The organism is Aporhodopirellula sallentina SM41 (assembly GCF_000346505.1).
Classification (GTDB): Bacteria; Planctomycetota; Planctomycetia; order Pirellulales; family Pirellulaceae; genus Rhodopirellula; species Rhodopirellula sallentina.
The window spans coordinates 1-43,767 of the sequence record NZ_ANOH01000405.1 but is presented as its reverse complement, the minus strand read 5'-3'; the positions used below and the strand labels follow the sequence as shown (position 1 = coordinate 43,767).

Sequence of the window (43,767 nt, the reverse complement as noted above, 5' to 3'; positions counted from 1 at the left end):
ATCGGGGGAAAGTCGGTTCGTTTCCAAACCAGGATTCCGTCCATTGTGTAGCAGTACAAACCACGCGAGCCGAACGAGGCATAAACGTGTTCACCGTCTGTGACCGGAGATGCGGATGCGAACCCGTTGGTGTTGTGCGTTCCCTGGTGTGGAGTGGCTTCCGTCGCGACACGTCGCCATCGCTGTCTGCCCGTCTCGCGATCGATGCAGAGCAACACGAATTGATGTTTTGCGATATCGCCGCCGGAAAGAGGAACCGCTGAGACAACGAACACGCTGTCGTCCCAAACAACGGGGGAACCCGATCCACGGCCCTCGATCGGGACCTTCCATTTCAAATTGGTGGAGTCATTGAATCGGATAGGAGGATCGGCATCGGGGGCGACTGCGTTTCCGTCGGGACCACGCCAGTGTGCCCAGTGATCCGCGTGAGCGAATGAACCCGAACACGCGATGGCAAAAAGGGTCGCGCAGCGAAGCGCGCCGAAGATCGTTGGATATGTCATGAGACCGGGACGAGCGAGCGAAGAGATTAGAAGAGAAGCGAGTCGCCAATGACCGGCGACAGTACTCCAGTTAACAAGAAGCCTGCCCGGTTGGTCAATCGCACCACGTCACATTCTGAAAACACTTTCGTGGACCCGCGACGTGTGCGATCGGCGGTAGGCTGCTCGATATCACAGCTCTCCGGTTCCCAAAGGCACCGCAAAACGGTGCCTTCGATTTCGGCTGTGACCTTAGAACGTCAGCCCGAGGAACTCGTCGAGGTCGTCGTCCGAGTCGTCATCGCCTGCAAAGTACGAATCAACCGCGTCGTTCCATGCCGGGGCGTTTGCCGGCAAAGTGTCCGCGGCGGTTGACTCACCTTCACCGCCGAATGTGTCGAGTCGGTTCAACTCATTGATCACCTGCAAGGCATCCACCGCGGTTAGCTTGGTATCGCCGTTGACGTCAATGAAGTAATCACCGGCCGTTGCCTGGATCCTGACTCGCGATCCCGCTTCTGCTTCGGTCACACCGGAGTTGAGTTGATTGATGATGATCAGAGCATCGAGGGAAGTTACGTTCCCATCGCCGTTGACATCGTAGGCGTTCACGTCGTTGGTCAGAGTGTCGACTTCAATCTCAACGTCTTCACCGACCGGCGGATCAAAATTGCCGAAGATCGGTAACGCGAACTCATCTCCCCACTGGGTCGACAAATCATTGCCCAGCGGCGCGGGGCTGTACGACGCGAAGTTCGTGTTGATGTCCGCACCGGTGGCGTCGGAAACCCAGAAGAAGAATTCGCCTTGTTCTTCAGGCAACACACCCTGACGCCCCTTCACCCAGATACCGATGTCATCGATCCCGTCGAGGTTCAGGTCACCGGCGACCGGTTTGTCGGTGAAGCCGCTGAGGCCTGCAAAGCGTCCGAAGTCATCGGTCAACGCGAGATCCATGTCGGCGACGCCGTCGCGGTTGGAATCGATGATGAGGGTGTTGGTGTCGTTTACGTAGACAGCCAAGTCATCTTCTGCAGGCGTTCCCGGGGTGCCTTCTAAACCGACGTTGACGAAGTTTCCGACCAACGGGATGCCGTTGTAGTTGGCGGGGATGATCTCGCCGAGATCGATGGTGTTGTTACCGTTGGTGTCGAGATACCAGTTTTGGCCGTCGAACAAACCGATCTCATCGCTCGGGCGTCGCCCGGCGGCAATGTCGGCGAGATCCGTTGCGCTGGTGAAGAAGTTACCGGCGACCGGTGCGGCGTTGACTTGATAGGCACTCACGGAGGCATCGTCACCCACGCCGTCGTCATCGGTGTCGATCAGGAAACTGTAGGCACCGTTGAACCAACCGTACGCACCGAGTTTGTCGAATCCGGATGCCGCCGCGCCACCACCGGGGCCAAAGTTGCCGGCAAACAGTCCGTCACTGATTCGGCCGAACTGATAAACGAAGTCACGGTTTGTTGCGTCATTGTCCTGGCCTTCCGGATCCCAGACTTGGTTGCCATTGATGTCGACGTAGACGAGTCCTTGGCTCCACGTACCGACTTCTGGACGGCTGTCGACGGTGAATCTCGCGACAAAGTCACCGCCCGGGATCCCGTCGCCGCTGGCGAGATTCAGTCCGCCCAGCGGACGGTCCGAATCGCTCTCGCCATCGAGTGCGTTGCCTGCCGGATCGATCAATGTGTCTTTGATCGTCAACGTGAACCGATCGTCCGGTAGAGGTTCGGCGAAGGTCAACACAATGTTTCCGGTCGCTTCGCTGCCGACGACCGCCGCGTCAGCAGTGAATGCGATGTTTGCGATTGGCATGATTCCCGAGTGGTCACCGATGACCGAAATCGTGGATCCGTTGAACACATTCGACAACGCGTCGTAAGGGAATTTACCGATGCGTTCGACGAAATCCTCGATCGCAATGGTTAGCGAATTGACCGCAGGTGTCGGCCCTTGATCGACGTTGTCAGGTTTTAACGTGAAAAGGTCATAGTCGACGTCGGTGATGGTAACGTCGGTGACCCGTGGTCCCTGAGTGTCGAGGAAGATCTCGATTTGCTGCGCGTTGTCATCAATGCCATCAGCGGTCGTGTTCAGGTTGCCGGCCAAGTCTTCGGCGGTGACGAACACTTCTCGCAGCCCATCGACGTTGCCAAAGAATGTGGTGTCGTTGAGGTCGAAGAGGAATTCGTTTCGCCAGGTTCCTTGCGGGTACGCGTCGTCTCCGTCAAACGGTGTGGCGACGGTCGTGACCGTCTCGGTACCTGGGTCGACGGTGTCGTTGTCGGTAGGATCCACAAACAGATAAACGATCGCGTTGGCTTCTGCCGTACCGGCAAATACAGGTCGCGTGTCGTTGGTGATCAGATCATTCAGTGTCGCGGGGATGAACGAGTCTCCGCTGTCGTTATCAACCACTCGTCGAATTTGGACCGGCGGAGCGATCGTGTCGATCTCAACATCGAGCAGGAAGTCTTCGCTGATGTTACCGGCTCGGTCTTCCACTTCGAGTTTTAAGTTGTGGATGCCGTCGGCGAGCAGCGGAAGCGTTTCGGTGATAAACGTGTTCGCGGTAAACATTGCCTCGAAACCGAGCAGCGACGTATTCGCGTCTTCACCCGCGTCGGTCGATGAGTCATACAGAAGCACCTCTGCCGATGATTCCAACCGATCATAGATGCGGAATTTAAAGTTGTCTTGGAACAGGACTTGGTGGAGGTCGACATTCTCATCGTGGGAAGTCATTGTGACCGTCGGTGTGTTGTCGTTGGTCACGTTGTCGTCGTTGTTGCGTCCCGAATCGCTCGCTTCGACCAAATCGAGGAACGCGGTGTTCGGTTGGATCGTGTCAACTTCCAAGCGGATGGTGTCCGACGTGGCAAAGTTGCCGCCCCAATCTTCGATCAACGCGTACACGTCGTAGACACCGTCGACGAGTGGTTCGGCGGTGATCTCCCACATGCCCAAACCGTCGTCGTCGGTGGCGCCGGGGATCTGTGCTTCGACGTCGGTGTAGTCGGAACCGACGACTCCGGTGCCGATGATCAGAAGGTCGCCGAACGCCACACCTGCCGTGTTGACTTTCTGTGCAAACAGCGTGATGTCATTCATCACGTCGCCGCGACCCTGGAACGCGATCTCTTGGATGTTGGTGACGTTATCGTCGTCGTACATCCCCGAGTCGCTCGACGAAATGATGTCGATCGTGGTGTCCGGGTCGACCGTGTCAATCTCAACCGTCAACAGGAAGTCAGGGCTGATGTTGCCCGCCCGATCCTCGACTTCGAGTTTGAAGTTGTGCACGCCATCAGGGAACGGAGTTCCCGCAGGGGTGTTGAGGTCTTGGCTGACCGTGCGAATGATCTGGCCGAGATTGGTGAGCCCTGCAAATTCAGCGAACGAATCGTAGACGAGCACTTCACCGGTGCCCGAACCCGGGCCAGCCGGATCGCCTGTCCGCCAGTACAAACGGTACTGAATGTCATTCGGCGGCGGGTTGTCTTGGCCATCACGCGTGTCGTTGCCGATCATCTCGAAATCGAGCAAGCCCGATCCGGTAATGTTGTCGGTGATACTGTGCCCGTCGTCGTTGAGTAGATCGAGGTACGGTGTGTTGGGGACGGCCGAGTCGATCACGACTTCGAGAGCCACGCTGGTCGCGCTGACGTTGCCAGAAAGGTCTTCGAGTTCGACGGTCAGGCTGTGCGTTCCGTCATCGAGCGGTTCGGTTGTGATCTCCCAGTCGCCTTGGCTCGTGGCGACACCTTGGCCGACGAGTTCCCCATCGGAGAAGACGCGAACGATCGAGTTGGGTTCGATGCCGGTACCACCGAGGGCGATCGCTTGAATGCGGGTGACGTTGTCGTCGTCGAAGACACCGGTGTCGGCAACCGACAAGAGGTCCGGCGCGGCGGGAGCGACCGGTGCGGTGCGATCGATTTCAACGATCAACTCTTCGCTTTGCAGACTTCGGTTGCCTGCCGTGTCGGTTGTCTCCACGCTCAGGAGGTGAGTGCCTTCGCCGAGTGTCAATGTGCGGTTGGTGACGCCGCCCGCGGCGCTAACGAATGTGTCAATGACATTGTTGCCGTCTTTGATCACGACCGTGAGCGGGAAGGTGGCCTCACCTTCGTCGACGGTGACCGTGAACGGGACATCGTTGGGAGCGTTGGTGACGTTGTCGTCGCTGCTCGATCCGCTATCGCTGGCCGTTGGTAAATCGAGAGTCGGTCGCTGCGGTTGTTGTGTGTCTACGGTGACGGGGAGTGCGACGCTCAGGGCGGACACGTTCCCTGCGGCGTCTTCTTGTTCGACGGTGATTTGATGCACACCGTCGATCAAAGGCTCGGTTGTGATTTCCCACCCACCGACCGGTGAGGCAACTCCTTGACCGATCAGTTCACCGTTGCTGAACACTCGGACTTTCGCGTTGCCTTCGATGTTGTCGCCGGTGATGTTCAACGATTGTATGTTGGTGATGTCGTCATTGTTGACGGTGCCTGAATCAGCGACCGCGGCCAAGTTAATATTGGTCGGTGCTGCTGCCGCGGTGGCGTCGATGACTACCTGCAGAGGCGAACTGACAGCGGCACGACCGACAGCGGCGGTATCGGCATCATCTTCGATACGTACCCACGCGGTGACCTGATATTGGCCATCGGCGAGAGCGGCCGGGACGGTTGCCGACCACAGTGTGCTGGTGGTTGGGCCTGTGTTTCCGCCGACGAGGTCAGCGTCGATCGTTGCGACAGTCGTGCCCGCCGCGTCGACGAACGCGACCGTTACATCGGCCCCTGGGGTTCCGCCGCCTTGATCGATCGCGATGCCTTTGGCGGCGAAGTCATTGAGGTCAGCGATGACGTGGATGGTTGGCGTGTTGTCGGTCGTCACCTCGTCATGGTCAGCCGATCCGCTGTCGCTCGCAACGATCAAGTCGGGGAGTTCAGGAACCGGTGCGGCGAAGTTCTCGATTTCGAGCGAGTACGTGTTGGCATTGCAGACCGCAGGATCTGCGTCCGGGACTGCGGAAATTTCGAGGTAGTAGACTTCTTGACTGACAACCGGGATCACGATTTGTTCGTTGTCGGTCAGGGTGTCTTCCGTCGCGATCACGTTGCCCACGCTATCTCGAACGCTCAGTTGCAAGTCGCCGAGTTCGTGATTGAAGATTGCATTGATGACGGCCAAGCCCGTCGAATGCGCGGTGAAGCGGAAAACATCGATGTCTTCGTCGCTATGGATGCTCAGGTCCGATTCGGTGATCTCGGTTTCGGAGCCCAGTGCGTAGGATTGGTCGATGTCGCTGCCCGGATCGAACAGATCGTTGATCTCATACCGGTCTTGCCAGACGACGTGTTCGAAATCAACGAAGGTGCCATTGGTTGGACCGGAGGGCGACGGGATGGCCGCCGCGGCGACAAAGACACCGGACGTCGCATTGCGTTGAGGTGTCGTCAAAAGGGGCGACGTGAAGACCAGTTGATCTCCGTTCGGATCACCCCCGGCACTTGTTGGAGTGTTGCCGTTGAGGAAAACCGTATCGGCGTCGCTCTCGTGGAAGATGACTTTGTCCAAGCCTGATCCGGCGAGCACGTTGAGTGTTTCGACTTCGTCATACTCGATCGAGACGTCTGGCGAGCCGCCACCGGTTTCGATGCGAGTCACCGCATTTGCGTCGATGAAGTAGCTGTTGTTATCGGTGTCGTCTTCGTCGTTGATTGTTAGCGCGTCGGTGCCTGTGCCGCCGAAGACGCGAACCGATCCAAGGATTCCGTCGAGCGTGTTCGGATCCGATCCGTCAATGGCAATCGCATCGTCTCCGAGGCCTGCAAACACATCCGTGAAACTGTCTGCCGCGGTGGCGTTGACATTGATCGCGTCCGGGGCATCACCGCCCTGCACTTCAATGACGGCACCGCCGCCACCGCTTCCATCAACGATCAGCATGTCACTATTGACGCCGCCCGCAAGACTCACCCCAGACCCATCGCCGCTGGAGACCAGGGTGATGGAATCCATGTCTGATTCGCCGTCGGTAACCGTCACACTACCGGCACCCGTGGTTGCGATGTTGATCGAATCGTTCCCGGTGCCGGCATTGATGATCGTGAAAGAGTTGTCGCCCGTCGTGGTCACATCAATGTCGTCACCGCCACCGAAGTCAGCAATGTCGGTGAGGACCGAATCAGTTGTGTCGAGTACGTTGATGTCATCCGCGCCACTGCCGGTGTTGATGAACAGCGTTTCGATCGTACCGTACGTGATCAGTCCGGCGCCCGTGCGAGTAAACGTGCCATCGTCGATGTCCCAAACACTTGCGTCGGCATCCCCGGCGTCGTCCACAATCAGTACGTCACCGCTCGGCCCCGAGTACGCCACGACGTTGCCGTCGGCGGTAACGGATCCGCTGCTTACGGGGGCCGCGTTGTTGTCTTCACCGGCAATGACCACGTTGCCCAAAATTGGATCCAGCGAACTTGCGGGCGACCCAACACTGATGACGTCGTTGCCCGCTCCGCCGGTAATCGTTGCTGTCACCGTCGTCGGCACCGCTTCAATGATGATCAGGTCATCGAACAAGTCGGTGCCAGCCGTGTTGTCACCATGGAGCGCGACGCTCGTAAGAGCCGCACCAGGTCCCGCCCCATCGGGATCCGCATCATCGAGAGATGCGAGCGTGATCGTTTCCGATCCATCACCACCTCGCAGAGTCAGATTGGCAAAACCGCTAAAGGTGGTCGTCTCGAATCCGCCGTTCCCGGTGATTTGATTGACGCCATCACCCGCAGGTGCCAGATCGGACAAGGTGAGCGTCGTGGTCGCGGGCGTTCCCGTGGCATCCACGGTCAGTGATCCGCCCGCCCCGATCAGCCCGATGGGCGCGAGGCCTTCGAACGACATCGTAAAGGCGCCCGAGACATTGACCACGCCACTGTTGGCAGTGTCTACGCCATCGGAGAAATAAGCGACATCCTGCGCCGTTGTGAAGTTCGCGATGACGGAATCATTCTGGCCACCCCCGTCGAAGTGAATGCCGACATTGGCAGGACCGAGACCGCTCGTTAAGAACGGACCGTTGGTGTGAGCCCCCGTCGCAGTCCCTGTCAGGCTCGGTAATCCTCCCGCCGTTTCATTAACCACGAGCACGTCGTCGCCGCCCAGGCCTTGGAAGCTCAACGCCGTGGTGTTGAGTGTGAAAGACAACCCGTCGAGGGTCATGGACAGTTCATCGTCGGTGCCGCTGCCGGTTACTTCGAGAACATTGCTGCCCGCGTCGCCCACGATTTCTGTTTGGCCCGCGTTCTGAATGTCGAGTTCTTCGACGTTGACGTAGGTGATCGGATTGTTTCCCGCAACCGTCACGGTGGTCGAAGTAATTGTGACGTCAGCGCCGCCAGCATCGATGCGCAACACGTCCGCGACGTTTCCGATTCCACCGTCGACGGTCACGTTCAACGTCGAGCTTGGAGTGACGGTGATGTCGTCGTTACCGTCGAGGCCATTGAGTTCCACATTTTCGATCGTTGCCCCTTCGATAAAGAAGGCAGAAGGGGCGGTCCGCTGCAGATTGAAATCGGCACCGACCAGCGAACCGTCACCCGCTCCGGGGCTCAGGATCAACACATCGTCCGCGCCATCGGCACCGTTGAATCGAAACGTGTCCTCGTCCTGGCCACCGGTGTTGTCATCGGGCCCGTCGCCGTTGTTCCAGATGAAGAGGTCGTCGCCCGCATCCCCAAATTGAATGTCTGCCCCCAATCCGCCGATGATGATGTCCGCATCATCACCGCCATTGATTGTGTCGACCGCCGACGAGCCGATCAGCAGGTCGCTCCCACCGTTGCCCTGAATCGTAAGTCCATCGGTGTTCGAAGTTGCGTCCACAAGATCGCCCAACGCACCGCCGTTGATGGTGGTGGTTGCGGAATACGCGGGGTCCAATGCCTCGACAAAAATTACATCCCCTTGATCGCCCAGACTCACCGTCAGAGAAACCGTCGGGTTGGGGATCACGGTGTCTTCAAAAGTGGCGCCGTTGTCGATGATTTCAATCTCGCCCGCGTTGGCACTGTTCCGCAACGTTGCGTTGTTGCTCAGTCCCACAGGTAGATTCAAGATTGTGTTGGCCGCGTTGCCCGCGTTGATCGGTTCCAGCCCGGTGTAAGTGATCACGCTGCCATCGACGACGACGTTGCCGTTTTTACCCGTTGCACCGACGTCGGTGTAGTTGAGTTCTTGATCGGTGAAACTACCCAGGATCGTCAGAGTGTCGCCTTCGCCCTCACCCTGCATTCCGCCGTTGAAGACGATACCGCCGGATGGGATGGGATTGCCGCCTCGAAAGTCAACGATCAATTCATCGTCTTCGGCTGATCCCTCAAAAACGAAGGATTCAAAACCACTGAGCAAGACTACCTGCGGGTCGCCCTGATCGTCGGTGTATTCGATTTGTGTTTGAGTTCCGTCTTGGCTCAACGTGGTCGACGATCCTGGCGCCGTGGTGAACGTTAGCACGTCGCCGGCGAGCATTTGCCGGTGCTCCAGTGACTCATGTCGCAACAAACGCTGCATCCATTGTCGCTTGCGTGCCCGCTCGTTGTCCTTGTTAACGTGACGTCGGCTTGTGCGACGTGAGGACTGTTGGTCAGAACGGGCGCGTTTAAAAAAGACCACGAGAGGAACTCCTGAATTGCCTGGCTGCGAATCAATGCGGATGAGTGTCAGCGGCGAGTTTCTGCGGCCAACCCGATCGAATTCGTCCGAGCCGATCAGTGGTCATGGTTCGAGAAACGATGCCGGAGAAAAGGCGACGTGGGGAGTCCCCCCAACCGTTTGTGATCCGTCTTCCAGGATGGGGGCCCTGCATCGTCTTTTCAGTAGAATCACGACGCGCGTTCAAAGCAATGAAAAATGCAAATGCAAAATGGACAAATTAGCGAATATTTGCGGTTGCCTCGAAATCTCAGCAGGCCTGTGGTTTTAGACGCCTAAGAATGTCCCGTTCGGACGAATCGCGATACGCGTCCGACCGTCGCATGGTGATCTACCACTAACCAATGCGGCATTCGCTACCTTAGAACCGCACTGCAGGTTGCCTATTTTGCCTGTTTTCGCGATTGGGTGGCGTTTGGACTTCGGTTTTGCGACGGGGATGGTCGACCGAAGTCTCGATCAAGAGAGGCTTTACGCGAGTGTGGCGGCAGAGTCCGAGTAGGTCATGCTCCGCACGACTACCAGTTCTCGGTCTTGGAAAGATGAGCCCTGTGAGCCGAATGGCCTCGGGTGGGAAGGGGCGAGCGTTGTTGAGGCCCCACCCGCTCACAACCCGAGTGCTCACGCACTTCGGCTCACGGGCGACAAACCCGCGATTCATTTCGCAGCTTGGGACGACTCAGTCGACGCCGTAATGCTCGACTTCGGCCCAGTAGTCGTCGAAGGCACCCTCTTCATGGAAGTCCGGGCTGTTATCGAGGTCGTGGCATTCCATGCATTTTTCGCGCGCCTTTTCCATCGGCAACTGCATTGCGGCTCGCAGTTGGGCACGTTGTTCGTCGGTCACGTCGATCTCGCCGTTTTCGGCCGCGGCGTGAGATTCGCCGGGACCGTGGCAGTTTTCACAGCCGTTGCCGTGCAGGTGCGAATCCGCTTCGAGGTCGAGGTATCCCGAGTGATACGGGTAGTAGTTCTGCGGATTCCATCCGGTGACGTGGCAGGAGATGCATTCGGGGTCGAAGTGTCGGGGCACGTCGCCCCGTTCGCCTGGATGCACGAGACTCTCGGTGGCGTCAAAGTGAGGCGAGTTTTCCCAGATGTCGTAGGCCGTCGTGTGGCATTCGCCGCAGGTTTCCGAGCCGACGAACTTTTCGCCTGAGGGGTGCGGGATCGGTTTGAGACCAAGGTTATCCAAGCCCAGGTCGCGGAGTTGGAATTGGTATTCCGCCATCAACTGCCGCATCTCGGGGGCATCCCCGAAGGTATCGTCGAGAGGGACGCGGGCGTAACGCATCTCGGCGTCTTTGTAGAGTCCGACGAGGCCGACATACATGCCTTTATTGCCCGTCAGGACCATCTTCGTTTGGGAGCCTTCGATCGCTTCGGGTTGATAGGTCGGTTCGCCGTATCCGCCGGCGACAACCACGAGGTCGATGCCCTCCACTTTGGTCACCAGCTTTCGGGCGGCGTCTTCGGTGCCGTAGAAGGTCAGCACTGTGTAGTCAGGCGATTCAGCCTTGATCTGTGCCATCACCGTTTGCGCCGATTCGAGCGGATCGTTCAGAATCACCTCTTCGTTGAGAGTGGATTCGAGCGATTCCGGATCGAGGATACTCGTCACGGCCACCTTCATCGTGGCACGTTCCACAACTCGGTAGGCGGGCATCAGGGACGGATCGAGCAGAACCACGTTGGCGGACGCGTAGACTGCGTCTTCGGGTGTTTCGGCGGCGGCTTCTTGGATCAAATCGCCCACACCGATCCGCACGTCATCGGGACCAAAACCGACAGCGACGTAACCCATTTTACGGAGTGCTTCGAGCGATCGGTGGAATTTGATCTCCGCTTGGCGACCGAACCGCCGAATCAGGTTCCCGGCGTCGATCGGCATCAATTCCCAGCCCTGTTGTCGCAGTTGGGTGGCGAACGTCATCCGGCGGGCGACCCCGCCTTTTTGGTTTTCGAGACCCGTGCATCCGCAAGGTTCGATGTAGCCGTGTTGCTGTCCGGTAACGAAGAGAGCGACGTCGGGAGCCGGCCATTTCTGAAAATCGACTGGGCCGCCGAGGCCTGTCACCGGGAGCGAAGCCGTCTCGGCCGCCGCAACCGCTTGTTCGAGAATCCGCGTGCCGTGCTGGACGGTTTCGGGTGAGTGTTCGGGTGCGTTGCCATTGGCCATCAGTGAATCGGTGTTCGAACGCGTCGACTCAACCGGCGAAGCGGCGATTCGGGCGGAAGCGTCGTTGGTGGTTGGTAGACCGTCCGTCGGCGATGCCATCAACGGTGCCCCAGTCGCTGGCGTGACCGCAGTCACATCGGCTCGGGTGCGTGGCGTGATCGGTGGTTTGCGAGCAACTCGCGCGTTTTCGGGAATGCCCAGCGGAGTGGGGACTTCCTCGGCGACGATCTCTTTGCGTGGTAGAGGCGTTGGAACGAGTTCGGCGTTGCGCCAGTCGGACGCGGAGGGCTCGACGACTTCGTCTTCGCTCGTGTCGATCTCGGCGGGATCGAACTCATCGTCAAATTTGCCGGTCGTTGTCGTCGATTCGTCGACGTTTCCGGTGTCGGAATCTTCGTCTTCCGAGTTGGCGTCCTTGTCCGATTTCCCGTCCGCATTCTCACCGGCATCCTCGTCCACTTGGGCCGCCACGAGAGTCGTTGCAGAGGAGTCGATCGTGGCCGTTTCGGCGGGAGTGGCGATCGACGCGACGTAGGCCTCGCGGATTGCTGATTCGGCGCGGCTGGTGATTGAGGGATTCGCCTTAACAGACCGCGACGCGACGCGCGACGGTGTACCGGTTTGTCCGGCAAGGTCGCGTGCTTCACCTTCCTCCGAGCTGCACCCGGTCATGGCAGGCACAGCGATGACGCACAGCATCCAGGTCACCGGGGAGAGGATTCCACGCATAAAATTCGAGAAAACGCTGGATTTGAGGCAGCCCACTGAGAGCGGACTGCGTTTGCAATACGTCATACTCGCTCTCACTCCCGGTGCTGCGAGGGGCTCGTCGGCGAGAGGAGTGACAGGTGAATGAATGACGGGCATGAGTTTCCTCGGTCAGAACGATGCGTTGGGCATCAGTCTACCGCGCAGGTAGCGCAAATTTCAGTAGCAATTTCAGGGCAGGAACCTTCGGATTATCGGATTCGATCATGACGTATCCGAATTCACCTTTGCTCAGTCCTAGTCGGTCGACGCTTTCGTCTCCCGGCTTGAGTTTCAACTGCAAAGTGTACAGCGTCATTTTGCCCTGGCCGACGGGTTCGTTCAGTGTCGCCTCGACATATTCGGCCGGTTCGATCTCGCCGATGCGGAGTTTGGTGGACGCTTGTTCGGCACCCTTGAGGACTACGAAGGCTTTGGCGGTCAACGAGTCATCCTCACCAATAATGCCGAAGTCGTAGAGGTAGCCGCCGCCGGAGATGCCTTTCAAACGTGAATTCGGCAGCATGCTCAACGCACCGACGATTCGTCCCGTCACGGGAATGTAGACGACCCGACCCTTTTCCAGGTCATCGTCGTCGGCGTCTTCCGGCATGAGGGTGAGCATCAGGTTGCGATTGACCGGCCCTTGTTTGAGGCCCGGGTTGATCGTGGCCGCGATCCGGAAACCCTGTTCGGCTGCCTCGTTGATTCCGTCGTCTTCGGTCGGTTTGAATACGGTGACGTCGAAATCGGCCAATTCGTTGATCGTGTCGTCACCGAATTTGACGTCGGTTGCTTTCATCGGTTGGCCGAGATAGTTGAAAACCTTCACGACAAATTCGACCGGTTCGCCTGCCGCGGTTTCGCCAAAGGTGACTTGTTCGGGCACGATCTGGACCTGGCGAACGACCTGACCTTGGATTTCAAACCGGATCGCGACTTGGCTGGGATCGTTGGTGCGCAGTTCGGCGGACTGTCCGAACGAGCTTTCGTTGGTTTTCACCGTCCAACTCATTTTCACTTCGGTTTGTTCGCCCGGTTCGAGACTCTCGGTGCCGAGTTCCCCGACGGTGCATTTGCACGTGGACGCTCCGACTTTCAAACGCAGCGTGTCCTCGCCGACGTTTTTGACCACGAACGTGTGTTCGCCTTTTTCCTCCGGTTCCATCACGCCAAAGTCGTAGACGTTGCCGTCGGGCAGTTCGACTTTGGGGAATTTGTCCGACCAGTTCTTGGAGATCGACGCCATCGCGTTGGAGGCATCGATTTCACCGTCGTAGGTCATCGGGCCGAAGGCCGGTTCGTAGTGCCCATAGCGATCGTGATTGATTTTCAAACCAATGCCGGTGCCGATCGCGGCAATCACGAGGCAAGCGATGAACGTCTTCATTCGAGTGAGACCCAAACGTAATGCAGAGGGGAAGAGAGGCAGCGTGGCAAGAAAGCCGCTCGGCGTCGTGGGACGGAAATCCCAACGCCGCCGGACTGATCATTCAGTCCGAAAGAATGCATGGGGCGTACGGAGACCGCCTCCAATTGGTTCGGTCAGCGGACCAAAACCCCCTGCGGATTCGACTGCCACACGCGTTTGGAGGGGAATTCCATCGCCGTCAGCAGCCCACCGCCGTAGCAATTCGTGTCCAGGCAAATCAGGTGACCAACGTCGAGGATCTCCGCCTCCGGATGGGCGGTATGCCCGACGACCGCGATCCGGCCGCTGAAGTGCGGGTCGGGGATCCCGGCTCGCAGCGAATGCCAACGCAGCAGTTCGGTCGGCTGTTGGTCCATTTCCAGCGTGGGATCGTAGGCAGCGTGCGTGAAGAAAAACTGGTCGTGAACGAAGTAGTCGCCCAGTGACTCGAAGAACGCCAAGTGATCGGGCGGCAGAAAATCCATTTCACCGTCAAAATCGTAGCTTTCGAGCGTCTCAACCCCGCCGTACCGCAACCACGCATGATGGGGCTCGTCACCGCGGATGACGCTGAGCATCATCTCTTCGTGGTTGCCCTGCAGGGCGACGAGTTGGGTGCGTCGGCCCAGGTCGATCAACGTGTCGATCACCCCCTTGGAATCCGGGCCTCGATCCACGTAATCGCCGAGCGTAACAATTAAGTCTTCCGGAGTCGGATCAATTGCTTCCAGCAAGGTTTGCAGCGGTTGGTTAAAACCGTGAATGTCGCCGATCGCGATGAGTCGTCCGTTCAAGTGCTTATTTCTCCGTGTTTTTTCGAATCCACGACCGATTCGGCTATAATCGGGGGAGTACAAATCGTCGCAGAAAACGTTTGCATGTTAACCCCACTGCCCGTAGCCGGGTGGCGGCTGACAGGCGACAGGCAGCATGAGGATCGTTACAGCTAAAAATCAGAGTTGAGTCCGTCGCGAAAGTTGCCAAGACTTTCGGAGATTTGTGAGGCCCGCCGAAACTCTTGGCGAGTTTCGCTACCCCGAAATTTAGTTTCGCTACCCCAAAATTTAGTTGTCACCGACCATGAGTTGCATCGTTGTCCGTGACCGGAGCGATCGCGGGAACCGCAATTTTGCGAAAACTCGCGAAGACTTCGGGTTTGTCGCCGTGTTGGCTCAAACTCCGGTCGCCTCACGCCCGTAGCATGAGTGGTCCGTGGGGCTTTCGTCATTGACGTTTGCTGTGACGCAACAGCCTGCGTCGGGACGCTGCACTTTTCAATCAAACGCCCTTTTCGATCAACCGGTTCTGAAAGCCGTTCGCATGGACCGCAAGGTCGCTGCGGGCAACCCGGTTCCATTTGTTTCCAACCTTCTCTCCCTGTTTTAGCTTTCCAGTATGAGTGCATCCTTCGCTGACGACGCAACGACAGCCGATGTTTCCGGTGCCGCGATGGATTCGTCCGCGACGAAGCAATCCGGGTTGGGGCGACTCGCGAAATGGAATCCGTTGCGTCGAAAAGAAGAGGCGCCGATGCATCCCGGCGATGCGGAATCGTTATACGACGAAGACCCCGAACCGTTGTGGGATTCCGACGAAACGATCGCGATGATCGGCAGCATGCAGGTCCACATCATCATCTTTCTGTCGTTGGCCCTGATCAATCTGCAGAAACCATTCGACGAAGAGGCGGTGGTGATGATCGTCTCGCCACCGGAGTACGAAGAAACGCTCGAGTCGATCGAAGAGTTCGTCGTCAGCGAAACGCCGCAGACGGAAGTCGGCGCCGACGCGCTCGCTGAACTCGACATGGCCGAAGCGTCCGCGGAGGTGTACGCCGAGGTTGCCGAAATTCCCAATCCGGTTGATCTGCAACCGACCGATCTCGGGCAAATCATGCTCGACAAAATCTTCAGCCAACCGGTCGCACCTCAAAAAAGATTGGTGACCCAAAAGGGCAGCACCGGGGTCGGCGTCGCCGGGGCACAGGGAGCCGTCGATCAAATCACCGCCGAGATCACGCTTGCCGCCGAAGAGCGTCCGACGTTGGTCGTGTGGTTGTTCGACCAGAGCGGTTCGTTGACGCGGCAGCGAGTCGATATTCGCGATCGCTTTGACCGGATCTATGACGAACTGGGCATTCTTCACGGGTCTGCCGATGACAAAGACACCAAACCGGAAGACCAGCAGATCCTGACGTCGATCATTGGCTTTGGCGAACGCGTTGAACTGTACACGGAGAAGCCAACCGCCGACCTCGGCGAGATTAAACGAATCGTCGACAACATTCCTATCGACAATTCCGGCGTCGAACGAGTCTTCACCGCGATCGAGTCTGCCGCCAAAGAGTACAAACCACTGCGCCGAAACGTCGGGCCGGACGGTCCAAAGCGAAACGTGCTGTTCGTCGTCGTGACGGATGAGAAAGGCGACGACTACGGGCGGCTCGAAACGTCAATCGATTCGTGCCGGAAACTCGGTATCCCGGTTTACGTGATTGGTGTGCCTGCCCCCTTTGGTCGCGAACACACGTTGGTCAAGTACGTCGATCCCGACCCGCAGTACGACCAATCGCCTCAGTGGGCCCAGGTCGACCAAGGCCCCGAGACGTTTTTGCCCGAACGGATCCAACTCAGCTTTACAGGGAACTTCGAAGAAGAACCTGTAATCGACAGCGGATTCGGCCCCTACGGTCTGACCCGGCTGTGCTACGAAACCGGTGGCATCTACTTCACCGTTCACCCGAGCCGGAATACTTCACGAGAAGTGCGGCGACGAGAGATCGAAGCGTTCAGTTCCGACATGCGGTACTTCTTTGACCCGACCGCGATGATCCGTTATCGCCCCGACTATCTCTCGCAAGAAGACTACGTCAACTCGGTCAAAAAGAGTCCGCTGCGGATGGCTCTCGTGCAGGCGGCAACAATTCCGAACGTCAACGGAATCCAACGACCTCGATTGCGGTTCGTGAAAACCAGCGAAGCTCAACTCGCCGGCGAATTGACCCGGGCGCAACAGGACGCCGCGCCGCTCGAACCGACCCTGATCCGATTGGCGGCCACGCTGCAACAAGGTTTGCCGTCGCGAGAGAAGGAGTCGAGCCCACGTTGGCAGGCCGGATTCGATCTCGCCTATGGACGTGTGCTCGCACAGAAAGTGCGAACGGAAACCTACAACGCCGTCTTGGCTCAGGCGAAACAGGGGATGCCGTTTAAGGAAGAAAAGAACAACACCTGGGTGCTCGAACCGAGTGACGAGATCAGCGTCGGGAGCAAATGGCAGCGTGAGGCAGACACCGCGAGAGAGTTCCTCAACCGCGTCGTCGAGGAGCATCCTGGGACTCCGTGGGCATTGCTCGCTCAACGCGAACTCGACGTTCCGATCGGATGGTCCTGGAAAGAAACGTTCACCGACACCACGCCGCGTCCCCAACGTCAGGGCGGCGGGAACAATAACAACGTGCCACAAGATGACAAACGACGGATGCTCAACCGAGCACCCAAACGTCCCGTCCCAAAACTTTAGAACTAACGCGCGGCGGATACCCGGGCATTTGCTCAGTCCGATGTTCGGGGAGTGGGGCTTGTTAAAGATCCTGTTGCCTGAGGATCTTCAACAAGATCCACTACGGCCTACCCGATTACCGAGCTGCGTCGGAATCCTACGGCGACATGCCGAAATCGCCAGACTTCAGGACACCGCAGTCTAGCGACGGCGTTGATTGGTGCGGCCGGAGGCGACCTGGGGTTTCGGGTATTCGGGAGCGGTCCCGTACACGCGGCGATGGAACATTGCGAGCGAACGCAGTGCGTGGCCGCGATAGCCGACTCCCGCATCATCAACTTTGACCTTGCCCATCGAATTGACGATGAAGCGAACCGCTCGAACCACGTGTGGGTCGACGAGATCTTCATCCGGCAAGTGCGTCAACAAGAATTCGAGCATGTGGCCGGTGGTTTGCACCTTGCGTTGCAGGTCCCCGTTGTCCTCTCGCGACTCGAACCAATTCGTACTGAAGGAACCGTCACGGTTTTGCATCGAGTAGGTGTACTGGACAAAGTCATCGAGGAAGTCTTCGGCACGTTTCCATTGACCATTAATCGGTTCGCCTTCGAGACGACGCTTACGCAGTGCATGCGCGAATCCCATCAAACGGTGGGTGCCGCCGCATGCCGCACCCACAACGGGTTCCCGCAGTTCGGCTGCGATCAACCGTTCGAAGTTCCAACGTTCACCACCGACACCCACCCACGTCGCGTCGGTATCGAGGTAGTGCGACAAACCGATCAGCGTAAACGTGAGTTCCTTGCCTTCTTCACACGCGGCGGCTTCGACTTGGACCAAATCTTCGACGGCGAACTTTTGATTGTTCGCGTACAGCGGATAGTTCGCAGGAACACCCGCGAGCGACAACACCGCGAGGAACTGAGCCTGGTGACCTTGCAAACCGGTGCCTTCACGGATTTTGATCTTACCGCGTTCGGTCGTCATCAAACGGTTTCCGCGGCAGACGTTGTTCCCCGCGATCCAGGCAATCGCACTGTAGTTTTGACGACGGGCGATAATTCGAGTGTCGGCACCGTAGACCATGATCGCGTGCATCATGCCCCAGTTGCTACGTGAGTCGGCGCGTTCGGTCCGGGCATGCCAATTCCGCAGTGTTTGCAAGATTGGACGTTGCATTCGCGTGATCGACGGATCGAGATTCGCAACCGCGCCTCGGCCGGTGTGCGACTTGGGGCGTCCGGTCGCGTCCAGGTAGGCCAAACGGTCAGCCGGTAACGTCGCTGTCCGTTCGTTACGGTCGCGGCGTGAGATATCGGTCGCGCGGGTGTCGTTCATCGTGCGACTGCGCGGAGGATCCGACGAGTCGAGATCGGACACACTTCGTCGTGACGACGCAGAATCTGTATGCACGTCACGAAGGTCAGCCTCGTCCTCGATCGGTTTGAGTGGATCGACCGGGTTCAAACGCAGCGGCTTGATCGGTGTGACGGATAGCTCGGGAGCAGACTCGCGTTCTAGGCTCGGTTGCTCGCGTGACGGTGCACTCGCCGTACCCCGTCGGGGTGACTGCAATAAGTCGACCAGCCCCGAGTCGCTTTCGACTTGGTCGGGTGAAATACCCTCGGCATCGTCGAGCGACATTTGTCCGTCGGTATCACCTTCGTTGTTTCCCTCGTGGGCGTTGGCGAGATCGGAGTTCGATCGTGCCGGCAGTTCCTCCAACGTCGCCGGCGAACCCAAACTCATCGCGGAGTCGTCTGCGGAGGATCCTACGTCGAGGCTATCGGATACATCGCGATCTTCCTGTGCCGCGTTGAGGCTCGGTTCGTTGAGCGAACTGCTCTCTCGCGTTGGCTCAGGTTTTGTTTCGACGTACGGTCGAACCTCCATCGAAAGCGGTGCGTCGGGTAGCTCGTCGAGCGATGGCATCCGTTGCACCGGAGCCAACGATCGCGGTGACGTCTGGACGGGCGGAGTGGGTGACACACCGCTGCCGACGGCTTCGCCACGACGATCGGGGACGAGGTAAGGCCGCGTCGGACTCGATGGTCGCAGGCCTGATGGTTGCCGATTTGGTGTTTGCGGCGACGGTTGCCGCGACGTTGATTGCGACGGCGTGGATGGCAATGGATCGCTGCGCATTGGCTCGGCGACCGACATGGGAACCGGATCACGCAACGGTTGCGGTGGAATCGATTGACCACGAGGCTGCCACCCATTTCCTGAACCCGTTGCCGTATCGCTCGACGGGTTGGAATACGTTGGCGTTGGATTGGTTTGTGTCGGGGTGGTCGTTGTGCGGGGCCGTGGTGATCGGGATTGGGCCTGATCTTTTGTGCCCGAACTGCGTGGGGTCAACCATGAAGGAAAAAAGTTACGGTCCGAAACCGTTCTCGCGTGCGGACCGGTTGCCATGTTAGGAATCGGCTCGTTCAACGGCGTCGGCGCGAAGTTCGACGGTGGAGGGGCCTGAGTGGCGATCTGTTGTGGCGGTTGCAAGAGCGCCCGGGGCGCAGAAAAGTCTCGCTGCGGTGCGGGAGTCGTGTCGACTTCCGGAGCGACCGGTCGCAGGACCAATTCGTTTCGAGGTGCGTTGAACGTCGGGATCGCAGGTTGCCAGGTGCGGTGGAGTCCGCGCAGTTCAGCGTTGTCCCTCGTCACGAAGCTAGGCGTGGACTGAACCGGCGGGGTGGATGGAGTCGGCGCGGCCGGTGGTGTCGGTGCGGCGGCGGTGACTGTGGGTGCCGGCGGTTCAGGAGTGGCAGGCCGTTTTGGCGGCAGCAACTCAATGGATGTTCCCGTTGGCCCTGGTCGGCCGCCCTGCCAGTCGGCGCGACCGTCTCGGAGACCGAGCACGGAATTGACCGATTGCGTCGGCCGGAACGTCGGCACTTTCGCGTCTCGATTGCCTGGTTCGATCGAATCGGTCGACGGGCTGTGAAAACCCGTTGAATCCGAGGTGGAACTCGTCGCGGGCTGCGAGAAAGACATACCGCTGCCCCAATCGAGATCGTCCGCCATGCCGGGGCCGCCTGAAATCAGTGCCGTCGATGACGCGCATCCGAGCATCACCCACATCGCCAGACGTCGTCGGCGGGGGCTGGAGACAGATGACAGGCAACGAACGTTCTTAACGGGCACGACGGAATCTCCAGGTAGTACGAGTTCTACCGTAGCTATCGGAAATTCGGACCACAGAAATTCACCTCAATGTGCCGACGGAGCGTGCATCTTTTGCGCACCCCTCCATTTGCACCCAGCTTTTGCGTGATTTGAGATCGTTTCGATGGCAAACACGGAGTCGGCGTATCCCCCCTGTAGAACTTGTGGATCGGAAATTCCGCACATCCGGGACACTCCAAATTGCCAAAATCGGGTTTCACGCCGCCGCTGAAAAATTCGACCACGGAGCCTCTGAACAGACCGCCCTCAACCCGTTAGGCTGGACGAACCCGATCCCGTACCCCGGCGTCTGGGTGAAGGCCCGCGGTCGTTTTCTGCGATCGACGCGGCGGCGTTTTTTAGTGGCGGATTGGCAGCGATTTGACTTCGCTGCGGCGTTCGTTTCCTCACCTCTCTGCAAAGGACCTCTGCAATGAGCGATATCATTCCCGCTTCGGCTGACGATCTGGCCGCCGACGGCACGTTGAAGGAACCACGCCCGTTCGTCCACCTTCATTGCCACAGTCACTACAGCTTGCTCGATGGCGCCGGCGATGTGGGGAAATTGGTCAATCGTGCGGTCAGCCATGGGATGAACGCGCTCGCACTGACCGATCACGGCAACCTGCACGGGGCACTCGAGTTTTACCGCAAAGCCAAAAGTGCGAACATCAATCCGATCATCGGATACGAAGCCTACATCGCGCCTGGGAGTCGATTCGACAAGGGAGGTGCGTCGAGCAGCAAGGCGGCGAGTTATCACCTGACGTTGCTCGCGCAGAACCGGAAAGGGTTCAAGAACCTTATTAAACTCGCCTCGGCGGCGTCGCTCGAAGGGTTTTACTTCAAACCACGAATCGACAAAGAGATTCTCGAAAAATACAGCGAAGGGATTATCTGTTTGTCGGGATGCGTCAGCAGTGAGTTCAGCCGCGCGATCTTGAAGGGAATCGCAACGGAGGAACACGAACGCGAAGCGAAGAAGATCGCGGGTTGGTTCCACAACGTTTTCAAAGATCGATACTACATCGAAATCATGAACAACGATGTGGAAATTCAACGGCAACAACTCGAAGGTGCCGTGACCATCGCCAATCAGATGGGATTGCCCCTCGTCGCGACGAGTGATTGTCACTACGTCGATCCGGAAGACGCCGAAGCACAAGACATCATGTTGTGCATCAATACAGGTCGGTTCCGGACCGACCAAACGCGGATGAAGATGGAGAACGACCAGTTCTTCCTGCGCAGTCCCGAGCAGATGTACGAGAAGTTCCCGGGACTCGACGACGCGGTCGCACGCAGCCAAGAGATCGCGGACACGGTCGACATCGAAATCGAATTCAACAAGTACTTCTTCCCGAGCTTCCCTTGCCCGGATGAGAAGACGCCGCTGCAGTACCTCCGCGAACTTTGTGAAAAAGGTTTGATGGAACGGTATGAAGGCGATCCGGAACGCATTGTCGACGGCAAACTGTCCGACGAGGTCATGGCGAGGCTCGACCGTGAACTCAACGTGATCGAGAAGCTCGGTTATCCGACGTACTTCCTGATCGTTTGGGACTTCGTCAATCACGCCCGCGACATCGGCATTTCGGCGACGGCCCGGGGAAGTGGTGTGGGGGCGATCGTTTGTTACGCGCTGTACATGTCGCACGTTTGTCCGTTGCGATATGACCTGCTCTTTGAACGGTTCCTCGACGAGAGCCGAACCGAGCCGCCGGATATCGATATCGACTTCGAGAAAGAACGTCGCATCGAGGTGATCGATTACGTCAAGGAACGTTACGGTCATGAGATGGTTTGCCAGATCGGGACGTTCGGAACGCTCGCGGCGAAGGCGGCGATCAAAGACACCGGGCGGGCGTTGGGCATTCCGCTTTCGCGGGTCAACCAAATCACCGAGATGGTGCCCGACGAGCTAAAGATCACGATCAGCAAAGCGCTCGACAAGAGTGCTGATCTGAAGATGGCCTACGACGGTGATCCGGAAATCAAAGAGCTGCTCGATCTGGCGATGAAGATCGAAGGGCTCGCACGGAACGTCGGAACACACGCGGCCGCGGTGGTGATCGCCGACAAGCCGTTGACCGAATACGTTCCACTCGGGCGGGTTCCGGGCAAGCAGGATGTGATCACGCAGTGGGCGATGGTCGACGTGGAAGCGTCCGGATTGCTGAAGATGGACTTCCTCGGTCTTCGCAACCTGACCATCCTCAGCCGGACGGTCAAACTGGTGGAACAAACCACCGGCAAGACGATCGATCCGCTGAAGTTCCCGCTCGACGACAAACCCAGCTACGCGTTGCTGCAGCGCGGCGAAACCAAGGGGGTGTTCCAGCTCGAATCGGGCGGGATTCGTGACCTGTTGCAACGGATGAAGCCTGACTGTTTCAGCGACATCATTGCAACGGCGGCGTTGTATCGTCCTGGTCCGCTCGAGGGCGGGATGGTCGATGACTACGTCAATATTAAGCACGGACGCCAGCAGCCTGAGTACAAGCACCCCGTGCTTAAGGAAATCCTGGAAGAGACCAACTCGATCATGGTCTACCAGGAACAGGTGATGCGGATTCTGAACCGACTCGGTGACGTTCCGTTGGCCAAAGCGTACACCTGTATTAAAGCGATTTCGAAAAAGAAACAGGCATTGATCGATGCCAACCACGACGTCTTCATCGCCGGTTCGGTGAGGAACGGCTTGGCGGAAAAAGATGCCGAAGACATTTGGAACCTGATCGTTAAGTTCGCCGGTTACGGTTTCAATAAATCGCACAGTACCGCGTACGCGCTGGTCGCATACCAAACCGCCTACCTGAAAGCCCACTACCCGGTGGAGTTCATGGCGGCGTTGTTGTCGAGCGATATCTCCGGCCGGAACTTCAAACGCAAAGACGCCCTCGTCGAGCACATGGAAGATTGCGATCGGATGGAGATCGAAGTCTTGCCACCGTGTGTGAATAAGTCGGGAGCGGACTTCACCGTTCTCGATGGCAAGATTCCATTCGCGTTGTCCGCAATCAAAGCCTGCGGCGGATCAACGGCGACCTCGATCGAAGCCGAGCGTTTGAAGAACGGACCGTTCAAAGACATCTTTGATTTCTGTGAACGAGTTGACCCACACGACTGTAACCGCAGTTCGATCGAGACGTTAATTAAAGCCGGCGCGATGGATTGCTTTGGTGCCAAGCGTAGTCAGCTCGCCGCGGTGATCGAGCGAGCGTTGCAAGCCGGTGCGGCAGTTCAGGCGGACAAGAAACACGGCCAGGCCAGTCTGTTCGGTGCGTTTGAGGACGAAGAGGAAGATGCCGACGACGCCGCTTCGCCCGGCGTGCCTCTGCCGGATATCGAAGAGTGGCCCGATCGCGAAAAGTTGCTCGCCGAAAAAGAGGTGCTCGGCTTCTATCTCGACAGTCACCCGCTCGCCGAATTCGAGCCAAAACTCGCCACCTTCCGCACCCACCAAACCGATTCACTCACGCAGTGCGGTGACCGCGAAGAGGTGATCCTCGGCGGTATGCTCAGCTCGATCAAAATCGCTCACACCAAGAACCCCAAGCCCGGGCAACCGAGCAAGTACGCGAACTTCGATCTCGAAGACATGCAGGGGAACGTGCGTTGTATTTTGTGGCCGCGTGGGTTCGCTGTCTGCGGTGAACGTGTCCAACCCGACGCCGTCGTGTTGCTCAAGGGCAAGGTGGACCGCCGAGGTGGTGGGGACGAAGTGAACCTGATCGTCGACGAAATCACGCCGCTCGATGAACTCGATAACAAGTTCACTCACGGAATGCGGATCCGTCTCGACGAAGCCGACCATGACGAAACCACCGTGTCGAAAGTGCGAGAAATCGTCCGCGGCTATCCCGGTTCGAAAGAGCTGCACCTGACGATGGCGTTGCAGGAAGGCGAGACGGTGCACTTCAAAGCCGACAAGTTCAAAGTCGATATCTCGCCGCAACTTCGCGAGCGACTCGATGACCTCCTCGGTAACGGTCACTACAAACTGCTGATGAGCAAACCACAGCGTTAGTGGATCGCGACAACCAATGATCAGCGTTCATCCCGTAGCGAAAATCGCCAAGACTTTCGGCGATTCACGAGGCCTAGCGTGACGCTTTGCTCTCGACAAACGTGTATTCCGGGTTGGCCGGATCGAAGTCGTGATCGGTTAGGCCGACGTTGAGTTGGAGGTCGTGGTACTCGTACGATTCGATTAGCGTTCGTTCGCCGGTTTCTTCGTCGGGCCAGTCAAAGCTGCGGAAGCTGACGACCAAGTTTCGCTCGCGATCGAGGACCAATTCGGCGAGCGAAAAGTCTCCTTCGCGGCCGCTCGGCTTGCTTCGCTGAATCCGCAGATGAGTCAGGGATCGGCCGTCGTACGGGTGTCCTTCTGTTTTGAAAACTCGAACGCTCGGATCTTCGCGGTCAACCGAACCTCGCGTGATCAGTTTTTCGAGCAAACGGGTCAAACCGATCTCGGTGATCGGGTACCGCTGACCTCGCATCGCTAGGAACCCGTCCGGTGGTAAGGGGACAGTCATCATTGCACCGATCGCCCCCGCCTCACGAACGAGCAGTTTGCCGTCGTTCTCATTTTCGACCCAAATCACTTCACGGCCGCGAACGTCATCGGGTGAGTCAAACCGCATGTAGACCTTCAGCGGTGATCCAGGTTTGCCGCCGGGGTGTCGAGTGGCGACTTTCATGAAGCATTCCGAGGCCGGTTGCAACACACCGCTGCGGTCTTGCTCCTGTTTGATCATTCGGGCTGTGTAATCGTCCACGTTGGCAACCGTTGCCTCCAACGCGTCTTCAGCGAGGTCGAGCATCTCGTCCATGCTGACCTCGACCGTCTTGCCTACTTCATTCGAGTCCGTTTCCTGGGCGGCCGCGATCTCTTCGGCCGACATCGGTTGAGGGGCCGTCACGACAGCGGAAACCGGTTCCCGGTCGTGTGAATCGCCCGAGGCGAGGATACCGACGAGCATCGATGCGATCGCGGGAATGACAATCAAACGACGCCAAACATTCGGAGTGTTGTCGAGTTGAGTCTGATCAGACACGAAGCAAACCTGCGTGCAGGGAAACGAAATCAAACGGAGGAGAACCACCGTCGCGAGACGCCAGTCGGCTTAACCGGCCCGTGTTGCAGGGCGAGCAGATGGCGTGCCGAGGCGGATCCGGTCTCACCATAGAACACTGTTACAGGATAATTACCTGCAAAGAAAGGAGAGCCAATCCGAGAGAAACGAGAGCCGACCGGAAACCCGAGCACGAGTTTAGAACGTTTCCGGGTAGACCACCAATTCGATCCGGCGGTTCGCGGCACGGCCCGCCGGGGTGGAGTTGTCGCCGCGAGGATTGTTCGATCCGTGCGAGACGATGAAGAGTTGTTGCCCCGGCATACCGCTGCGACGTGTCAGCACATCGAGCACTGCGGAGGTCTGCGCCGAGGTGAGTTGATGAGCACTCGAGGCGGCCCCACCGTACATGGGGGCGTTGTCGGTGTACCCTTCGATCCCGATCCGTTGGCGTGGGAAGACCGAACGCAGTTGTGCGGCGACAGGATCTAAGATCGCCGGCGATTGCGGCTGCAATTGAGCCGAGCCCTGAACAAATAATTGGTCGGATGGCAGGACGATTCGGATCACCTCGCCGTCTTGCTGAACCTGCAGGTTACCGAGGTTGAGCCGTCCGGCGAGTTGGTTCAGGTTAGTGTTTGCTCGGATGGTTGCTCCGCCCCTCAGTTGGGCTGACGCTTGGAAGCTGCGTGCCGAGTTCTGCGCTTCGTTCGCGGCGATTCGAGCCGCATCGTATTGTTGAGCGGTGTCGGCGAGTTGTTTGCGAACGAGGTTCAATTCGTCGCGGTACACCTGAGCCTGCTGTTCGCTTTGTGCGAGCTGTGTGGTTAGTTGGCGATTGTTGTCATCGAGCAATTGCACACGTCGGTTCAACTCGGCGAGTTGAGCTTGGCTCGCCGTCAGTGAGGTCGTCGTGGTCGGAGGTGGCTGCCAGACCGAGGTACCACCGCCGGCCAGATACGGATTTTGGCTGCACCCGCTGAGGACAGTCGCAATCAAGACAGCGCAGACCGCGACCGCACGATTCACCAGGAGTGATCGCGTGATGGACAAAACGGCCGTGGAGTGCGGACGATTCTGACGCATGACTGCGAGCCGACGGAGGGAGAAATACTCGAACACGGTCGAACTTTAGACAAAGTTTTCATTTCGTCACAATACGGATTCCGAAGTTACGGGCATCGGGTCCCCAAGGCGATCAGAAAGACGCGTCAAATCCTTCAATAGTCAGCCGATTACGCCCCGAGAACGCTGCGTCTCGTCGCCGTGTGTTCTCAAAGAATTCGGGAATATCGCTCGAATGAGCGAATTGATCGGGCGCCCGAGGTCCGTAGCATAGAAAGGACTCTTTGCGGCAGTGTCTTGGACGTCGCCGTTCTGTCTCTGTAGCGGTTCTTTCGGTGCCGGTATGGGGATTGTTGCGACGTCGGGGACACGTGAAGAGATCGAGAAGCCGGCTTCCGTTTTACCTCACCTTCGCTGTTTCCGTTCGGACGCGTTTGGGAGGAACATTCATTGTGGAGAATTGAATCATGGTTCGAGATCTTAATGGGCCCCAACGTCGGCTCGCGTTCACGCTCGTTGAACTGCTGGTCGTGATCGCGATTATTGGCGTGTTGGTGGGGCTTCTGCTGCCCGCCGTACAAGCCGCCCGTGAGGCTGCCCGGCGGATGAGTTGTAGCAACAACTTCAAGCAAATCGGGCTGGGCGTTCACAACTACCACTCCACGTACAACAAACTACCGGGCTATCGAACCGGAACGAATGACGGGCAATCCTGGCCACCGGGGTTCACGCAAGACAGCAATATCTTCAACCTCAGCCCGTTGGTCGGGATCTTGCCGTTCATTGAACAGCAAGCGATCTGGGAAAAGATCTCTAACCCCAGTATCGAAAATTCAAACGGAACCACTCGCGCCACCACCGATCCTTGGCCGGCGATGGGACCCACGGTCGATGGCAATGACCAATACGTTCCTTGGGTGACCGAGGTGCAAACGTATCGCTGCCCGAGCGATCCCGGCGTCGGTGCCCCTGCGTACGGACGCACCAACTACGCGGCATGCCTCGGTGATAGTTACGGGCAACCCAACGGCGAATATGTCTGGTGGAGCACGACTGATCGGCTCGCCGACCAAAGTTGGATTGCGAACAGTCGTGCCGGAGATCGAGGAATGTTTTTCGCACGCCGACAAACGGCATTCCGAGATTGCCTGGACGGTTTGGCGAACACCGTCATGTACGGCGAAATCATCACGGACCTCGGTGACAACGACAAACGAAGCCGCGCCGCCGTGCACCAAATCGGTGGAGCCTCGCCGTTGGAACACAATCCGTTGTCGTGTCGAAACGGACTCGATCCCGAGCGTCCGCAATTCTGGGACTCGTCGGTCACGTTCACGACTTGGGCGGGTGCCCCGCGTCTTCGTCGTGGTGCCCAGTGGGCGAGTTCGTTTGACATCATGGGCGGCTTTCACACTGTCCTTCCACCCAACTCGGAGGTCTGCACGGATGCCGGTGCCGGTGATTGGGGGGGCGTCATGACCGCGCGTGGCAACTACACCGCGTCGAGCCGTCACCAAGGTGGTGTTCACATTTTGATGGGTGATGGGGCGGTCAAGTTTGTCACCGATTCGATCGAAGCGGGCAACAGCGCGTCCGGCAACGTGACGCCGACGGCAACCAATGCAGGACGTCAAAGCCCGTATGGGTTATGGGGAGCACTCGGCACTCGAGCGAGCCGAGAGACTCCGGACATGTCCAGTTTATAGAACCTATTCGAAAGCCTCGGCAAACCAACTCGCCGTCGAATGTTAGCCACGGTTGTCCCATTCCAACCGCGGCTAGCACCGATCGGCTGATGCGTTGTCAGATAGGTTTTCGTCAACAGCCCAATCGGAGTGAAAGCATGAAGTGTTTCCAATTTGTCTTGGCATTGATCGTATTGAGTTCGATCGGGTGCGGCGACAACAGCGGCACCAAGAGCGTCTACGACGAAGACGAAATGGCAAAGTATCGCCAAACCCCTGAAGAACTTCGAGAAGGAATGATCGAGGCTCAAAAGGCGAGTCGCAATCGCAGCAAAGAGATGGCGAAGAAGATGAAAGAAGCCGCCGCTGAGTAGCCTCCGCCTGAACCGCTGAAATGAACTGAAATGGACACGCGGTATTTCTCGCGTGATGAAAGTTGAACTTACCTTTGAGGGCCAACCATGATTCGCTTACTTTTGACGATCCCTTGTTTTATCCTTCTGGCATCCACGTCCGCAAACGCGGCGGTGATCCTGTCCAACGATTTTGCTGGCAACGTTCCTGGGAATGTCGACCCGTATTTTTCCGGGCAGGTTGCAGACCCGCTGATATCGAGCCCCGGAGTCACGCGGCCAGGGCACACGCTCAACGGTGGGTATGATGAACTCGTCGCTGGTGAGCTGCGGACTTTTGGGCCTAACGTCGTTGCCGGTGACCGCTATTTTGGCTTCACGATCAATCCTGCTGCCAATGCTGTCGTTAGCTTTGACAATTTCAATTTCTCGGGCAATGCAAATGCAAACGGAGGGAGACTGCCCGATAAGCTCGCATTTCGTTCGAGTGTCGATAGTTTCAACGCCGACATTGGTACTGTATCGCTAGCTGGGGCGACGATTGATCTCTCGGCAGTTGAATTTCAAGATGTCACCGCTCCGATTGAGTTTCGCCTCTACACTCAGGTTTCATCTGATTTCAGCAACAGTGATGGCTCCCTGCCGGGGACAACGTATGATCTCGACAGCTTTGCTTTCAACGGCACGGTTACCGCGGTGCCCGAACCGGCTTCCTTCGCGTTTCTCACGCTTTGTGCAGTCGCAGTTGGTGCACGCCGCCGAAAGGTCTCCGCACGTAATTCAACCTCCTGAACGCAGTTGAAGAGGTGCGGGATGCGAGCGTTCAGCGAGAATCCCAGCGAGGGCAGTGCGTGGCGTTTCCCATGAACCTACCCGTCTGTCGAGTGGGCCTCGGTTGTCCCTATCCAACGACGGCCAACGCCTATCGAAGAATCGTCCTTCGGTGAAGACTAAAACTCGCCGCGGATTTGTGATGCGATTGCCAGGTCGACGCAGAGTGGATCGAGGGTGGTTTGGTCGGCTTTTATCGTCGGCGCGTTCTGTGTGATGACTCTTCGAGTTGACACTTCTGAACCTTGGACGTTCGCAGTTTGTTTTGCGGGCGCGATCCCGATGATTGTTTGTGGTTCGCTGACGAGCGATCGTGAGCTTGGATCGTTGCGGCTCACCACTTGAGAGCTGGCGGCAATGATAGTGGAATTGATTTCCGGTTCAGCGGATGGTTGGTCGTGGTACCACAGTTGGTTGATCACCTGTAATGCGTCAAGTGACGAGAAATGAGAGTCGCCGTTGACGTCGAGGTAGTAGCCTTCGGAACCGAGCCCTTGGATCGGTTCGTTGCCGGTACGGTTGAGGTGGTTAATGACAATCAGAGCATCCAATGCGGAGACACCACCGCTCCGATCAACGTCGAACGAGTTGACCGGGTTTTGATCGCCGAGTGAATTGTCCAATTCAATGACTCGTGTTCCGTTCGCGATACGGTGGATGATTTGTTCTCCATCGCTGTGCGGGGAGAGAACGTCCCAGGCCCCTGTCCACGTCAGGCGTGTTCCCGGTCCCACGATGATGCGAGAGGGAAGTGTGACGTCTGGATCATTCGCGATGGATGAGTTGACGGTAACGTGACCGAGATCATGTTCCAAGAGATTGAAGACTGATGGATTTCCCACGCGATCCGCTGCGGTCGCGAGCACAACGTCGGTACTGGACTCAGGCAATTCAAATTCGATCGTGTCGGCCGGGTTCGAAACAAGATGTTCCAAGATCCCGTCACGAATCGAAAATAGTGACATGGTGACCACTCCGGAACCGAGCCGATTGGTGTCGTCGCTGTCTTTCGCTACTGCGCGAATGACTATTTTGCCACCGACTTCTTCCGTGTCCATCGTGACTGACGGAGCAACCACATCGAGAGTTCGGATCTTCGCGATGTAGTCCACGTTCCAATTGGCCGCGATCGGATCTGCGTCATGACGGCTTCGTGGCCGAACAATCAACTGAGTACTCGTGGCGTCAGTGATGGTTCCCGTAAAAATGTTGCCGTTGTTAATGGGATCGTTGAGTGGGGCAACGACACCATAGGGCGTGGCGTTTGCCCAGGTCGTTGCGCGAACTTCTAACTGCACGACCGTGCCTTCGGGCACATGACTCAGGTCGTACATGTCGCTTTCGTAATCACCCGTCTGGGTCGACTCGGCCACATCGAAATGACCTGCAACGACCGCGGTTGTTCCTCGTGCCGATTCGGCAAAGTACGGGTAATCCGAATCGGGATGGTCGGATGTCGTCTGTCCTTCAGGCTGCGGCGTGACGTTCACCCAAACCTCATACAGACGATCGTCGGGGATTTCCGATGTGTTTGTCTTTAGCTGCAAATGGTACGTGCCATCGGATGGGATTCGGAACTGCTCGAACGCCCCGTTCTCGTCGTGATCGGGTTGCAACACGACGGGCGAGATGGATTCGCCGGTATGGCTGCTAACCTCGATCTCGATGAATGGTTCACCGGATCGACTGGGCGTCCAAACGGTAACCCGATCACCAGCGGCGGCGTCGATGCTCCAGAAGTCAACGTCGTCCTCTCGTTCCAGAGAACCGATACCACGAGTGAACCAGTCCGAACCCGGTGACTCGGGTTCCAAGTGGACCGCGCCTGCCGGTTCATCGTTTTCGTGACCTTCCCAGCGATACCCACGCGGCAATTCGCCGATTGAGAAGGTAGTGGAGAATCCTTCGCCTGCTCCGAGCGGGCTACCAAATCGCGATCGGAGCGTTCCAGGCAGATGCAGTTGGTACCTGCCTTCTTGCAAGACGTTTGCACCCGTGTCGAGGTGGAAATGGAGTGTGTCGTACTCGACATTACCTTCGGCGGCACTGAACTCATGCTGAAGATTGTACGAGTGATCGTCGTCAGTGCCAAACTCGCCGTCCGTCCCCGCGCCAATCAGCGTTGGTTCGAGGTTGATGGCGAGTTGTTCGTTGAGCGGGCGGCTAAAGGTGATATCAAACTCCGACAAACGGTAATCGGTATCGCCTTCATCGGATGGCAGGCCTCGAACATCGGTGACCGACAAAGGCTTGGCATCCCTAATGTCAACGTTTACCAAATACTGGCCGTCGATGCCTGTGCCCGTGTTGAGAGGGTCGGCCACGATTTTGATATCGTACTCGGTCGCGTCGGAGGACAATAGTCGATAAGTCCCATCGTTCTCCGGAGTCAACTCGGTGATATCGTAGTTTTCACGGAGAAAAATTCGTGGTTCGACGTTGCTCCATTCCGGTCGATCGATCGACAACCGTGTTTCCAAACCTTCGTCAATATTGTCGATGTGAAAAGCGTCCTGATCATCGACGAGAAGGGTTCCGGAAAAGGTTCCGAATAAATACCCTTCGGTGGTCTGTTGGAGGGCGAGGGTATCTGAAAAGTAAAACGAATCGTTTGACCGTTCACGCCGCTCTGTCTGCGCGTCTGCGACGGTGTCGACACGTAGTTGGTAGTTTTGTTGCGTGCGAAAATGATTAATGAGACCAAATTTCGAGATAACACGAATGTAATATTCCTCGTCGCTTGGAACGTCATAGTGTGCAACGACAAATTGCTCAGGCGCAAATGAGTATTCGGTTATGTCGTAGTTGGTTGCTTTTCCATTGGCGTCATGTATCTCAAAAGTGACACCGGCACCGTGCTCGGATTTTAGGGTTACACGTAGTGTCTCACCTGCGTGGGCTTCTACCCGCCACCAGTCCGAGTCATCGGATGTTTCGATTGCCCCCACGCCGAAAGGAAGCGTACGGGCAAAGCTCGTTCCGCCGGAATCCATCTCACGCGGCAAGAAAGTGGCCGTCTCTCTCGAATCGTTCTCGACACCTTCAAAAATTTGCGTCGTATCCAGAGCGTCGATCTCGAAGATAAATGCGTTGGGGGTTTCTGTGCCGAGAGCGTTCCCCGATAGATCGGTCGCGTCGGAGGTGACCGTCATTTGGAACTGACCGGATGGCAAAGGACCGTCAGGTATCACAAACTTGAATTCCTGCGAAACCGTGTCGCCCGCAAGTTCAACTTCGTAAATGCGATCGTCATCGGTGCCAAAAATGCCGTCGGCTCCAGATTCCCGAAGGTCGATTTCTTGACCGGTTAGCCGCATTCTTTCGCTGAAGGTCAAGCCGAACCAGCCAATGAATTCGTTTCCGACTTCCCCGTCGCGAGGCAGTTCGATCGTATCGAGCAGTAGCGGAGCGACATCATCTTCAATTTCCACGTCGAGAATGTACTGTCCGTGCAATCCCGTTCCGACATCTGCTCGAATGACCGCAAAGTACTCGGCGTCCTGCAGAACCTTTCCGTGAAAGACTTCTTCGGAAACATTGAGATCGAGAACGCGAGAGAAGCCTTGATAAAGATCGACGAACGGTTTCAGCATGCTCCAGCTTGGTAGGTTCGCACGCAGTTTGACCGTCGATCCTGCGTTGATCTGACCGAGTGGGAAGATATGCCCATTGGGGCCCGCCTGTCCGCTTAGAACGCTCGTTACAGAACCGGAGCGTGGGTTGGATAATTCATCAAACTGAATGAAGTCGCCTTTGTTATCAGAGGAATCGTCGATGAACGCCATCGGAATCGAAGTTGAAAGATCCAATGCGAGTTGGTACGGCGTGTTGTCATTCGTGCCGTGAATGCGGGTGACGCGTAAAAAGGAAGAGCCCGTAAGGGATAGATGCCGTGCGTCGAGTGACAGGTAATCCGAATTGGACTTTTGTCTTTGAGTGGCGAGAACGTTCTGATCCTTGTCGAGCAACTCCACCAAGTGCGGACGAGTGCTTGTTAGGCGAATCACCGCCATCGAGTCTGCAGGGGCTTCGAATGACCAATAGTCGACGTCTTCGGACGTCTCGACTAATCCGAGCCCAGTTTTTGTGTTGTGCAGCAGGCCAGCCTCGGCCGTGTCTGCAGTCAGCGGGATAGGAGTCGCCGTCGCAATCGAGTCGTTACTGACACCTTCGAAGATGTGTTTGGTCGAATCGAACGCGATTTCGAATGATTTGCTGAATCCCTCTCCGCCGGCAAGTGGGTTGCCAAATCGATCGGTGAGCCGGTCAGAAACGAACAGGTGGTAAAAACCGTTCGCGAGCGGACCGTCGGTGACTTGGATGTCCAATTGCGAAGTTTGGGACCACAGCACGAGTTCTGTTGAAACGTTGATCACTCGATCGTCGTCAGTGAACAACTCACCATCCTCACCCGCTTCCCGAAGGTCGACGATGCTATCCGATGCTTCGCATATTTGCGTTCGCTCACTCAGAGCGAGTTCTATTGTGGCAATGGGAGACGTCGCGACCAAATCGTGAGTCGGGATCCCTGAGGTGCCTGTGACTTGAGGTGCGGCTGAATCAGTGATCGTAACGTCCAGCACGTAGAGCCCGTCTGCACCCGAGATAGACTCAACCGGTTCCGTCCCGACACGAGGAAGCTCAACAACCGGCAAACTACTCCGCCACGACGGATAGTTGTCCATCATCCAATCACCGGATGCTGCGACCAACGCCGGCCCGTTGGAAAGCGGATGGCCATCTGCCCAGTTGGAAAAGGTGACATTCTGCCCGCTCGTCCACTGAAGCATTTCAGGGGAGGCTTGTTCGTCAAGGTTCAACCCGAGCCACAACTCTGCCCCAAATGACTCAACGAGCGATTGTTCTTCTTGGCTGTTGATGGCAAGGAGGTGCCCACCAAGATCTCGCGCGGCCTGATCGGCTGCAGTCCAGGTCTTTTGGTCGAGGCTAATGTAGCGACTGTCCCCAAGAATCGCTTCGTTGCGAACGCGTACTCGGTATTCGCCGGTGATCGTTGTGACGCCTTGAAAGTGCTCCCTCGCTGATTGCTGGTCAACGATGATGCCGCCTGGGCCGTCGACTTCGAGAATTGGAACAACGGTCCCGTCGGCCGGCATGCTAGCGAGCACATCGATTTCGGTTCCCGGCGCGAGAATTCCGAGCGAGAAGGAATCCATGTCTTCGGGATTCAGCCCGCTAGTGACCACGCCAGCGACGCTTGTCTGGAACACGCCTGGCGTCGCAGATAGCGAAGGTTCAGCAATACCGGTCTCAAACGGCAAATCTCCCTGTAGCACACGTAGTTGATAGTCGAACGGCGCAATGCCGTTCGACCTCGCTTCAATTTCGATGACGTAGCTTCCAGGCTCGGAAGCGAAGAGATCAACTACATCCTCCTGACGAAGCCAAGACGCAGAAGCAATCGAGTTGCCATTGCTATCGAACAGTTGCGCCGTGTAGTGATCCGCCGCGCCCCCCGTGTCGATGTACAGCGAGAGTTCGGTGGGGTTGTCGACATGAATGGAGAGGCGATCAACAAATCCATCTCGAAGACTTCCTTCGTAGCGTGCCACCGACAGATCGCGATCATCAAAGAGTGGCTCAAAGCTGAGTTCGGCGATCGGTTCCGGTAACGAATCCGTGAGATGGGCGTTGGGTTCACCACCGATCGATGCAGCGAGCAACCAACGAGCCTCCAATTTCTCGATTCGTGATCGTCGCAGTCGGTTGTTTGCGCCGCGTTGTCGGTGGTCGTTGGGGGAACCTTTTCGGTGCTGCTTCGACGCCCGCCTGAATAACATTCAATATTTCTTGTGCTTGAAAGTTTCTTGTGCTTGAAAGTTCGCGGGCACTTGAGGAAATAAATCCTCGAGAAATTTTTGAATGAGGTGCCCCTGTGCAGTGTGCCCTCGCGACATCCTTCGTGCCATGCCGATCGGCAATTGCCGGCGATGGATGTGACGTGAGAATATGAGAGAAACTGCTATCAACCGAGTGTAGTTCTGACCTCGCGTGTTTCCGAGGGCTACTTCATCGATTTATCGCAGACCGGGTGCGGCGTTTTGCGCTTTTGCGAAGTCGGCCCGCAAGTGGGAAACGTCCTGTTCGGGTGAATCGCTCCTGACACGCCGCGCGTTGATCGCACTGTTTGGCGGCAGACTTTCCGAATGCTACGTCACCGATTGCTACTTCACTTTTTCGAATGCTGGGTAAGCGAGTTGCATGTAGCTTGGGATCTCGATTTCGGTTTGCCAGTTGGTGAGATCGCGTTGAAGTTCTTCGAGTTTTTCAGGATAGTTGCTCGCGAGGTTCTGTTTTTCGTTGGGGTCATCTCGCAAATGAAACAGTTCGAAGCGGTGCTCTAGCCCATGGGGAGTCGGGTAACGTTCGACGAGTTTCCAGTCTCCCTTGCGAATTGCGGCACATGGGCCGAACTCACGATCGTTTTTGTATGTTGGGTAGTGGACCAATTCGCCATACCGCAGCCAGTGCAGTGACCGGGAAGGGAGCTTCGCTGATGGAGAACGAAGCAATGGTGTGATGTCCACCCCGTCCATCTTTGAGTTTTGTTCCCGCCGCCCTTCCGTCCCGACCATGCGGAGGATGGTTGGGTAGAGATCATGACCGACAACGGGTTCATTGCATCTTTCTCCACCTCGTGTGACGCCAGGCCATCGGATGAACAGGGGCACGCGAACGCCGCCTTCGTAGAGAGACGTTTTTCCCGATCGCAGCGGGTAGTTGGAGGTCACGCCTTTTCTAATTTCGCCACCGTTATCGCTGAAGAAAATTACAATCGTATTTTCGCTCAACGCCAGGTCGTCGATTGCTCGAAGCACCATTCCGACGCTGTCATCGAGATGTTCAACCAGTCCCGCATAGTTTGGGTTGCGTTGGTGTCCGTCTGGCTGGACCAACGATTTGTACTTGTCCACTTTTTCGGGCTTTGCCTGAATCGGCGTGTGCACCGCGTAGTGCCAAAGGTTGAGGAAGAAGGGCTTGTCAGAGGTTTTTTGTCTCTTGAGAAAGGCAACCGCTTCCTCTCCGAGACACTGTGTTAGGTGGTCGCCAGGACGGCGATCCTCCAAATCCGGAACCGCGCTTCTTTCGACGGCTTTGCCCTGCTTGCGTTTGTCGCGGAATGGGTAGAGGTAGCTGCCCGGGCAACAAAATTCGTTCGATGCAATCACCTCGTCGAAACCTTGCTCCTGCGGTCCCGTGACGCCTTTGGTGCCGACATGCCATTTCCCGATATGGCAGGTTGTGTAGCCGACATCACGCAGTGCTTCGGCGAGGGTATATTCTTCACTGACCAGAAAATCACCGCCGCCCGCCATGCTTCGCAAGCCGCCGTGGCCGACGATACCGAGTCGGGCAGGATTCTTGCCGCTCATGATGGCCGCGCGACTCGGCGAGCAGGTAGGAGACGAGTAGGCTTGGTCGAACCTGACGCTATCGACGGCCAAAGTGTCAATGTTTGGGGTTTGATAGAAATCGCTGCCGGTGCAGCCTAGATCGGAATAACCAAGATCATCAGCCAAGATGAATACAACGTTGGGGCGGTCGTTTGCGCCCGTGGCAACGGTTGACGACAACGTCATCACGATGGCACACAAGATTGGCAGCAAGACGTGTGGTGTTTGTCCGAGTCGGTTCATGATGTGGGGCCGAAGATTGTGTTGAAGTCTCGGTAGGGCGCGAGCCGTCGTTGGCCGAGCGGTGGGGGACGTTCTTTCGATGCGGGGGTGCGTGACGGCGAAGGTCCACACCGGGCATCGTTGCGGTAGCAGTCGTTGCTAGTGGCATTCGCTCGTCACGAGACTGACACGTGCGTTCCGCAACTAACTACTACCGCACGCCAGCATTTTGGACATTTTTTGCTCGCGTAGATGCTTCGCAGCCACGCCGAATCTCGCGATGGCAGGAATGAAATGAATGCTGAGCATCAATGATTGGAGAGCATCACCGCGACTGCGGGCGGATCGCCCATCCACGGGATCCAGCACCGTACAATGCGATTATCCGCCGTGTCGGTCCCTCCATGATTCCCTTTCGAATTCCCCCACATTCCAACCGAAAGCGTCATCCGCATGTCAAACGCAGAAAGCCCTGTTTTTATGTCACCGGGTGATGACCCTGAGATGGAGGCGGCGAGCAAGAAGGCCAGACAAACGTTCAAGTTTTTCTGGCGAGAGCTTGCTTGGGAAAGGCGTCGAATCATCCCCGGATTGGAGCTCGCCGCGGTCAAAGCCTCGCTGTCCGATCCTCCCGAAGTGCGAGCCGCCAATCCAGACGGTTTGGAGATGGAGCACATGTGGTTGATGGACGTGGACTTCAATGGGCGACATGTTGAGGGCACGCTGATCAACACGCCTCTCTCATTGAAGTCCTTTCAAGAGGGGCAGCGTGTGAAGATCACCGGCAAACAGCTCGGCGATTGGATGTACGTTTGCATGGGAGAAGTGTGTGGTGGCTTCACGATCGACCTGATGAGAAGTCGCATGGCAGCGGGAGAGCGTAAACAGCACGACCGTGCGTGGGGACACAACTTTGGCGACGTCGGCATCGTGCCATTGGTGCCGGAAAGCTACTTGAGTAACGATCCACCCAAGAAAAAAGGGTTCCTGTCTCGGTTCAAGAAGACGCCGCAGAAGCCGCAAGACTACGCAAAGGTTGCCGCCGCCGAGCACCCGATGTCGGTCAATATGCGAGAGTCGTTCGAGCAGACTTTGCAAGAAAACCCGTCGTTCCTCCAAGAAACCGATGACAAGGGATTCACGTTTCTGCACCAACTTTCCCTAGCCGGATCACTCGATGGCGTCGATGTGTGTTTGAAACATGGTGCGGACGCGGAAGCACCGGCGGCAAACGGAATGAAGCCATTCGACCTCGCCAAGTGTTTGGCATGGAGTCGTGTGATGAAACGGCTGCAACAAGCCTGACAACACCCATGTGTTTGAAACGCCTGGCTATCTTTTCGATTTGATTGACGCGTCATTCGCCACCAATGACAATGGGACGCCGTCTCCCCACCGAACCTCGTACGGACATACCTGTGAAGTTTCCTATCCGCGTTCTTGCCTTTCGCATTTTCGCCAATCCCACTTCGGTTCTACCAACGGCCTGCAAAGTGATCGCATTGCTTTGCGTGTTTCATTGTTTCATCGGATACGGTCTCGCCGTTGGTGCGGCACCAAACGCGGCGACCGACGGCGAGCCTGAGCCGGACCAGGCTTCCGTCAACCTGGAACGGCCGAACATCCTGTGGATCACCAGTGAGGACAACGGTGTTTCATGGATCAGTTGCTATGGAGGAACCAATGCTCGAACACCTGCAATCGACCAATTGGCAAAGGAAGGGTTTCGCTATACGCATTGTTTCGACAATGCCGCTGTCTGCGCGCCGACGCGATCATGTTGGATCACGGGGATGTACGGTGTTTCCAATGGCACTCAACCGATGCGAAGTCGCAACGAGATCCCGCATAACCAAATTCACTACTATCCCGACCTTTTAAAACAGGCGGGCTATCACACTTCGAATCCGGGGAAGACGGATTACAACATTGGCGGAAGACCCGACAAAGAATGTTGGGACTACGCAGGTGGAAAGAAGCAAACGCAGTACGGTTGGAAGCTCCGTCAACCAGGCCAGCCGTTTTTTGCTGTCATGAACATCAACGACAGTCATGAGAGCCGGGCTCACGGAAACGTTGAGAACACGAAACGCGATCCTGCGGAGATGAAGTTGTACGCGTACCATCCCGACCTGCCCGATGTTCGGAAGAACTATGCAAAGTATGCCGATGCGGTTGAGAGAATGGATCGCAAAGTGGGCGAGATCATCGCCGAGCTAAAACGGGACGGTTTGTATGACGACACGATTGTTGTCTACAACTCCGATCACGGTGGTGTGATGGCGCGAAGCAAACGTTTCCTTTATGCGAGCGGCGTGCATTGCCCGCTCGTGATTCGCATACCCGAGAAATGGAAACAGTTCTATCCCGCCGCTCGGCCGGGCACGACGGTCGACCGCCTAGTCAGTTTCGTTGACATGCCCAAAACATGGCTCAGTTTGGCGGGAGCCGAGATTCCCGACCAATTCCAAGGCCGAGTCTTTTTGGGGGACGGTGTCGAGTCGCCACTGAAGTATCACTTCGGATTCCGAGAACGTGCTGATGAACGACTCGACAACGTCCGTTTGATGAGGGATGCACGGTTCGCGTATCACAAAAACTACATGCCCTACGCACCCGCCGGGCAACACTTGGCCTACCTGTGGAAGGCACCACTGACGACGGCCTGGGAAAAGCATCACCGGGAAGGCAAAACCGACGAGATCACCGGGCGGTTCTTTCGACCACGGGTGTCCGAGGAGTTCTATGACAACGAATCGGATTTCGACAACGTTCATAATTTGATCAATGTCCCCGAGCATCAGGCGAAGATTGCCGAACTCAAGTCCGCGATGCGGGCCAAGCAACTCGAACTGCGAGACTCGGGTTTGATGCCGGAAAAAATGCGGGAACGTCGCGCCGCGGCCCACAACGTTACGCTGTACGAATTGGTGCGTGACGATTCGCTGTATCCGCTCGAACAGTACTTGGATATCGCTGACCTGGCCCTTGCTCGTGATGCGGCGAACCTAAACACGTTTGTGACCGGCATGTCGGATGGCGATGAAGTCGTGCGTTGGTGGTCGGTTGTCGGGCTCCACCTGCTCGGCGGCGATGCGGCAGAGGTAATCGACGTTCTCGAGCGAGCGTTGCAAGACGACGCACATGAAGTTCGCATGATGGCAGCCTGGACACTCGTTAACCTTGGACACCCCGACGATGCGATCGCCTGCCTCGATAGCCTGCTCTTCGAGGGAACAAACAACGAAACGATGCTGCACAATGTCATCGATTGGATGGGGGAACCGGCTTTGCCGCTCGTGAAGAAATACGTCGAAAACGGCGGGAACCGACAAGGACGCTACGGTATCGGAGTCTTAGGGCGTATCGCCAAACTCAATGGTTGGTGACCCCTTGTGGACGAATCAAGACCAGCCCTAACTTGCTGGTGGCCCGACGCTGATAGCGATCCTCACGGTTTGTCGTCAGAATGGACGTTTGCGTGTCGTTCGGGCCTGAAACGTATCGGGCCTGTGCCGCCTCATTGGGGTTCCGTGCGGCACGCGGAGCCTTTCTCGGCATTCGGACTCGTCCCTCATTCTGTAACACAAAGTTCAGGAACAATTTGATGAAGAAATTGTTGCTCGTGATCTCGTTCGCGATGGCTCTCGCCTTTCCTTGCCCAAACGCGATCTGTCGAGACACCGACGCGGGGGGAGGAGATCAGGATACGGCGACGCCAGCAAAGGTGGCGCCTGCTCCGATCAAGCCGGCCAAGATTAAGCCGGCCAAGATCAAAGCAGACAAAGCAGGTCTGGTGGCCGAGGAGGAAGAGTTTTCTCCCATGACGATCGGTTCACCCGCGCCGGCACTGGACATTGAGAATTGGATTCACGACGGCGAAGGGCGTTATCCCAAAGTCACGGAGTTCGAACCCGGCAAAGTCTACGTTGTCGAGTTCTGGGCAACGTGGTGTGGCCCGTGCATCGCGTCGATGCCTCACATTGTCGAATTGCAAAAAGCGTATGCCGATCGTGGTGTGCAGATCGTCAGCATCACTCGAGAAGACGTGGAAACGGTCGACGCGTTTCTGCAGCGTGAGGTCCGCCAAGGTTCGCGTCACACCGATGATCCTGAAGGTGAGGCCGGCGATAAAAATGAAGACGATGAGTCAGAAGAGGAACCGACTCCGCTGACCTACGGCGAACTGACGAAGGCATATTGCCTGACATCGGATCCCGACGGGTCGACCAACCGTGACTACATGAAAGCCGCCATGCAAAACGGTATTCCTTGCGCCTTCATCGTTGGCAAAGACGCAAAAATCGAATGGATCGGCCACCCGATGTCGATCGACGACGTACTGGAGCAAGTCGTCAGTGATCGCTGGGATCGTGAAACTTACCGGGAGGAGTTTGCCGCGAAGCAAGAATCGCGTGCGATTATCACTCAGTTGAGTAAGTTGTTGCGTTCGAAGAAAGAAGACGAGGCGATCGAACTGATTGACGACTACATCGCCAATGGAAAATCCGAGGCCTCCAAGACGCAGTTGAAATCGATCAAGCTCAGTTTGCTGATGACGAGAGCCAAGACCGCTCAATCTGCGGCGAATCGTGTCGCCACTGAGATGTTAGCGGACGAATCGTTGGACGCTTCAGGGGTGAATCAAATCGCTTGGTCCGTCTACGAACTGAGCCGCGACAGCCAAGCGAAGAAGAATAATGTTTTACAGATGGCGTTGAATGCCACGCAGGACGCGGTTTCCGATGCGGGTGCCAATGCCGTTTATCTGATGGATACGATCGCTCACTTGCAATACGAACTTGGTGACCTCGCGTCCGCTATTGAAACGCAGCGTGCCGCCGTTGAAGCGGCTACGCCCGAAGTTCGCTCTCGTTTGGCGAAGTATCTCGCGACGCTGGAGAAAGAGGCTGCGGGTGAAAGCCCTTAACGCCTGAATTGATTTGATTCCGGATGAAGGCGTGGGGGCTATTCGGAGGCGGCTTTGTCGGCGGCTGGTTGGATTGTGCCGAACAGGTGGCCGCCTTTGGCGTCGTGCTGCCACGTACCGGCATACCGTCCGTCGTGAATCAGTACGCGTGAAGAGAACGTTCCCAGGCCTGGGATCCAAGCTCCGTCGAGCGTGATCACGGGAGTCGACCCGGACCAGAGGATTTTTAAGTCCATCGGAAATTCGCCGTCAACGTCGCCGTACCGGATTTTGACCTTGAGCCGGTACATGTCTTTTTCGGCCAGCGGTTCGCACGAAGCGATCGTGTAGGACTCTGGCTTCGGGGCCGCGTCGGGTTTGCCGTCGACCGTGAATTGGCCTGTGAAGGTTGCTCCGGAAAGGTAAGCCGCCAACCGAGCTTCGCGTCCGGTCGGGGAGGAATCGCCGGCGCTCATTTCGGTTGGCTGACCGGCGGGCGGGGCCGTCTGCGTCGGTGTGGCGGGAGGTTGGGCGTGAGCGGATGGGGCACATGCACCGGCGGCGAGCAGGCACATAGCGGTGTGGATCGTCGCGGCCAGGACCATGTTCGCGGTACGAAGTTTCATCACGTCGCCTTGGTAGTTGAGGGAAGAACGGGATAGGGGGGCCAAACGCGTTCGGGGCACCATTCATTATTGCAGACGTGTCGTCCGGCAGGTACGCGGGTTGCAGGTATGCGGGCGAATCGACAAACTTCGCGGTCGGCTCTCGGTTCCCGCGTGCGGTGCGTGTGGTTGTCGCTTCCCGGCGAGCCACGACAGACGCTTCACGTTTTGCTTTCTCTTACCCCCAACGAACCCTTGACGACGGAAACGAACGCACAGCATATGATCTCCGTCGCCGAGGATCTGTTCCCGCACCCGTCCGAGACACTGGTTATTGATGGGCATGCACTGCGTTACATCGACACCAAAGAGTCATCCGGCGAGGCTGGGCTGACGCTATTGTGCGTGCATGGGAACCCGACGTGGAGCTTTTATTACCGGAAGGCGATTGAGCGGTTTTCGCCGAGGTGCCGCGTTGTGGCGGTGGATCACATCGGGTGCGGACGCAGCGAAAAACCACCTGCCGACGAGTTCGCGTACACGATGGCCGCGCACCGAGATAACCTCGTCCGCGTGATCGATGAACTCGATTTGCAAAACATCGTCTTGCTCGCTCACGATTGGGGCGGAGCGATCGGTTTGTCGGCTGTCCATGAACGTCTCGATCGTGTGCGGGGAGTTGTGTTGCTCAACACGGCCGCGTTTCCTCCGCCGTACATGCCGCGCCGGATCGCGGCGTGTCGATGGCCGATTGTCGGGACTCCGGCGGTGCGTGGATTGAATCTGTTCGCTCGAGCGGCGATCACGATGGCAATGTCGCGAACGCGTTTATCCGATAACGCGGCGGCGGGTTTGCTCGCGCCGTACAACAGTTGGGAGAACCGTGTAGCGATCGATCGGTTCGTGCGTGACATTCCGTTGACGCCCGAACATCCGACGATGGCGACGTTGAGACAACTCGAGTCGGACCTGCCTGATTTTTCGAGCGTTCCGGTGCAACTGATTTGGGGGATGAAGGATTGGTGTTTCCGTCCGGAATGTTTACGACGGTTCGAGCAAGTGTGGCCTCATGCGTCGGTGAAGGAACTCGCCACGACAGGTCACTATGTGATTGAAGACAACCCTGAGGAAACGCTCGAAACGATGGAAACATTCCTGTCCCAGTTCGGCATCGCGGCGGCCCCAACGTCGTGAGCCGTCCGAGCGGTGAATTTTGCAGCAATCATGCGTGGAGGCTGCTCGCCTCATCGCTCTCTTCGCGCAGCGACGCGATCCGAATGGCGTGTGTGTTGGAGGCGACCGCACCGAAAGTCGGCAACGTGCATCCTGGGGCATGCTTCGATGATCTTACATATGCGGACTTTGTTGTCGCGGCGGGGATCACGGCCGATGCGA

General features: G+C 57.2%; 21 protein-coding genes. 10 read left to right on the top strand and 11 right to left on the bottom strand.

What is annotated here, in order from left to right; genetic code table 11:
- From RSSM_RS26260 to RSSM_RS26240, 5 genes are all read right to left on the bottom strand, one after another.
- Positions 1-506: outer membrane protein assembly factor BamB family protein (locus RSSM_RS26260; RefSeq protein ID WP_044303697.1), on the bottom strand; the 506-nt coding region annotated here is incomplete at its 3' end.
- Between the two features lie 231 nt (positions 507-737).
- The gene (locus RSSM_RS26255; RefSeq protein WP_008686901.1) at positions 738-9,062 is read right to left on the bottom strand and encodes an Ig-like domain-containing protein; all 8,325 of its coding nucleotides are present in this window, start codon (positions 9,060-9,062) and stop codon (positions 738-740) included.
- Positions 9,063-9,882: 820 nt separating this feature from the next.
- Positions 9,883-12,177, bottom strand: a complete 2,295-nt coding sequence (locus tag RSSM_RS26250; protein ID WP_008686898.1) for a multiheme c-type cytochrome — start codon at positions 12,175-12,177, stop codon at positions 9,883-9,885.
- 109 nt (positions 12,178-12,286) lie between these two features.
- On the bottom strand, positions 12,287-13,519 hold the full coding sequence (locus RSSM_RS26245) for a DUF1573 domain-containing protein (protein WP_008686896.1): 1,233 nt from the start codon (positions 13,517-13,519) through the stop codon (positions 12,287-12,289).
- 155 nt (positions 13,520-13,674) lie between these two features.
- Entirely contained in the window at positions 13,675-14,334 is a 660-nt protein-coding gene (locus RSSM_RS26240) for a metallophosphoesterase family protein (RefSeq protein ID WP_008686894.1), read from the bottom strand.
- Positions 14,335-14,935: 601 nt separating this feature from the next.
- On the opposite strand from RSSM_RS26240, the gene RSSM_RS26235 reads away from it, so the two are divergent.
- Positions 14,936-17,062 carry a vWA domain-containing protein gene (locus RSSM_RS26235; protein ID WP_008686889.1) on the top strand — a complete coding sequence of 709 codons (2,127 nt, stop codon included), beginning with the start codon at positions 14,936-14,938 and terminating at the stop codon, positions 17,060-17,062.
- 180 nt (positions 17,063-17,242) lie between these two features.
- On the opposite strand, the gene RSSM_RS26230 is transcribed toward RSSM_RS26235, so the two are convergent.
- Positions 17,243-20,185, bottom strand: coding sequence for an ADP-ribosylation factor-directed GTPase activating protein isoform b (locus RSSM_RS26230; RefSeq protein ID WP_173403185.1), 2,943 nt, complete (start codon positions 20,183-20,185; stop codon positions 17,243-17,245).
- Between the two features lie 454 nt (positions 20,186-20,639).
- Between RSSM_RS26230 and dnaE the strand changes: the two genes are divergently transcribed.
- Positions 20,640-24,236: a DNA polymerase III subunit alpha gene (dnaE, locus tag RSSM_RS26220; RefSeq protein WP_008686883.1), complete on the top strand. Its 3,597-nt coding sequence runs from the start codon at positions 20,640-20,642 to the stop codon at positions 24,234-24,236.
- Between the two features lie 73 nt (positions 24,237-24,309).
- On the opposite strand, the gene RSSM_RS26215 is transcribed toward dnaE, so the two are convergent.
- Together RSSM_RS26215 and RSSM_RS26210 are read right to left on the bottom strand one after the other, a co-directional pair.
- Positions 24,310-25,269, bottom strand: coding sequence for a DUF1571 domain-containing protein (locus tag RSSM_RS26215; RefSeq protein WP_008686881.1), 960 nt, complete (start codon positions 25,267-25,269; stop codon positions 24,310-24,312).
- Between the two features lie 216 nt (positions 25,270-25,485).
- On the bottom strand, positions 25,486-26,409 hold the full coding sequence (locus RSSM_RS26210; RefSeq protein ID WP_008686879.1) for an OmpA/MotB family protein: 924 nt from the start codon (positions 26,407-26,409) through the stop codon (positions 25,486-25,488).
- Positions 26,410-26,819: 410 nt separating this feature from the next.
- Here RSSM_RS26210 and RSSM_RS26205 point away from each other — a divergent pair, with 410 nt between their 5' ends.
- From RSSM_RS26205 to RSSM_RS26195, 3 genes are all read left to right on the top strand, one after another.
- Positions 26,820-28,058 (top strand): DUF1559 family PulG-like putative transporter, encoded by a 1,239-nt coding sequence (locus RSSM_RS26205; protein ID WP_008686877.1) that lies wholly within the window; start codon positions 26,820-26,822, stop codon positions 28,056-28,058.
- Positions 28,059-28,195: 137 nt separating this feature from the next.
- Entirely contained in the window at positions 28,196-28,411 is a 216-nt protein-coding gene (locus tag RSSM_RS26200) for a hypothetical protein (protein ID WP_008686875.1), read from the top strand.
- A gap of 87 nt (positions 28,412-28,498) precedes the next feature.
- The gene (locus tag RSSM_RS26195; protein ID WP_008686874.1) at positions 28,499-29,182 is read left to right on the top strand and encodes a PEP-CTERM sorting domain-containing protein; all 684 of its coding nucleotides are present in this window, start codon (positions 28,499-28,501) and stop codon (positions 29,180-29,182) included.
- 158 nt (positions 29,183-29,340) lie between these two features.
- Here RSSM_RS26195 and RSSM_RS26190 read toward each other — a convergent pair whose 3' ends face one another.
- Together RSSM_RS26190 and RSSM_RS26185 are read right to left on the bottom strand one after the other, a co-directional pair.
- Positions 29,341-35,022, bottom strand: a complete 5,682-nt coding sequence (locus RSSM_RS26190) for a dockerin type I domain-containing protein (RefSeq protein WP_008686871.1) — start codon at positions 35,020-35,022, stop codon at positions 29,341-29,343.
- 384 nt (positions 35,023-35,406) lie between these two features.
- Positions 35,407-36,879, bottom strand: a complete 1,473-nt coding sequence (locus tag RSSM_RS26185) for a sulfatase (protein WP_008686869.1) — start codon at positions 36,877-36,879, stop codon at positions 35,407-35,409.
- Between the two features lie 432 nt (positions 36,880-37,311).
- On the opposite strand from RSSM_RS26185, the gene RSSM_RS26180 reads away from it, so the two are divergent.
- The 3 genes from RSSM_RS26180 to RSSM_RS26170 all read left to right on the top strand — a co-directional run bounded on the left by RSSM_RS26180 (position 37,312) and on the right by RSSM_RS26170 (position 41,788).
- Positions 37,312-38,163: a DUF2314 domain-containing protein gene (locus RSSM_RS26180; RefSeq protein ID WP_008686864.1), complete on the top strand. Its 852-nt coding sequence runs from the start codon at positions 37,312-37,314 to the stop codon at positions 38,161-38,163.
- A 113-nt stretch (positions 38,164-38,276) separates the two neighbouring features.
- Positions 38,277-40,247 carry a sulfatase-like hydrolase/transferase gene (locus RSSM_RS26175; RefSeq protein ID WP_236621403.1) on the top strand — a complete coding sequence of 657 codons (1,971 nt, stop codon included), beginning with the start codon at positions 38,277-38,279 and terminating at the stop codon, positions 40,245-40,247.
- Between the two features lie 218 nt (positions 40,248-40,465).
- Positions 40,466-41,788 carry a redoxin domain-containing protein gene (locus RSSM_RS26170; protein ID WP_236621402.1) on the top strand — a complete coding sequence of 441 codons (1,323 nt, stop codon included), beginning with the start codon at positions 40,466-40,468 and terminating at the stop codon, positions 41,786-41,788.
- Positions 41,789-41,826: 38 nt separating this feature from the next.
- On the opposite strand, the gene RSSM_RS26165 is transcribed toward RSSM_RS26170, so the two are convergent.
- Entirely contained in the window at positions 41,827-42,393 is a 567-nt protein-coding gene (locus tag RSSM_RS26165) for a hypothetical protein (RefSeq protein ID WP_008686858.1), read from the bottom strand.
- A 261-nt stretch (positions 42,394-42,654) separates the two neighbouring features.
- Between RSSM_RS26165 and RSSM_RS26160 the strand changes: the two genes are divergently transcribed.
- Together RSSM_RS26160 and RSSM_RS35015 are read left to right on the top strand one after the other, a co-directional pair.
- The gene (locus RSSM_RS26160) at positions 42,655-43,566 is read left to right on the top strand and encodes an alpha/beta fold hydrolase (RefSeq protein WP_044303698.1); all 912 of its coding nucleotides are present in this window, start codon (positions 42,655-42,657) and stop codon (positions 43,564-43,566) included.
- A 41-nt stretch (positions 43,567-43,607) separates the two neighbouring features.
- The coding region (locus RSSM_RS35015; RefSeq protein WP_390174071.1) for a triphosphoribosyl-dephospho-CoA synthase at positions 43,608-43,767 on the top strand (160 nt) is incomplete at its 3' end.

Excerpts from the sequence above, each read along its gene's own strand:
- RSSM_RS26255 (WP_008686901.1), bottom strand. The coding sequence starts at position 9,062 with ATGCAGCGTTTGTTGCGACATGAGTCACTGGAGCACCGGCAAATGCTC.
- RSSM_RS26250 (WP_008686898.1), bottom strand. The coding sequence starts at position 12,177 with ATGACGTATTGCAAACGCAGTCCGCTCTCAGTGGGCTGCCTCAAATCC.
- RSSM_RS26245 (WP_008686896.1), bottom strand. The coding sequence starts at position 13,519 with ATGAAGACGTTCATCGCTTGCCTCGTGATTGCCGCGATCGGCACCGGC.
- RSSM_RS26235 (WP_008686889.1), top strand. The coding sequence starts at position 14,936 with ATGAGTGCATCCTTCGCTGACGACGCAACGACAGCCGATGTTTCCGGT.
- dnaE (WP_008686883.1), top strand. The coding sequence starts at position 20,640 with ATGAGCGATATCATTCCCGCTTCGGCTGACGATCTGGCCGCCGACGGC.
- RSSM_RS26205 (WP_008686877.1), top strand. The coding sequence starts at position 26,820 with ATGGTTCGAGATCTTAATGGGCCCCAACGTCGGCTCGCGTTCACGCTC.
- RSSM_RS26200 (WP_008686875.1), top strand. The coding sequence starts at position 28,196 with ATGAAGTGTTTCCAATTTGTCTTGGCATTGATCGTATTGAGTTCGATC.
- RSSM_RS26195 (WP_008686874.1), top strand. The coding sequence starts at position 28,499 with ATGATTCGCTTACTTTTGACGATCCCTTGTTTTATCCTTCTGGCATCC.
- RSSM_RS26190 (WP_008686871.1), bottom strand. The coding sequence starts at position 35,022 with ATGTTATTCAGGCGGGCGTCGAAGCAGCACCGAAAAGGTTCCCCCAAC.
- RSSM_RS26185 (WP_008686869.1), bottom strand. The coding sequence starts at position 36,879 with ATGAACCGACTCGGACAAACACCACACGTCTTGCTGCCAATCTTGTGT.
- RSSM_RS26180 (WP_008686864.1), top strand. The coding sequence starts at position 37,312 with ATGTCAAACGCAGAAAGCCCTGTTTTTATGTCACCGGGTGATGACCCT.
- RSSM_RS26170 (WP_236621402.1), top strand. The coding sequence starts at position 40,466 with ATGAAGAAATTGTTGCTCGTGATCTCGTTCGCGATGGCTCTCGCCTTT.
- RSSM_RS26165 (WP_008686858.1), bottom strand. The coding sequence starts at position 42,393 with ATGAAACTTCGTACCGCGAACATGGTCCTGGCCGCGACGATCCACACC.
- RSSM_RS26160 (WP_044303698.1), top strand. The coding sequence starts at position 42,655 with ATGATCTCCGTCGCCGAGGATCTGTTCCCGCACCCGTCCGAGACACTG.